Below are 56,119 nucleotides of genomic sequence, written 5' to 3'. Positions count from 1 at the left end.
GCTGAATGAGACCACCACCAACAGCACCATGGTCACCATGGTGGTCACGGCCGATCCAAAAACGGTAACGAAAACCGGACCATCCGGGCCCTCCACCAGGAACGCCAGCCAGCGGAAGAAATAGTAGGCGGACAACCCGCCTGCTGCCACCGCCATGGGGATGCGCACCCGCGAATAGCCCGGTTCAAGCCGCCACAGTTCACGCGACGCCAGCCCGACGGTCAGGCTCATCGCGGCGAGGAAAACGGGACCGCCGGACCAGGTGTTGGTAGCGGGGTGGTCCAGCAGGGACGCCACCAGGGTGACAAGGGGGATGCCGGTAAAGGCCCACTTGGGTGGCTGCACGGTCCGCAGCGAGCGCGCTCCCGCCCACACAGCAACCCCGCCGTGCACCAGCAGCGTATTGCCCAGCGGGTTGGCCCACCACTGATGTGGCGTGCCGTCCAGCAGGAAGCAGCCGGATCCGGAAAGGAAGAACAGCAAGGCCCCGCACCACCACGCACTGTACGGGGAGCGCGTCACCCGGAAGGCGGAAAAGTAGAAGAGGACCACCAGCACCAGGGCCATCAGGCCAAAAGCGATGCGCAGCGTCACCGTATCCAGAACCATGTGCCAGAAGTCCCCCCGAAAGCCCGAATGCTGCCCACGCCAGTATCGCATCCGCCCACACGGCGCAAAGCATCCCTACCCCGGATGGGTGCCGGCCAAACCCGCCTAGGGTGGGAGGTTAACCATTCGGACAACGAAAGGCCGGCAATGCTCCTCCTCTTCGGGTTCAAGACCGTGCTCAAGCCGCTGCCGGGCAGGACGGCAACGTGCCCGCACTGCGGCGCCTTCATCCACCACCTCCTTGAGGAACAAGCCACGAAGTTCACCTTGTTCTTCATCCCGGTGCTCACGGTGTCCCGGAAGTGCCGGATCACCTGTACCAATTGCGGCTACGTTTCGTCCATCAGCGGGCGGCAGAAGCGGGCTTTGGAGTTGCGCCGGTAAGCGGCGCTCCGGAACTTCTCCGCCGGCCGGGGAGTTGAACCGAACATGGACGACCCTCCTTCACACATGCCCTGGCCCCTCTGCCATCTGACCGGAACACCGGCCACCACAGGAGAGGGGCGCCCCAATGTATGAATGGATCATGCTGGGCATCGGCCTGGTCCTGACCGTCGGCACCGGCTTCTTCGTCGCCTCGGAGTTCGCGCTGGTGAACCTGGACCGGCACGATCTTGAAGCACGCCAGGCCCGCGGTGAGAAACGCCTGGGCCCCACCATCAAAGCCCTTCGCATCACCTCCACCCACCTCTCGGGTGCCCAACTGGGCATCACCCTGACCACGCTGCTGACGGGCTACACCTTTGAGCCCGCCATCAGCCGCATGCTCAGCAGCCCGCTGCAGTCTGTCGGCGTCCCGGAAGCCCTGGTGCCTGCCGTCGGATCCGTTGCCGGCATCTTCCTGGCCACGGTCTTTTCGATGGTGGTGGGCGAGCTTGTCCCCAAGAACTTCGCCCTGGCCCTGCCCCTGGCCACGGCAAAGGTGGTGGTGCCGTTCCAGGCCCTCTTCACGGCCGTGTTCAAGCCCGTGATCCTGCTCTTCAACAACACCGCCAACAGGATCATCCGCGGGTTCGGCATAGAACCCAAGGAAGAACTCTCCGGCGCCCGCAGCGCGGAGGAGCTCAGCTCCCTGGTGCGCCGCTCCGCCGTCGAAGGCGTCCTGGACCTGGACCATGCCACCCTGCTGCACCGCACGCTCCGCTTCTCCGAGTACAGCGCCGCGGACGTCATGACACCCCGCGTCAGGATGGCCGCCGTTGGCTTGTCCGACACCGCCGATGACATCGTTTCGCTGGCCACGGCCACCGGCTACTCCCGGTTTCCCGTGATCGGGCGGGACAGGGATGACGTGCTGGGCCTCCTGCACGTGAAGCAGGCGTTCGCCGTCGCCCTAAACCAGCGGGCGGGCACCACCGCGGCGGAGCTCATGATCGAGCCGCTGCGGGTGCCGGAATCCATGGGCGTGGACACCCTCCTGGGCCTGCTGCGGCGCCAGGGGCTCCAGATGGCCATCGTTTCGGACGAGCATGGCGGCACCGCCGGGATCGTCACCCTGGAGGACCTTGTGGAAGAGATCGTGGGCGAACTGGAGGACGAGCACGACCGGGCGCGCGCCGGCGTTGTCCGCGTAGGCCGGTCCATCACGTTCGACGCTGCACTGCGGCCGGACGAACTGCTGGACCGCACGGGAATCGAGGTCCCCGACGGGGACGAGTACGACACCGTGGGCGGGTTCGTCACTGACCGCTTGGACCGCCTGCCCGAACTGGGCGATGAGGTGGAGGTCGACGGCGGCACCCTCCGCGTGGAGCGCGTGGCCGGCATGCACGTGGAGCGGCTGCGCTTCACGCCCGCCGCGTCCGGCGAGCCGCCGCGAAGCCCGCACGACCGCATCATCGACAGCCTGACCCAGGAGCTGACCCATGAGTGAATACCTTCCCGGCATCATCTGGCTGGCGGTGCTCCTGGTGGTCAACGGCTTTTTCGTGGGCGCCGAATTCGCCGTCATCTCCGCCCGCCGCTCCCAGATCGAGCCCCGGGCCGAGGCCGGCAGCAAAGCGGCAAAAACCACGCTCTGGGCCATGGAACACGCCACGCTCATGCTGGCCACCAGCCAGCTGGGCATCACCGTCTGCTCACTGGTCATCCTGAACGTCTCCGAACCCGCCATCCACCACCTGCTGGAGATCCCGCTGGGCCTGACGTCCCTGTCCTACGAGGCGATCAGCATCATCGCGTTCATCGTGGCGCTGCTGCTGGTGACCTTCCTGCACGTGGTGGTGGGCGAGATGGTGCCCAAGAACATCTCCTTCTCCGTCCCCACCCGTGCAGCCCTCCTGCTCGCCCCGCCGTTGGTCATGGTGGCCAAGGTGTTCAAGCCGGTGATCTGGACCCTCAACGGGATTGCCAACTCCATCCTGCGGCTCTTCCGCGTGGAGCCCAAGGACGAGGCCACCAGTGCGTACACGCTGGATGAAGTGGCCACCATCGTGGAGCAGTCCACCCGGGACGGCATGCTGACGGACACCACGGGCACCCTGACCAACGCGTTCGAATTCACCGCCAAGACCGTGGCGGACGTCCAGGTGCCAATGGCGGACATGGTGCTGCTGCCGGAAGCCGCCACGCCTGCCGACATCCAGAAGGCCGTGGCAGGGCACGGCTACTCCCGCTACATCCTCACCAACAGCACGGGCGAGCCCGATGGCTACCTGCACCTCAAGGACGTCATGGACCTCACCGCAGCGGAGAAGTTCCACCGGCCGGTTCCGGCCAAGCGCGTCCGGCGGTTGGCCTCGGCATTTGCCGGCGCGGACCTTGAGGATGCGCTGGCATCGATGCGGCGGACCGGAGCGCATGTGGCCCGGGTGTTCGATGCCGATGGCAGGACCACCGGGATGCTCTTCCTCGAGGACATCATCGAGGAACTGGTGGGAGAGGTGCAGGACGCCACCAGCGCGTAGTCCGGTTTCCAAGGGGGCGCGGGTCCGGTTCAATCAGCAGCCGGATCCGCGCCCGTTTGCGCCTGCCCCTAGTGCCCGACGGCGGCGGGTACTAAAGTGGGGCCCGGTCCCACCCTGCCGTCCCCGGCAGGAGGACGAAAACCCGCACGAGGGATGGGAGGTGGTTTTGATGACTGCTGTTGCCGCGCGCCTTGAGCGTCCCGCACCCACTCCATCACCCATCCTCCCGGCTGCACACGCCTGACTGACGGCAACTGTCCGCCATGGCGTTCCGCACCGGGGACCCTCGCAAGGAAACCACCGTGCACAACTCTTCAGGCAACACCCTGGACAACACCTCAAGCACCACCCAACCCACCCGCACCCTGACCGCGTACGGCTACACTCCCGCCGTCGCCCGCCACTTCGACCAGCACCCCTGCCCCGGCGCCACGGGACGCGGGCGCGTGGTCCGCGTGGACCGTACCCTCCTGCTGGTTGCCGTCGATGACGGGCTGCTCCACCTGCCCTACCCCTTGTCCGGCGAGCCGGCCGTCACCGGGGACTGGGTCTGGACCGGTCCCAACCGCGCCGGAGAGTGCCAGATCCTGGCAGTGCTCCCCCGGCGTTCCGAGCTCAGCCGCAAGCGCGCGTTCGAGGACTCCTCCGGGGAGCAGGTCCTGGCCGCGAACATGGACACCGTCGGCGTCGTAGTCCCCGTGGACCGGCCGCTCACGCACAACAGGCTCGAACGCACCCTCGTTGCCGCTTGGGACTCCGGCGCCACCCCGCTGGTGATCATCACCAAGGCGGACCTGGCACAGGTGGCGGACGACGTCGTCGGGAAAGTCATCCTTCAGGCGGCGGGCGTGGAGGTGGTCACCACGTCCGCCGAAAACGGCGACGGGATCGACGAACTGATGTCCCGCGTCCCGGCCGGCGGCACCATCGTCCTCCTGGGTCCGTCCGGCGCGGGCAAATCCACCCTCATCAATGCGCTGGTGGGCCGGGAGCTCCAGCAGACGGGAGAAGTGCGGAGCGGCGATTTCAAAGGCAAGCACACCACCACTTCCCGGGAACTGGTGCCGCTGTCCAACGGCACCGTGCTGATGGATACGCCGGGGGTGCGCGGCTTCGGACTGTTCGACGCCGGGGAAGGCCTGGGCGGGATGTTCGGCGACGTGGAGGAACTGGCGGCCGGCTGCCGGTTCGCCGACTGCGGCCATGGGAACGAGCCGGGCTGTGCGGTCCGGGAGGCGATCGACAGCGGAGCCCTGCCCGAGCGCCGCTGGAACTCCTACCTGAAGATGCAGCGGGAGCTGGCAGCGCTGGCACGGCGGTCCGACGTCGCGGCCCAGCGCGCGTACCACCGCGAGTGGCACCAGAAGGTGGTGACGGCGGGAAAGTCGCAGCGCTGGGCGGAGCGCGAGGCCTCTGAACGGCAGGAGCGGTCCGGAGGGAAGCGCAAGCGGCGGTAACCGGATGCGTGCGCTCCTGCCCGGCTACTGATGCCCAGGCCGGACGACGTTGGTCCACTCCCTGTGTTCCAGGGGCTGGGTACGGTGCCGCGAAGTGTAACTGGGCGGGAACGTACAGCGCACGGGGGTGGGGAGTAGGGTTCGGTCATGGACATCATCCTGGTACCCGGTTTCTGGCTGGACGCTTCGTCGTGGGAGGCGGTGGTGCCGGCCCTGGAAGCGGCGGGACACCAACCCCACCCCCTCACCCTTCCCGGCAAGGAGTCAGTGGACGCCAGCCGGTCGGGCATCAACCTGCAGGACCACATCGATGCGGTGGTGGAGGTCATGGAGGGTCTGCCCGGCAAGGTGGTCCTGGTGGGGCACTCCGGCGGCGGCGCCATCATCCATGGAGCCGTGGACGCCAGGCCGCAGAAGGTGGAGCGCGCCATCTATGTGGACAGCGGACCCCTGGGTGAAGGCGGTGTGATCAACGACGAGTTGCAGGCGGTCGGGGACGACGTGCCCTTGCCACCCTGGGAGGATTTTGACGACGCCGACCTGGTGGACCTCGACGACGGGCTCCGCGAGGCATTGCGGGCCCGGGCAGTAGCGGAGCCCCGCGGCGTGGCCTACGGCAAGCAGCAGCTGCATGATGAGCGGCGCTACGACGTGCCCGCCACCGTGATCACCTGCGAATTCCCGTCCGCCATGCTCCGGGAATGGATCGCGGCCGGCCATCCCTTCGTCGCAGAGCTGGCCCGGGTCCGGGACGTGGAGTACATCGACCTGCCCACGGGGCACTGGCCGCAGTTCACCAAGCCGAAGGAACTGGCCAGGGCCATTCTGGCGGCTGTTGACCGAACGGGCATGGACGAAGTCTGAAACACTCTTGCGCGGGCTCGCGACCGTCCCCATAATAAATGAATGGCATTCATTTATTCCGCCCCCGTCCCGGGCAACGCCGCCCCTGACCGTGCTGTAACCGATACCGCAACCCACATGCCCGCAGAGTGGGAGGCGCACCAGCGCACCTGGATGGCCTTCCCGCCGCCCAATGCCACCTTTGGCGCCGTTGGAAGCTCCACCTTGGACAGGGCACGGGCGGCCTGGACCAAGGTGGCCCGCACCATTGCCCGCTACGAACCCGTCACCGTTGTCGCAGATCCACGGGACGCCACCGCTGCCCGGGAATGGCTCGGCAGCGGCATCGACGTGGTGGAGGTGCCGCTCGATGACGCCTGGCTGCGGGACAGCGGCCCCACGTTCGTCCATGCCGCCGACGGCTCACTGGCCGCGGTCGACTGGATCTTCAACGGCTGGGGCGCCCAGGACTGGGCCGCCTGGGGAAAGGACCAGGAGGTGGCCCGGGGGATTGCGGCGGGCGCGAACGTGCCGGTCCGGGCATCCGCCCTGGTGAATGAGGGCGGCGGCTTCCATGCGGACGGTGAAGGGACCGTGCTGCTGACCGAAACGGTCCAACTGGATCCCGGCCGCAATCCCGGGGCCACCAAGGAATCGGTTGAGGCGGAAATCCACGCAGCACTGGGCACCACCAAAGCCATCTGGCTTCCCCGCGGGCTCACCCGGGACTACGACGAATTCGGGACCCGCGGCCACGTGGACATCGTTGCGGCCTTTGCCGGAGCGGGCACCATCCTGCTGCACCGCCAGGATGACCCCGCCCACCCGGACCACGCGGTCTACCTCCAACTGAAGACTGTCCTTGCCGGGCAACTGGACGCGCAGGGTCGGCCGCTGCGCATCATCGACGTTCCGGCCCCCACCACGCTCAAGGACGATGAGGGTTGGGTGGACTGGTCCTACATCAACCACTATGTGGCCAACAACGTGGTGGTGCTCTGCAGTTTCGATGATCCCAACGACGCTATCGCGGCCGGCATCCTTGAACGCGCCTACCCCGGGCGCACCGTTGAACTGGTGGACGCACGGGACATCTTCGCCTTTGGCGGCGGCATCCACTGCATCACGCAGCAGCAGCCGGCCCCGCGGGAAGGCGGTGCGGCATGAAAACGGCGGAGCAGACGCGGAAGCCGGAGGCGGCGGCAAAGTTTGATGTGGTGGAAGCCGGCATCAGCCGACTTCGGGCTGCCCTCCATGCGGGTGAGGTAACCAGCGAGGAGCTGGTCCGCATCTACCTGGAGCGCATCGAGAAGTATGACTCTTCGGGCATATGCCTGAATGCAGTGGTTGTCATGAACCCTGACGCCATTGCGGAGGCGCAGGCCTCGGACCGGCGCCGCGAGGCCGGTTTCACACTTGGCCCGCTGGACGGTATCCCCTACACCGCAAAAGACAGCTATCAGGTCAAAGGCCTCACCGTTGCTGCGGGCTCACCGGCCTTCAAGGACCTGGTGGCGCAGCGGGACGCCTTCACCATCGAGCGCCTGCGGGCCGGCGGTGCGGTCCTGATCGGGCTGACCAACATGCCGCCCATGGCCAACGGAGGTATGCAGCGCGGGGTATACGGGCGGGCTGAGAGTCCCTACAATGCCGGCTTCCTTACGGCCGCGTTCGCTTCGGGATCGTCCAACGGTTCCGGAACTGCAACCGCGGCCAGCTTCGCTGCCTTTGGCCTGGCCGAGGAGACCTGGTCCTCGGGCCGGGCGCCGGCGTCCAACAATGCTTTGTGCGCCTACACACCCTCCCGCGGTGTCATCTCCGTCCGGGGCAACTGGCCTCTGGTCCCCACCATGGACGTGGTGGTTCCGCACACGCGGACCATGGCGGACCTGTTGGAAGTCCTGGATGTGGTGGTGGCGGACGACCCCCAGACCCGCGGGGACTTCTGGCGTGTCCAGCCCTGGATCGAGGTGCCCAGGGCATCCGCCGTCCGCCCGCCGTCGTACGTTGACCTGGCCGTCCCGGACGCGACTGCCGCCGCGGCCGTCCTCGCGGGCAAAAGGCTGGGCATTCCCCGGATGTACATGAATGCCGACCCCGACGCCGGAACAGCTGAGGCTCCAGGCATCGGGGGCCCCACCGGCCAACGGATCGAAACCCGCGCCTCCATCCTGGAGCTGTGGGCTGCGGCCCGCCGTGACCTGGAGGCGGCCGGCGCCGAGGTGGTGGAGGTGGACTTCCCGGTGGTGTCCAACTACGAAGGCGACCGTCCCGGTGCACCAACCCTTGCCACCCGGGGCCTGGTGTCCCCGGAGTATCTGCGGCACGAGATTGTGGACCTGTCGGCCTGGGCATGGAATGACTTCCTGGCTGCCAACGGCGACGCACAGCTAAACAGCCTCGCCGACGTCGACGGTTCCGCCATCTTCCCCGCTCCGGAAGGCGCGTTGCCGGACCGCTACGACGGATTCGACGACGACATCGCGGATTACCCCGCGTGGATCCGGGAGCACCGCATTCCTGTCCTCGCTGACATCCCGCACCTGGCCGAGGGCCTGGCGGGGCTTGAGGAAACCCGCCGCGTGGACCTGGAGGAGTGGATGGACCGGCTGGGCCTGGACGCGGTGGTGTTCCCCGCGGCCGCAGATGTTGCTCCGGCAGACGCGGACACCAATGAAAGTTCGGCAGACATCGCCTGGCGCAACGGCGTGTGGGTGGCCAACGGAAACCTGGTCCCCCGGCATCTGGGCATTCCCACCGTCACCGTTCCCATGGGCCTCGCGGCGGACATCGCGATGCCGGTGGGCCTCACCATCGCGGGCAAGGCGTACAGCGACACGGAACTCCTTCGCCTGGCGGCAGCGTTCGAAGCCACCGGCCGCCGACGCGTCCCGCCGCCCCGCACCACACCTGCGCGAAAAGGGGACTGACTCAATCCACGGCAGTGGGTAGTCTGGGCGGATGGCACGGCCCCTTGCCCACCAGGCTGCCCTTCGGCCCGACTGCTCGCAATGCTTTGCCCTGTGCTGCACGGCGTTCGGCTTCACCCGTTCGGCGGACTTCGCCATCGACAAGCCGCCGGCCACCCCCTGCCCCAACCTGGCCGCAGACTTTTCCTGCACCATCCATGACAGGCTCCGGCCGCGCGGCTTTGCCGGCTGCACGGTGTTCGACTGCTTCGGCGCCGGGCAGGCCGTCAGCCAGCGGCTGTTCCACGGCACCAGCTGGCGGGACAACCCGGGTTCAGCACCGGACATGTTCGCCGCCTTCAGGGTCCTGCGCCAGCTGCACGAAATGCTGTGGCACCTGGCGCAGGCAGAGGCGGTTGCGTACAGTCCGGATGCCGCCGACGAGGTGCGCCATCTCCAGGCAAAGGTCCGGGAGGTGGCGGAAGGCCCCCTGGAGCACGTACTCGCGGCCGACGTCGGGAGCCTCCACCTGCAGGTGGGCGAAGCGCTGCGGTGGGTCAGCGAGGAGGTCCGCGCCGGGTACTTGGCCGACGGCCCGCAACGCAACGACCTGGCACCGGACGCCGACCTGGCCGGAGCGAACCGGCGCGGGTCCGTGCTGTGCGGTGCGGATCTTCGCGGCGCATGCCTGATCGCCGCCGACCTCCGGGGCGCGGACCTGACGGCGGTGGACCTCCTCGGAGCCGACCTGCGCGACGCAAGGCTCGACAACGCCGACCTTGGCCAAGCGCTCTTCCTCACCCAGGCACAAATCGCCGCAGCCCGCGGCAGCCTGTCCACACGCCTCCCCGCCGGGCTCAAACGGCCCGACCATTGGATCCTGTCGCCGCCACCGCCGGCTGCCGCCCTCCCGGTTCCGCCCAGCCAGCGGAAGCGCCTTGACAGCCCGGAATGTTAGCGCTGACAGTGGGAGGAAACCGATGCCAACCGAAAGCCACTCGATGAAGAACTGGGCAGGAAACCTCGAATACTCGTCCGCGGATGTCCGCCGGCCGGAATCCGTAGCGGAGCTGGCCGCCATCGTGGCTGAATCGCCGCGCGTCAAGGCACTGGGGTCCCGGCACTCGTTCAACCGGGTGGGTGACACGGACGGCGTCCATGTGCTCCTCGATGCCCTGCCGCAGCAGGTGGACCTGGATTCCAACCGCGGCACGGTGCGCGTGAGCGGCGGGGTCAGCTACGGGGCGCTCTGCCGGAACCTCGAGGAAGCCGGGGTTGCCATCCACAACCTCGCCTCGCTGCCGCACATCTCGGTGGCCGGCGCGGTGCAGACAGGCACGCACGGCTCCGGCGTCAACAACCCGTCACTTGCCGGCGCCGTTGAGTCCATCGACCTGGTCCGCGCCTCCGGCGAGCAGGTCACGCTGACCAGGGCTGACGGGGATGAGTTCCTGGCCAGCGTGGTGGGCATCGGGGCCCTGGGCATCGTGACCGGACTGGAGCTTTCAGTGCGCCCCAGCTTCACGATGCGCCAGCGCGTCCTCGAGGACCTGCCGTGGGACAACGCCCTGGCCGACTTCAACACGATCGTGTCCGCCGCCTACAGCGTGAGCCTGTTTACCGACTACGCGGGTGACACCGTCAACCAGGTCTGGCTCAAGGCCCTGGACGAAGAGCCGGCGCTTCCCGGTCTGTTCGGCGCAACCGCCGCCCTGCGGCCGCGGCACCCCCTGCCCGACCTGTCCGCGGAGAACTGCACGGCACAGCTGGACGAACCCGGGCTGTGGCTGGACCGGCTGCCGCATTTCCGGCACGAATTCACTCCCAGCAATGGAGATGAACTCCAGAGCGAGTTCATTCTTCCCTTGGAGCACGCCCCCGCCGCCCTGCAGGCCGTCCGCGGGCTGGCCGGACAGCTTTCACCCCTGCTTTTCGTCTCCGAAGTACGCACCGGCGCCGCTGACGAGTTCTGGCTCAGTCCGTTCTACCGGCAGCAGAGCGTGGCGCTGCACTTCACCTGGAAGCCGCTGCAGCCGGAGGTTGAGGCGTTCCTCCCCGTCCTGGAGGACGCCCTGCGGCCTTTCGGGGCCCGGCCGCACTGGGGCAAGCTGTTCACCCCCGGCGGGCACGACTGGGAAAGGCTGTACCCGCGCTTCGCCGACTTCCGTTCCTTCGCCGCAGGGCACGATCCTGAGGGCAAGTTCCGGAACGCGCTGCTGGACAGCATCCTGGGCGTCCCGGCCCGCCGGTAGCCGCCGGCCTGTAGCCCCCCGGTACGGTGGAGGCATGATCTTTCGCCACGCCACCGCCTCCGCTGCTGCTCTGTCCACCGCGCTGTTGCTGCTGACCGGTTGCGGCGCCGTCGGGGAGGCGGCGGGCAGCGCGGCCAGCGAGGCCGCGTCCAAAGCCGCCTCCAGCGCCGCGCAGGAAGTCAATCGGCAAATTTGCACCCTGGTGGAAGACGGCCTGGTCAGCCCTTCGGACCGGCAGGCCCTGGCCGGCCTGGTTTCGGCAGCGCGGACGGCAGGTGTCCCAGCGGAAATAACGACGCCGTTGGACCGGATCGCCGAGGCCGGGGACCAGGTGCCGGAGGACTCCGTCCGGGCCTTGAAGGACGCCTGCCACGCCTGAGCTGGAAGGGGCCGCAGGGCCCTTCAGCCGCCCGCCCGTTGGTGCTACGGTGAAGTGACGAACTAGTAAGCCAGTGATACTAAATCGCTCGCGAAGGAGATCGTCATGGCAGAACGCGTTACCACCTCTTCCACTCCGCTCAGCGCCGGGGAGGGGGAACAGTGACCACCAGCCTGCAGAAATATGCCGACCTGTACCGTCGCCCCGGCCCTTGGTGCACCGCCTATGTTCCAGCCGGAACCGGAACAGTGGACTCCCTGGAAGCCGGCGACGTCAGGCCTGGGAACGCGCAGGCCGAATTGGAGGCACAGGGGGCAGCCGCAGCTGACATTGAGGCAATGGAGCAGGCACTCCAGCCGGCAACAGGGCTGCCCGCCCCCGTCTCAAGGTTTGTCCTGGTCCACGGCGGTAAAGCCGAAGTCAACGAGGTACTTCCCGGCGACCTGGTCCTTCCCGAACGGGTGGCCATGGAGCCCGTCCCGGACCTGCTGCCCCTGGTCAAGCACCGGCCGGAAGAACTGCCGTATGTTGTGGCGGAAGTCAGCCGGGAACACGGCGAGATCCGGTTGTACCGGGCCGGTGCCGGGGCTCCCAGCAGCGTACGGGAAGTGGAAGGCGAATCCGAGAACATCCACAAGTTCCACGGCGGAGGCTGGTCGGAACTGCGGTTCCAGCACCACACCGAGGACGTCTGGCGCCGCAACGCGGATGAAGTGGCAGGCGAGATAGACAGGGTAGCCCGCGCCAGCGGTGCACGGCTCATCGTCCTCGCCGGCGATATCCGGGCCCGCGGCCTGGTCAAGGACAACCTCTCCGAGGCCAGCCAGGCCCTTGTGTCCGAGGTGGATTCCCACACCCATACCGGTGGCGCGGACAGCGCCAACCTGGAGGACCAGGTCAACCAGCACGTCGCCGAAGTGTGGGCTGAGGAACAGCAGAACGTGATGGACAGGCTGGCGGTCCAGGAAGGGCAGGCCAACCCGGAGGCCGCCCATGGGGTGGGAGCGGTGGTGCATGCCCTGCAGCAGGCGCAGGTAGACACCCTGATCCTGGATGACGCAGCCCTGTCCGAACGGACCATGCTGGCCCTGGCCGCGGAACCATGGATCGCCACAGCCAAGGAGGAGGCCCTAAGCGCGGAAGTCCTGGGCGAAGTACCCGCCCCGGCGGCGCTGCTTCGGGCCGCCGCGCTGACCGACGCCCGCGTCCTCCTGGTCCCGGGGCCGGTCCTGCCTGAGGGCGTCCATGTCGCGGCACTGCTGCGCTGGTCGTCGGGACCGCACGTCCCGTCGTCGTAAATTCGTAAATCCTGCTGATTTTCGCCGAACCATCAATTGGAAGGTGCACCATGAGCACTGCAGATGAAAACCCGGATGATGTCCTCGACAGCGTAATGGTCCCGGAGGAGGACGCGCTTCCCACTCCCACCCGCACGGGCCACGGCAAGATGCCGGAAGACGTTGACGACGACGATTACCAGAAGGCCGCGGAACAGGAGCGGGTGGCGGCGGGGCTGGCTGATTATGCCCCCAGCGACGTTCCGCCGGCTACGGATCCGTTGCCGCCGGAGGCGGCCGATGCCGCAGACCTTGCGCAGCGCGGCCTGCTGGAGGAGGAACCGGAAGACAAAGGTTAGAGAAAGCAGCGGCCGGCCCGTTGGGGCCGGCCACTGCTTCTCTCAGCCAGGAACTTCGGGACAGCTGAGTTCTGGCGTGGCTGTTCCCAGCCCCGCATGCCCGCTGCCCGCCCGGTCTGGGGTCGGTGTCCGGACCGGTGTTCCGGTGGGGCAAACGGGACAACCCCGGCGTTGCGGCTAAGCGGCACTGCACGCACAAACTTCGTCAGTTCATCCCGGAGCACCTTCCATTCGATCTCCGGATCATCCGGGTAGGCATTGACCTCGGCCTGCCGCGCCGCTTCAACAGCCTCAACACCGGCCTCCGTCAACTCAACTTTCAGCTGCCGGCGGTCGGAGGCATGGCGGGTCCTGGTAATGAGTCCCGTAGCTTCGAGGCGGGTAAGGACCCGCCCCAGCGTCTGGCTCTGGACCCTGATCGCGTCTGCGAGCTGTTCCTGGTTCAGTGGTCCCCCGTCAGGCCTTCCAATGCAATAACTGCCGCACGGGTGAGGCCAAGGGGGGCCAGTGCATCGTCCTGCCGCCGCTGGATCAGCCGGGCCGCCAAAGTGATCAGGCGGTAGCTGCTCCGGGCGTCCGGATCGAGATTGCTGGTCATCGGCCGCGGCCTTCCTGTAGTTGGCGAAGTGCTGGTCACCCTGCGTCGCTACACCCCTACAATAAGCATGCTTAGCAACATATTCGCAAGTAGGCTTACTATCCGGCAATCGGGCAGCTTCCGCGCCTACCACTCCCCAGCACGAAAACGCACGTCCTACCCCTTGCAATCGAAATGGGAAGTGTGCTTAGTATCTAATTAGTAACCTTGCTTACTAAGTCGCCAGCACTGCTGGTTCTTGATCGCCAGCTAACCCTTTCTGAAAGAGAGCGAAGATGACAGAGAACCAATGGCCCCAGACCCCGCACACCGGCGCCGACCCGGCCATCACCGATCCGTACGGTGCAACAGAGGTAGCTCCCGGGCAGGCCTCCTATTCTGCAGGCCCGGGCGATACCTCGAAGACCCAGGCAGCGAAGGAAGAGGCTTCCAACGTGGCCGGGCACGCTGCATCTGCCGCCCAGGGAGTAGCCGAAACTGCCAAGGGTGAGGCCGCGAACGTGGCACATGAGGCGAAGGCAAACGCGCAGGATTTGCTGCACCAGGCCAAGTCGGGGCTGACCAGCCAGGCGGGCACGCAGCAGCAGAAGGCGGCCGAAGGCATGCGCAACATTTCCAGCCAGCTCCACAGCATGGCCAGTGCACCGGACCAGCAGGGCGTGGCAAGCGATCTGGTCCGGCAGGCTGCAGAGCGCACCTCCACGGTGGCGTCCTGGCTGGAGAACCGCGAGCCCGGTGACCTCCTGAACGAGGTCACGCGCTTCGCCCGCAACCGCCCCGGCACCTTCCTGCTCCTCGCGGCAGGCGCCGGCGTCCTGGCCGGCCGCCTCACCCGCGGCCTCACCGCAGGCGCCCCGGAAGCCCAGGGACAGATCCAGGCAGGCTCGACTCAGGGCAGCGGCCAGCACCGGGCCGTGCAGTCGCCGCCGGTAGCGCCGCTGCACCAGGAGACCGTGTACGCCGCCGGCACCGATGACCTCTTCGACGAGCCGGTAGTGGGCGGAGCCCCTGTTTCCACCAGCACTCTGCCCTCGGGCACCGCAGATGAATCCCCGCTTCGCTTCGAGGACGACCCCTACCGGGCCGAAAACGGCGTGTACACCGGTGAAGAAACCTTCGGCAGCGAAGGCACCTCCGGCACCGGCCGCCACGGAACGGGTGGTCTGTGATGAGTAGCCAGATTCCTGAGCCGCCGCCCAGTGCGGCGCATGTGAAAGCGGACAACGCGTCCCTGGGCGAACTGTTTGGGGATGTGACCCGGGACCTGTCCACCCTGATGCGCCAGGAAGTGGAGCTGGCCAAGGCCGAACTCAAACAGTCCACCTCCCGGGCAGGCAAGGGCGCGGGCATGCTCGCCGGCGCCGGCGTGGGCGGACACTTCGTCCTGCTCTTCCTCTCCCTGGCCCTGATGTGGGCCCTGGGCGCCGTCATGGCCCTGGGCTGGGCCGCGCTGATCGTCGCCGTGATCTGGGCGATCATCGCCGCGGTCCTGGCCTCGGTAGGCCGCAAGGAACTCAAGCAGATCAAGGGCCTGCCCCAGACAGGGGAAACCCTCTCAGAAATTCCCCCAACCCTAAAACCAGGTGAGGTAAACCGATGAGCGAAAACCCTGACGTCATCCGAGCAGACATCGAAGCCACCCGGGCACGCCTGGGCACCAACGTGGACGCCGTCGCCGACAAAGTCACCCCGTCCAACATCGTCCACCGCCAAACCGACAAAGTCCGCGATGCGTGACCGGGGTGAAGGAGAAAATCATGGGAGCCGCAGACACCGCCACCACCAAAGTCCACGACACCACCTCCACCGGCGCCGGGCACACCACCAACGCCATGCACACCGCCGGGGACAGCCTCCACCAGGCAGGAGACACCGTCTCGGCCAAACTCTCCGACGCCGGCCACACCGTCTCCGCCGCCCCGGACCAGGTCAAAGCCAAAACCGCAGGCAACCCCCTCGCCGCAGGACTCATCGCCTTCGGCGCCGGGCTGCTGGTCTCCTCCCTGATCCCGGCAAGCCAAAAAGAACGCGAAGCCGCGGACCAACTCAAAACCGCAGCCCAACCCCTGGCAACCCAGGTCACCGACGCCGCCAAAACCGTCGCCCAGGACCTGAAGGAACCCGCCCAGGAAGCCATGGAAAACGTCAAAGCCACCGCCACCGACGCCGCCCAAAACGTCAAAACCGAAGGCCAACAAGCCGCCACCGACGTCAAAGACCGCGCCACCGACGCCAAAGACAACGTCCAAAACACCTAGTCTCCGTGGCTAAGCAGGACAACAACGAAGCCGGACCGCATGCGCGGTCCGGCTTCGTCGTTGTCCGGCGGCTAAACCGGGCCAGTCAAACCCCGGCTAGCGTTTGCCCTTTTTCCGGGACCCCCGCCCGCGGCCCTTGTCCGGATTGGGTGCATAGCGCTGCGCCACCTTGGGAGCCTTCTTCGCGGCGGTGCCGCGGCGGTCAGGCTTGGGCTCCTTCTTCACCTTTGCCGGCTGGGCAGAGGGCTGCCGTGAGCTCTGGGCGGTGCGTCCGCGGACGATGCCGATGAACTCCTCCAGCACCTCGTCGGTGGCCTCGGTGGGCCAGGCCAGGGCAATTACCGTCCCGTCGGCGCCCGTCAAACGGCGGGCAACGGTGTCCTGGACGTTGAAATGGCGGGCCACCGCCATGGGAAGGATCACCAGGCCGGCGCCGGCGGCAACCACCTGGAGTGCGGCCTCCGGCCCGCCCAGCGCGGCCACATCCAGAAACGATTCCTCCGCAAGGTCGGCAAGCGGCACTTCCTCGAACACCGAAATTTCATGGCCCTTGGGAGCCACCACCACCGGCTGCTCCTCGTACAGCGGGATCACGCTCAGGCCCTCCCGCTCGATGGGGAGGCGGACAAAGCCCATGTCCGCGCTGCCGTCCCGCAGCGGCCCAAGCTGGGCATCGCCGTCGACCATAAATGCCTGCAGGGGAATATGCGGCATCCGCTCTTCCCACCGGCGGATCCATTTGCCCGGCGTTACCCCGGCCACGTAGGCGATGCGCAGCACCCGCGGGGCCGCCTCTTCCGGGGCAGCGGGGGCGTCTTGCGTGGGGGTATCGTCGGCTGGCACGTCTTCACAGTACCCGCCGCCCGGATACCCTTGAAGCATGACCTCTGCAAACTCCCAGTCCATGAAGCCGGCCACCGTTGCCAAGAAACTTGGCATCTACCTCCCGGCCACGCCGCAGGAGTTCCAGGATTCAACCATCACCCGCGAGGAGTTCGCCGAGCTCCAGGCCAACCCGCCGGAATGGCTGGCCGAATTGCGCCGCAACGGCCCGCACCCCCGCCCCGTGGTGGCCCAGAAGCTGAACGTGTCCATCAGCGGCCTGGCGCGCGGCGGCGTGGAGGAAGCGCTCACGACGGCGGAAATCACCGCGCTGCTGCAGGCCCCGCCACAGTGGCTGGTCACCGAACGCGCCACGCACGCTGCCGTCCGCGCCGAAGCCCAGCGGGTCAAGGAAGAGGCCGCCAAAAAGCAGGCGAAGAAGGACCGCGCGCAGGCCCAGTAACCAAGCCCAGTAACCGCAGCCGCGTTTCAGAAGCTTGTCCGCCCGTCAGGACCTTGAACGTCGGGATTCGCGGACAAGCTTCTGTTGCATCCCGCGGCGTCAGTCCTGATGGATCTGGACGTAGTTGCCGCAGCCGTCGTCGAACACAGCGCTGGTCCCGAACGGATCCGTGGTGGGCGGGGTCTTGAAGCTGACACCGGCAGCCACGAGCCGGTCGTACTCCGCCTGCACGTCCGGAACCCCGAACACGATGGCCGGCAGCCCTGCCTCGCGTACGGCGTTCATGTAGTTGGCGCCGATGGGGTTGTCGCTGGGCTCCAGCAGCAGCCCCACCGAACTGTCATCCGCTCCCGGATCCTTGATGATGTAGAGGTTGTACTCCGGCATGGCCATGAGCGTGTCGAAGCCCAGCGTCCCGGTGTAGAAGGCGTGGGCCGCCGCAGGGTCCTGGACATGGATGCTGCACATTTTAAGTCGCATGGACCCACGGTACCTGCCAGGTCCTGAACGTTTGCAGTACCTGTTTCCCCTATTCACCTCCCATTGACGCTGTGCACCGAACACGGTGCAATGGAAGGACCAGCCCGGGCGTTCCGGCCGGGGCCGGGGTCTTATGGGGAATGCCGGGCGCCGGAGGTGCAGGATGTCAGTCGCGGAATCGTTGATGCAGGGACTGCTTCATGGGGCGTGGGCGGTCCTGCTGTGTGGTCCGGTGCTGGTTGCCGGCGTGGGCGCCACCGTTTTTGTCGTCCGGCGCCGGGCCCTGGCTCCTACGAAGACCGCATCCCAAGGGACCGACCAGCTTTTCTGGGACCTGTTCCTGGGTTCCTGTGTGGCCCTTCCCGCGCTGATCATTCCGGCTCTGGTGTCGCCGTGGGCGGGTTTGGTGCTGGCAGGGGCGGCCGCCGCAGCAGGTATTGCGGCCTACCGCGGCACTCCGAAGTTCCTGGCACGCCGTGCAGCGCGCAAGGAGGAACAGCAGCGGGTTGCTGCCCACCAGGAGGCCCTGCTGCAGCATGACAGAATCATGCTGCGGTGGCGGCGCTACGAGCTGGATCCGGCGTGCAACATCGACTATCCGGCGTTGACCGATGTGCGGCTGCCGGAAACGTCCGCGCTGATCAAGTCCATGCGGGCTGCGGACCAGCTGCGGACGGCCGCGCACAAGGGCTATCCGGATGCTGTGGGAAGCCTGGCCGCGTCACTGGCAGCGGCCGAGCGGGCAGCGGGCATTCCGGCTGCCCTGCCCGCGGAGCAGGCGGGCCGAGGTTAACTGTCGTGTCGCCGGCATTGGATCGGCCCGGAGGCCCGGCGATAGCATCCAAAGATGAAGCCTGAGGAACTGCCCGCCCATGACCAGTACGGCCGGCTGCTGGAGGACCGTGGAGTGTGGCGGCAGGCTACCACCCTGGAGGCCGCCGGGGAATTGACCGCCCGATGGCTGGAGGGTGGGAGTTCGTACCAGCCGGGGCATTTCGCCCCCGGCTTCGACCCTGAGACCGTCGCGCTGGCCGCAGCGTTGGCGGAGCTGAACCGCAACGGGCTGTTCACCAAGGAGTCCCAGCCGGGCATCCTCGCTGACGGTGCTGCGCAGCGGGAGTATGTCACGGGTTTCTGCAGCGCCGGCACCGCCAGTGAACTGCTGGCCCTTTCCACACGCACCGAGCTGGTCACCGTGGCCCACGCGCCGGGTGAGGCAAGCAGCGCCGCCATTCCCGTAACCCTGGCGGGCACGGAGGTCACCACGGTGCTTGGTTCCAGCGAAAACCCGGTTGACGAGGCGCAGATCAGGGACTGGGCGGACGAAACCAACGATGCGCTGGCCCTGCTGCTCGCGGACTCCTGGTATGTGGAGATCCTGGATCCGGTGTGGGGACGCAACGACGTCCTGCTGCCGGCGGTCCAGCAGGCATTGAAAAGGGCGGGGCAGCCCTAGCCGCCCCGCCCCTTTCAACGTTCGGTACTACAGCTCCACGGTGCCGCTTTCGCCAACGCTCATCCGGCTGTTGGTGACCTTTGCCTTCACCCATTGGAGCACCGTAGCGGCAGTGCCGCCCGGGCTGGTCCAGTATTCGGCGGAATCCGAGTCGACGCGCAGCAGGCACACCTCGGGGGTGTCCGGCCCGTCCGGGAACCAGGCTTCAACCGCCTGGTTCCACATCTCGTGGATCTTGGCCCGGTCCGTGACCACTTCGGCGGTCCCGGCCACGGAAACCCACTCGGTGTTCTTGCCGAAGGCGACGTTGACGCGTGAGTCAGCCCGGACATGCGCAACCTGGGACGTGCCGAGGCCGGTGAAGAACCACATGTCGCCGTCGTCCTTTACCTCCTGGACGGCCAGCGGCCGGCTGACGAGGGCGCCTTCTTCGTTGATGGTGGTGACCATTCCGATCCTGGAATCGTTGATGATCTCCGTAACCTTGCTGATGCTCTGGGCGTCAGTCATGCCTCACCTCGTTCGTCTGAAGTCGGGGACGCTCCCCGCCGCCAGCCTATTAGTAAGCATGCTTATTTACCAGCTGGCAGCCACCGGGACCTTCGCCACCTCTGCGATCCGTGCAGCGGTGATGCGGCCCATGCGGATGGCGCCGTCCACGTGCTGGTACCCCTCGGCCGCCAGGTCGGAGGAGGACCAGTAGATCGGGCCGACAGGTGCGTGCTGGTCCTTGCCGTAGCGGTGCAGGCCCCCCAGGTCATAGCTGGAGGCATAGGCGCCGCGGGTCCATTCCTCCGAGCCCCAGTCAGACTCGTAGTACACCTCCGGGGTGAGCGCCTCCCCGCCCAGGTAGCCGGCGATGGATTCGAGGATGGCCTTGCGGCGGTCCTCGGGGGACAGCTCAAACATGGCGTCGGCCTTCTCATCCGAGACGAAGCCGACCAGGGTGCCGCGGGGGTCGCCGTGGTTGGTGTTGTCGTAGACCTCCTGGACCAAGGCATCGGCGCCGAAGCAGGTGCCGGAGAGACCCTTGTCCCGCCAGAACGGTGTGCTGTACACGGCGTGGACCTTGATGACCAGGCCCAGCGACTGGTGCTGGTGCATCTGGTGCTGGCGGCGCGGCAGCGGCGGGTTGAAGGAGACCCGGGAGTAGAGGTTGGGCGGCACGGCCATGATGACGAACCGGGCGTTCACGGTGGCCCGGTCCGACACAACGGTCACGCGGTGCCCGCCGTCCGTGTCCGGCTCCCAGTTGACGGTGCGCACCGGAGAGCCAAGGACGACGTCGTCTCCCAGCTCCTGCGCCTGCAGCAGCGACACCTGCTGCATTCCGCCCACCACGCGGCGGTCCAGGATGAAGTCCTCATCCGTGAGGTGGGTGAAGGAGCCGGCCGAAGCTGCCATCAAAACCGCCTGCAACGCGGAGAAGGCGTGCGCCGGCTTGGTGAGCATGCCGCCGGCGATGAAGAGCCCGATGTTCTTGCAGGCTTCCTCGTTGGCAGAGTTCTGCCTGAGCCAGTGGTGGAAGGAAATGGTGTCCAGCTCGCGGGCCTTGGGATGGGCCCAGGGTTCGGTGGGGCCTATCTCGGCGGCCAGTCCGTCAAGGAGGGCCACCAGGCGGTCCATTTCGACGGCGGTGTCCGGGTCAACCGGGAAGGTGTCCCCCGCGTAGCGCACGGGGGCGCCGTCCGCTCCAATGTAGATGGACTCGCCGTCGCGGTAGCGCGGATAGGTCTCGAGGTTCAGTTCCGCCAGCAGTTCCAGGAGGGCAGTCTGGTCCGGCGAGACCCACTGGCCGCCGATTTCGAGCATGGCACCGTCCACGGTGTCGGTCCAGGTCCGGCCGCCCACGCGGTCGCGGGCCTCGAGCACGGCTACGGTGAGGCCGGCTTTCTTCAGTTCACGGGCGGCGGTGAGTCCGGACGGCCCGGCTCCAACGACCACGACGTCGCGGTTCAGGTTCAGCATGATGTCCTCTCTGCGGGCCCTTGGTGACGGGGACCACTAAATGAATGCCATTCATTTACTTGAACTATAGCTGCTGCCTGCTTTGAGCGGAAGTACCGGATGGAATAATGCAGGGGACACCGACGAAAGGGCAGGAATGCCGGCAGTATCACCCGCACAGGGACGCACCACCAACAACGGCGGTGTGCAGCGGAGGCGGGCCGGCCGACCGTCCGCGGCAGTACTGGACAAGTCAGGTATCACCGCGGCCGCCCTGAAGCTGGTCAGCCGCAGGGGTTATGACGGGTTGACCATGGCAGCCCTGGCCAAGGAACTCGACGTGGCACCGTCCGCCCTCTACAACCACGTGGCGTCGAAGCAGGATGTACTCCTCCTGGTGGAGGACCACCTGATGTCACTCGTGGACGTCTCCGGTTTTGGCGGCGGCAGCTGGGAGGACGCCGTCCGCGCCTGGGCCTGGAGCTACCGGGACGTGTTTGCCGAGCACACTCCGCTTATCCCTGTCATCGCCGTCCTGCCGGTCACCGACGCGCCGCAGACGCTCGCGATGTACGAGACCGTCAGCAAGGGATTTTCCGACGCCGGTTTTCCACAGGAGCGCATTGTGCCGGCCATCGTGGCACTGGAGTCCTTTATCTTCGGATCCGCGTACGACGTGACCGCGCCGGAGGACATTTTCGACTCCGGCAGCATGGCCGGGTCCACCCCGTATTTCACTGCGGCCGTGCGCAGTTCCTCTGCGGGCCAGGATACAGCTGCCGGACACGGCGGAACCCGCGGGCAGGAACGCGGGCGCCCCGCAGACACAGCCTTCAGCCTGGGGCTGGACGCCCTGATCTCCGGACTGGGGGCCCTGCGCGGCCGGTGACCGGCTAGCTCTCGGCGGCGGCGAGCTGGCCGCAGGCGCCGTCGATTTCCTTGCCGCGGGTGTCCCGGAGGGTACAGGGAACGCCGGTGGCGCGGAGCCGCTCGATGAATTCCTGTTCCACCGCCTTGTCGGAAGCAGTCCAGATGGAGCCCGGAGTCGGATTGAGCGGGATCGGGTTCACATGCACCCAGCCGCGCCCGCGCTGGTTGAGCTTTTTGCCGAGGAGGTCAGCACGCCAAGGGTGGTCGTTCATGTCCTTGATCAGCGCATACTCGATACTGACCCGACGGCCCGTCTTGCGGTAGTAGTCGTAGGCGGCATCGAGCGCCTCGTCCACTTTCCAGCGGTTGTTGACCGGGATCAGCTCATCGCGCAGCTCGTCGTCAGGGGCGTGCAATGACAGTGCGAACGTCACGGGAAGGTCCTCGTCCGCCAGCTTCCGGATGGCCGGAACAAGGCCCACGGTGGAAACGGTGATATTCCGGGCGGACATACCCAAACCCTCCGGCGCCGGATCCACAAAGCGGTGCAGGGCAGCCATGACCCGCTTGTAGTTGGCCAGGGGCTCCCCCATGCCCATGAAGACGATGTTGGTGACCCGCTCATCGTCGTGCTCCTTCGGGCCCAGTTCGCCGGCAGCGATGGCCCGGTTTGCGGCAACCACCTGATCGACAATCTCCGCCGTGGACATGTTGCGGGTCAATCCGGCCTGGCCGGTGGCGCAGAAGGGGCAGTTCATGCCGCAGCCGGCCTGCGAGGAGACGCAGAGGGTGATGCGGCCGGGGTAGCGCATCAGGACGGACTCCACCAGGGCGCCGTCGAACAGCCGCCAGAGGAACTTGATGGTGTCCCCCTTGTCAGTGCGGTTGCGCCGCACCTCGGTGAGCAGCGGAGGGAACATCTGGGCGACAAGTTCCCCGCGGCCCGCCTTGGGCAGGTCACTCATGCGCTCGGGGTCCACCGTCCAGTGCTGGAAGTAGTGGGTGGAAAGCTGCTTCGCGCGGAATGCCGGCAGCCCAAGCTCTTTCAGCTTCTCACCACGCTCCGCCAGGCTCATGTCCGCCAGGTGCACCGGCGGCTGCTTGACGCGGGGGGACGCGAATTGGAGCAGGGGCCGGCCTTCGACCGTACGAGCCTGCTCCCAGCCCTCGGCAGTGGGGCGGACCTGCGGCCGGGCAGGGCCGCCGGCTGCCTTGGAGGCACGGACAGGAGCTTCAGGGGAAGGATTGGGGGAAGTCATCCCTTCTATCATCCCACGAGGAAAAAACCGGCGGGAATCGCCCAAAAAAGCAGGAAATGGATCGCTGCGGGGCTACTTGTAATACAAGCTAGACACTTATATTGTAAGTATGGGGGCGAAGGAGCCCCATCCCACTTCCAGGAGAATCCATGAGCAGCGTCGATCTGATCCGGCACGTCAAGCTGTCCACCGCCCGCCTTCCCCTCGCCGTGCCAATCAGCGACGCCAAAGTGTTCACAGGGCGGCAGAAGCCCATGACCGAGGTGGTCTTCCTGTTCGCGGAGATCACCACCGAGCTGGGACATTCCGGTATCGGTTTCAGCTATTCCAAGCGGGCGGGAGGCCCCGCCCAGTACGCCCATGCCAAGGAAGTCGCCGAAGGCCTTATCGGCGAGGACCCCAATGACATCGCCCGGGTCTACACCAAACTTCTGTGGGCAGGGGCATCCGTGGGCCGGTCCGGCGTCGCCACCCAGGCCCTCGCCGCCGTCGACATCGCTCTATACGACCTGAAAGCCAAGCGTGCCGGGCTGCCGCTGGCCAAGTTCCTGGGCTCCTACCGGGACTCAGTGCGGACGTACAACACCTCCGGCGGCTTCCTGAATGCCAGCCTCGACGAAGTGAAGGCGCGCGCCACCCAGTCCATCGAGGAGGGCATCGGCGGCATCAAGATCAAGGTGGGCCTGCCGGAGAGCAAGGAGGACCTGCGCCGCGTGGCCGGGATCCGCGAACACATCGGCCCCGAGGTTCCGCTCATGGTGGACGCCAACCAGCAGTGGGACCGCGCCACCGCCCTGCGCATGGGCCGCCGCCTCGAGGAATTCGATCTGATCTGGATCGAGGAACCACTGGATGCCTATGACTTCGAGGGCCATGCCCACTTGGCACAGGTCCTGGACACCCCCATCGCCACCGGCGAGATGCTCGCCTCCGTGGCTGAACATAAGGGACTCATCGCCGCCAATGGCTGCGACATCATCCAACCCGATGCTCCGCGCGTAGGCGGCATCACCCAGTTCCTCCGGCTGGCCGCCCTGGCCGACGAGCGTGGACTGGGCCTGGCCCCGCACTTCGCCATGGAAATCCACCTCCACCTGGCCGCCGCCTACCCCCGCGAACCGTGGGTGGAGCACTTCGACTGGCTGGACCCGCTGTTCAATGAGCGCCTGGAAACAAAGGACGGCCGGATGATTGTTCCGGACCGCCCCGGCCTCGGCATCACCCTGAGTGACCAGGCCCGTGCCTGGACCACCGAGAGCGTGGAGTTCGGTGCGTAGACCCAAAGCCGTAATCTTTAGCCATGACCCGGAACCTCACCGCGGACCTTGCCGCTGACCTTCGCAACCGCATCGTCGACGGCGTGATCCAGCCGGGTGAGAAGCTGCCCAGCGAGAACACGCTGATCAGCGATTTCGGCGTCAGCCGGACCGTGGTACGCGCCGCCCTTACCCGGTTGCAGGCGGAGGGTCTGGTTGAAACCGAGCGCGGACGCGGCAGTTTCGCCCTCACTCCCCCGGCGGACGGGCCCTCGGAGGGTCTCGGGATCCGTCCCGTGGTCACCACCGAGGACAGGCTGCACCTGCTGGCCTTCCGCATGGGAGTGGAGACCGAAGCCGCGGCGCTGGCAGCCCGGAACCACACCGAGCGGCAGTTAAGGGCTGTGAGTACCGCGCTGGACACCTTTACGGAAAGTTCCGGGCACCCGGCGCACGCCATGAAGGCCGACTTTGAATTCCACCGCGCGGTTGCTGCCGCCTCCGGCAACCCCTATTTCTCCGATTGCCTGGCGGCACTGGGGCAGACCATGATCGCCATGCCGCGCACCCGCCTGATGACCGGCGCTGAGCATTACGCCCGGGACCACTTTGACCAGGTGGTACTGGAGCACCGGTCCATCCGGGATGCCATTGCCGACGGTGACGACGCTGCCGCGGCGGCCGCCATGCGCACCCACCTGGCCAATTCACGACGCCGGTTCAAGGCTTCGGCGCGCCCGTCCGCCTAGGCGCCGTCCCGCCGTCGACACGCCGCCGGCTGCCGCCGTCGTCCCCCTGCCTGCCGCCGGCGCAAACCTCCCCCCGGAGTGGACCACTCCCCCCGCAACTGCCGGGGTACTCGTCCACCCGGCGGGGACCTGAGGTAAAGGCCCTTTCGCATGAAGCGGTTCGGGAACGCAAAAGAGCCCCGGTCCAAAGACCGGGGCTCTTCCATTTGCGTGCGCGAGGGGGGATTTGAACCCCCACGCCCTTTCGGACACTGGCACCTGAAGCCAGCGCGTCTGCCGTTCCGCCACTCGCGCGCAACTTCCTTCACTTGACCGATCCGGTTTCCCGTTTCGCGCCTCGTAAAAGCAGCGAGATCAAGCATAACGGACAGTTGCCGCAAATTACCAATTGGCCATCATCCGCCCGTCTCCTGGCCGCCCGGGCCCGTGGAAAAACCCGCAGGAATCCTGCCATGGGCGGGTACCCGAAGCCCCCAAAAGACAGCTCGACGCCGGGCAGCAAGGCTTCGTAGACCGAACTTTTCCCGGCGCCCGGCCGTTGCGGATTAAGGTCATTCACAGGGGTGGCAAGTAGTATCGGATGTAGGAGTGGGCACTGCCGGCGGGTCAACCGCGCTCCGGCTGACTGCCCTGCAGATGCTGGTCAACAGCAATTAGTGCCCCGGAACCGGGGGGAAAGGAGAAGAACCATGGGTCTGCTGGACAAGGTTGAACGTGGCATCGAAAAGGCCGTCCGCGGCGTCTTCTCCACCGGTTCCAAGGCGCAGGTGGAACCGGTGGAGATCGCCAGCAGGCTCCGCCGCGAAGTGGACCACAAAGCCCTTACCGTGGCGGCCGGACGCACACTGGTCCCCAACGTCTTCGACGTGCAGCTCAGCGACGACGACTTCGCCCGGGCACAGGAATGGGGCACGCCGCTGGCCGAAGAACTCTGCGATGTGGTGATCAACCACGTCCGCAGCCAGGGCTACATCCTCCAAGGCCCCGTGCGGATCTCCTTCCGCCGGGACACCGAGCTCCGTGCCGGTGCTTTCGAAATTGCCTCCGCCACCGAAAAGTCCCAAGGCGCGGGCGCCGCCCAGCCACGGACCAGCGTTCCGGCGGCTCCGAACCGGCAGCCGGTCAGGCTCCAGCCGGTTCTGGACATCGACGGCCAACGCTATTCGCTGAATGCGCCGTCCATCGTTTTGGGACGGTCATCCGAGGCGGACATCCACATCGAAGACACGGGAGTGTCCCGGCGCCACCTTGAAATCCGCACGGCCAACGGCGTGACCAGCGCCGTGGACCTGGGATCCACCAACGGCAGCTATGTCAACGGCCAAAAGGTCTCCGGAAGCACCGAACTCACAGACGGCTCCACCATCACGATGGGACGGACAAAGATCATTTTCCGCCTGCTTCCTGCCAACCCGGGTGGCCGCGCATGAGCGACCTCACCATCACCGCGCTGCGGTTCGGCTTCCTGCTGCTCCTGTGGGTACTCATCTTCAGCATCGTCTCCGCCATGCGGCGCGACCTCATGGTGGGACGCAAGGCCGCAGCGGGTGCGCCCACAGCCCGGCAGGTCCGGCGGAACCCGGAACTGGCCGAGGCGCCGCCCCAGCCTGTGAAGCAGCAGGCGCGGCAGCTGGTGGTAGTCGAAGGCCCGCTCAAGGGCCGGACCCTGCCGCTGGCCGCCAGCCCCATCCTGCTGGGGCGGGCCCAGGAAGCCACCCTGGTTCTGGAGGACGACTACGCCTCGGGCCGGCATGCCCGGCTCTTCCCGCAGGGCAGCCGCTGGTTCATCGAGGACCTCGGTTCCACCAACGGCACCTACCTGGGAGACCAGCAACTTACCCGTGCCCTGCCGGTTGAGCCAGGGGTACCCGTGCGAATCGGCAAGACGGTCATTGAATTGAGGCCGTAACCGTGGCCGTGCCTGAAACCCCCGCAACCGGCTCCAGTCCGGCTCAGCGGCCCCTCATCATGCGCTTCGCGGCGCGGTCCGACGTTGGCCGGATCCGGGCCAAGAACGACGATTCCGCCTATGCCGGCCGCCACCTCGCGGTCGTCGCCGACGGCATGGGCGGGCACGCCGGCGGTGACGTCGCCTCCGCGGCGACCGTCCTGGACATGATCCACCTGGACAGCCCGGACCAGGGGGACGATGCCGGCACCGTCCTGGCCGATGAGATCCAGACCGCCAATTCGCTGCTCTCCGAACTGGTGCACATGAACCCCAAGCTCGCGGGCATGGGCACCACGGTCACCGCGCTCCTGCTGGCCGATAACAAACTGCATTTCGCGCACATCGGCGATTCCCGGGCATACCGGTTGCGCGACGGTGAATTCAAGCAGGTCAGCGTGGACCATACGTTTGTCCAGCGGCTCATTGACGAAGGCCGGCTCCGCCCGGAGGAAGCGGAAACGCACCCGCACAAGAACGTCCTCATGCGCGTCCTGGGCGATGTAGACGCCAGTCCGGAACTGGACCTGGACACCCTCGACGCCAAGCCCGGGGACCGCTGGCTGCTGTGCTCCGACGGACTGAACTACGTGGCCGGACATGCCGTGGAGCGGACGGTCCGGGAAACGCACAACCTGCACGAGTGCGCCGAAACCCTGGTTGAGCTGACCCTCGAGGCCGGCTCCCCGGACAACGTCACCGTGGTCATGGTGGACATCGTGGAGGAAACGCCCGACGACGTCAGCACCGCCGCCGTCGACATCGTCCCGCCGGTGCAGGGCAGCAAGCCCGCTGCCGCGGCAGCCGCCGCGCCCGCCGCGCCCGCAGCCAAGGATGCACCCGCCGGTCCTGCCGACGGCACGGAACCTGGTGCCAAAGCCCGCCCGGACCGCGAAGACGCCAAGCACGATGGTGAGTCCGGGAAGGAAACTGCCGGAGGCGGTGCCAAGGACGGCGGCGCCGAAGACGGAGACTCCGAAAGTGAAGACGCCGGCCCCACGGAGCCCGGCAGCACCGACCCGCACCTCGGTGAACACCTGTCTGCCGAAGTACTGCGCGAAGAACTTGCCTCGCGCCCGCACGAACTGGTGGGGGCGGCCGCGGCTGCGGCGGAGTCCGGATCCATCCCCACCATTGCCGGACGGACCGTGGCCCGCCGGGCTGCCACACTCCTTACCCACAAGGCAGAACCCGCCACCGACCCCGAGGACACCCTGGTCCCGCTGCGTCCGCGCCGATGGCTGGCTTGGTCCGTTGCAGCCGCGGTGCTGCTTGTGGTGGCCGTGGGACTCTGGCTCGGCTACGCCTGGACCCAGACCCGCTACTACGTGGGCGAGTTCGATTCCCGGGTGGCCATCTACAACGGCGTTTCCCAAAGGCTGGGACCCATCCAGTTGTCCTCCCTTGAAGCCGTAACCGATATCCGGATGGACTCCCTCCCGCCGTTCTCGCAGCAGCGGGTCCGCCAAACGGTTCCGGCCAACGACCTCTACGACGCGCAGCGGATCGTCAAGAACCTGGAGCTCACGGGAACCACCTCGCCGGAGGAAGAGTGCCCCAAGCCTTCCGGCTCTGCTACTGCCCCCGCTCCATCCGGAAGCCCTGCTCCGACTTCCAGCGCACCGCCCGCCGGCGCCGCGGCTCCGCCGCCCGCACCGGGTGCGTCCGCCCCTGCCCCGGCACCGTCGGCAGCTTCCCCAACACCCACTCCCACCATCACCTGCGAGGCGGCCAAATGAGCCAGGTAAGCAGCATGCCCAAGCCTCGCCGCAACGTTGAACTCGCGCTGCTGCTGCTTGCCCTCGCCGTAGGCATCGGTGCCAACATGCTGGTGGGCGTGGACCAGGAGAAGGCCTTCGACTCGGACTTCTGGTTCCAGTCCAGCCTGCTGGCCGTTGCGGCCCTGGTGTTCCACGGGGTCCTGCGCTTCCGGGCGAAATATGCTGATCCGGTAATACTTCCCCTGGTGGTCGCCCTCAACGGTCTTGGACTGGCCATGATCCACCGGTTGGACCCGCCCGGGGGCGATACCGGAAACAACCAACTCCGCTGGACACTGATTGCCATGGCGGTGGCCATCGCCGTCATCTGGTTCCTGAAAGACCACCGAGTCCTCCGCAGGTTCACGTTCATCTCACTGGCAGCCAGCGCCGTCCTCCTGGTTCTGCCCCTGATCCCCGGTATCAGCGCTGGCGAAATCCTCGGTGCCCGCGTGTGGATCCGCTTGGGGCCCATGACCTTCCAGCCCGGTGAAATCGCCAAGATTACCCTCGCCATATTCTTCGCAGGGTATTTGTCCTCGAACCGGGACCTGATCCTGCTGGCGGGCCGGAAGATCGGTCCGCTGCAGTTCCCGCGTTTCAAGGACCTGGGACCCATGGTGGCCGCCTGGCTGGTCAGCATCGGAGTGCTGGTCTTCCAAAGCGACCTGGGGTCCTCCGTGCTGTTCTTCGGCCTGTTCATCGTCATGATCTATGTGGCCACCAGCCGGATCAGCTGGGTTGTCATCGGCCTGGCCCTCCTCCTGGGCGGCGGCTTTATCGCTTCGCAGGTCTTCTCACACGTGGGCCTGCGCATCGACGGCTGGCTGAACGCCTTCACCGACGAGGTCTACGGCCGCCAGTACGGCGGCAGCTTCCAGATCGTTGAGGGGCTGTTCGGCATGGCTAACGGCGGGCTGGTCGGAACAGGCCTGGGGCAGGGCCGTCCGGACCTGGTTCCCTTCGCCAACAGCGACATGATCATTGCTTCCCTGGGCGAGGAACTTGGCCTGATTGGCCTCTTCGCCGTGGTCCTGATGTACCTGCTTCTGTTCACCCGCGGGTTCCGCGCCGCATTGGGAACGCGCGATGCCTTTGGGAAACTGCTGGCCTGCGGCCTGTCCTTCGCCGTGGCGCTCCAGTGCTTCGTGGTGATTGGCGGCGTCACCAGGCTCATCCCGCTGACCGGCCTCACCACCCCATTCCTGGCCGCCGGCGGTTCATCACTGCTGGCCAACTGGATCATTGTGGGACTGCTCCTGATGATCTCGCATACCGCGCGCGGGCCGGTGGACACCACCCCGCTCCCGCCGTCAGCTGGGGCGGAATCCGTAGGCATTGATACTCCAACCGAGGCGGTGAAGCGCGCATGAACCAGGCAATACGGCACTCATGGGTAGCGGCGATCGCCATGTTCGCCCTCATCTTTGGCGCCATCAGCTATGTCCAGGTGATTGGTGCAGACGCGCTGAAGGACAACCCCTGGAACAAGCGCGCCATCCTGCAGACGTACTGCAATGACCGCGGTTCCATCATTGTGGGCGGCACCCCGGTGGCGGAATCGGTTGAGAGCAACTCGGAGACGTGCAAGTTCCAGCGCACCTACCCGCAGCCGGAGCTGTACGCCGGCCTGACGGGATACTTCTCGCAGAACTATGGAGCCACAGGACTGGAGCAGTCCATGGGCGCCGAGCTGGCGGGCAACTCGGACCAGCTTTTCCTGGACCGGGTGGGCCAGCTCTTCCTGGGCAACCAGCCCAAGGGTGCCTCCGTGGAACTCACCATCGATCCCCAGATCCAGCAGCTGGCCTACAACCTGATCCCGGACGGCCAGCGCGGCTCGATTGTGGTCACTAACCCCAAGACCGGCGCCATCCTGGCCATGGCTTCCAAGCCGTCCTACAACCCGAACCTGGTGGCCACCCAGGATCCAAAGGCTGAAAGCGCCAACATCAATGAGCTCGTCAAGGTCCCGGGCGTTAACCTGAACCAGAACGTCAGCGGACCCACCGGTGAGCTGCTGGCCCCCGGCTCGGTCTTCAAGCTCGTGGATACGGCCGCGGCCCTGGCCTCAGGGAAGTACAACAAGGACAGCGTCCTGCCCAACCCCGCAGAAATGCCCTTCGACGGCATCCAGTACAAACTGCCCAACTACGCCGGCGGCAACTGCTACACCCGGGACACCGCCGGCTTCGCCTTCGCACTGCAGCAGTCCTGCAACACGCCGTTCGCCAGCATCGCACTGGACCTGGGCCGCGACGCCATCGCCGCCCAGGCCAAAAAGTTCGGGTTCGGCGAGGACGTGGGGGACCTGCTGAAGCTGGGCCATGCAACAGGTAACGGGTTCCCTGACAACCTGGACAAGCCCGGATTGGCCCAGTCCGCCATCGGCCAGAAGGACGTCCGGGTCACGCCTCTGCAGGTCAACATGATGACAAACGCGATCGCAAACGGCGGCGTCCAGATGGCGCCCAGCCTGGTCAAGACCCTCCGGTCCCCGGACCTGCGCGTCATCGATGAGCCCCAGCCGGCCCAGCTCAGGACGTCCACCACCCCGGAGATCTCCAAACAGATCACCGAGTGGATGACCAGCGTGGTTACTGATGGTATAGCCAAGGGCGCCGCCGTCCCCGGCGTGCAGGTGGCGGGCAAGACCGGCACCGCCGAGCTCGGCAATGGAACCAACAATTCGTGGTTCACCGGGTTCGCCCCCGCTGACAACCCGAAGGTCAGCGTCACGATCGTCATGGAAGGCGTAGACATCTACGCGGGAGCAAAGCTGACCAGTCCTAACGCGAAAAAGATTTTTGAGGCGGTGTTGAATAAGTGAGGCCTACAACGGGAATCACCCTCGGCGGCAGATTCCAGCTGACCACGCGGATCGCGATTGGCGGCATGGGCGAAGTCTGGAAAGCCAAGGACCTGGTCCTGGGCCGCATCGTCGCCATCAAGGTGCTCAAGGAGGAATACACGGGAGACCCCGGATTCCTTCAGCGGTTCCGTGCCGAGGCCCGTCACACCGCGCTCCTTAACCACGTGGGCATCGCCAACGTCTTCGATTACGGCGAAGAAGAAGGCTCCGCCTACCTGGTCATGGAACTGGTCCCGGGCCAGCCGCTGAGCAGCATCATCGAGCACGAGCAGGTGCTGTCGCCGGACCGTACGCTCTCGATCATTGCGCAAACCGCCCGCGCTTTGGCCGTGGCACACGCCCAGGGCCTGGTCCACCGGGACGTCAAGCCCGGAAACCTCCTGATCACGCCCGACGGACGGGTCAAGGTCACCGACTTCGGCATCGCCCGCCTGGCCGACCAGGTGCCGCTCACCCAAACCGGGCAGGTCATGGGAACAGCGCAGTACCTGGCCCCTGAACAGGCAACCGGCCAGACCGCCACCGGTTCCTCAGACATCTACTCCCTCGGTGTCATCGGGTACGAGTGCCTCAGCGGCCACCGTCCCTTCTCCGGGGAATCGCAGATCGCCATTGCGCTGGCCCAGGTGAACGACGCTCCGCCGCCGCTTTCGGACAGCCTGCCTGCTCCGGTCCGGGCGCTCCTGATGTCCATGCTGGCCAAGGATCCCAAGGACCGGCCTGCCAATGCCATCAAGCTGGCCGAGGCAGCGGAGGCAATCCGCAACGGCGATATCAGCGCCGCACGCGCCGCCGTGCCCGGCATGCTTCTCTTCGACGCAGACACCGGCCCCATCACGGCGCCGGTGGACACCGCCACCGCCCCCACCGGCGTCATTGGCAGCCAGCGGGATTCCCCCACCGCCACCTCCGCCCTCCCGGTGCTGGGTGCAGGCGCGGCAGGTGCCGCAGCTGCCATGGCGGCAGGCGCGCACGGTGCATCCGCAGCTGAGGGCGACGCGCCCCAAGGTCCGCTTGCGCGCGCCAATGCGCTGGCTGCCCAGCGCAACTGGGACCAGCAGGACGAGGACACGTACGGCGGGGAAACGTACGACGACGAGCCCGCCGATGAGCCCCGGCGCAAGGGACGCAGCCCCTGGACATGGCCTCTGGTCGCCTTGATCCTGCTGCTCCTGTTTGCGCTGGTGGGTTTCCTCCTGAACCAGGTGGGACTCTTATCGCCGTCCAGCAACCCCAGCTCCAGCGCGACCGCCAGCAGCAGCGCACCGCCGTCGTCCGCGACGCCCACGCGGACCACGCAGTCGGCGACGCCCACGCAGACGCGCAGCACGCCCGCGCCCACACCCACCCCTGAGCCCACGCAGGCGACGGTCAACGTTATTCCTGAGGCTTACCTCGGCAAGCCTTACCGGCAGGTGCAGGCAGCCCTTGCCGGACTGGGCCTGCAGGTGACGGTCCTGCCGCAGGAAAGCAGCTCGGCCGCCCCAGGCACCGTCCTGGAACTGAACCCCACCGGGGTAATGCCCAAGGGCTCACCCATAACCGTCCTCTACGCAACCGCTCCGGCTCCGGCGCCCTCGCCCAGCAGTGCGGCACCCACCCCTGCGCCCACAACGTCCTCCCAGGCCGGGCCCACGCCCCTCTCGCCGCTTGCAACCTGCGCGGCGGGCCAGACCCCGGGCACGCCCCCTACCTGCACGCCTTAAACGTCAGGAACACCAGTGAATGAGTCACCACGCACACCGTTGCACCGGGAGGACAGCCTGCCGGTGGATAACCGGCGTGTCCTGAGCGGCCGCTACGAGCTGGGGAACCTCATTGGCCGCGGCGGCATGGCGGATGTCTACAAGGGAACGGACACGAGGCTGGGCAGGACTGTTGCCGTCAAGCTGCTCAGGCCGGACATGGCCAGGGACCCGCAGTTCCAGGCGCGGTTCAAGCGTGAAGCCCAGGCCGTAGCCGCCCTGAACCACCCGTCCATCGTTGCCATCTTCGATACCGGTGAGCACACGGTGCACGACGGCTCGGCGGAAGACGTGCGGGTGCCCTACATCGTGATGGAATACGTTGAGGGCAAGACGCTGCGTGACTTGATCCGCGCCAACGACGTCACCATCGACCAGGCCATCGACTACACCCTGGGCGTCCTGGGGGCCCTCGAGTACAGCCACAAGGCCGGGATCGTGCACCGGGACATCAAGCCTGCCAACGTGATGTACTGCCCGGGCACCAACTCGGTGAAGGTGATGGACTTTGGCATTGCCCGTGCCATCGCCGATTCCTCGGCCACCATGACCCAGACCCAGGCGGTGGTGGGAACAGCCCAGTACCTGTCGCCGGAACAGGCACGGGGCGAGACCGTGGATGCCCGCAGCGACCTTTATTCGGCTGCCTGCCTGCTCTACGAAATGCTCACCTCCCGCCCGCCGTTCGTCGGCGACAGCCCGGTATCAGTTGCCTACCAGCACGTCCGCGAAATTGCAGAGCCTGCCAGCAGCCTCAATGGCCAGGTGTCGCCCGCGCTGGACACGGTCCTGGCCAAGGCCCTGCAGAAGAACCGTGACGACAGGTTCCAGGACGCCGCCGCCTTTCGCCGCGCCCTGCGGGCTGCCAAGGCCGGGGTACCGGTTCCGGCCGTGCCGGCGTCCGAAGCGCCTACCGACCCCAACGACCATGTTCCCGAAGCAGCACCGCCCACGGAGGCATTCGCTGCCGGCGGCGCGGGTTTCCTTGATGACGCGCCCACGGGGCGGCTGGCCGCCACCAACCTGTTCCATGACGACGGCGGCCCGGCGGTTCCGCTGGAACTCGCCGGGGAGGACGAGGCAAACAGGTACGACGGCGACGGGTACAGTGCCGCCGCTGCCCTGCCGCTCGGCCTCCCTCCGGAACGTGAGCGGAGCAACCGGCAGAAGTCCCGCCGTCGTGCGTGGATCGCCACCCTGGTGATTTTCACCCTGCTGGTCCTCGCCGGCGGCGGCCTCTGGCTTTACCAAACCGTCAACCGCCCGGCCCCTGCTCCGGCGAAGGTGCAGATCCCATCGGTGGCGTCCCTGACGGAAACTGCTGCCCTGCAGGAGCTGTACAACGCCGGGCTTCGGCCCAAGATCGCGCGGGCGGCAAACGACACGGTGCCCAAGGGGACCGCCATCGGGACCGATCCTGCGGCCGGCGGTTCACTCGACCCGGGCGCAGAGATCATCCTCAATGTCTCCGACGGGCCAAGCTCGGTGAAGATCCCGGACAGCCTGCCCGGAAAGACGGAGGCCGCTGCACGGGACATCCTGCGCCAGGTGGGACTGGTCGGCGCCCCCTCCACCACAACCGCCAACAGCGCCACAGTGCCTGCAGGAATCGTCATCACCTCCAACCCGGCGCCAGGACAAAGCGTCGGCGTCGGCACCAGCGTGGAGCTCATCGTTTCCACCGGCAAGGTGGTGGTCCCGGAACTTCGCGCCCTTACCCGCGAAGAGGCCGAAGCCGCCCTGAAGCAGCTGGGCCTGGTGCCCTCGGTGATCGAGATGGAGAACTCGCAGGTGGAGCCGGGCAAGGTGACGGACCAGAGCGATCCGGCCAACACCGCTGTCGACCAGGGGAAGACCATCACCATCGTGGTGGCCAAGGCGCCGCCACCCCCGCCGCCAACGGAGACCCCCACGCCCACACCCTCGGCAACGCCCACCCCCAAGCCCACCAAAAGGGGCTGACGTTCCCGGGGTGGGGACAGTTCCGGCTAGTGCTGGATCAGCGGGCTGAGCTTCGCGGCCCGGGCAGCTGCACCCTTCATGCCCAGCGACTCCAGCCAGTTGCCGAGCATCTGGTACCCGCCCTCAGTAAGTACCGATTCCGGGTGGAACTGCACCCCGCACAGCGGTGCCGTCCGGTGCTGGAGCCCCATGACCACACCTGACGCTGTTTGCGCCGTAACTTCAAGGACGTCCGGAATGGATTCCCGGACCGCTGCCAGTGAGTGGTAGCGGGTGGCCGTTACGGGGGAGGGGAGCCCGGCGAAGACGCTGGTGCCGATATGCTCCACCAAGGACGTCTTGCCGTGCATGAGTTCAGGGGCATGGGTGACTTTGCCCCCGAAGGCCTCCGCCAGCGCCTGGTGTCCCAGGCACACGCCAAACATGGGGACGCTGTTTTCACCGCACCACTTGATCAGCTCAATGCAGACTCCAGCCTCGGCGGGGTTACCGGGACCGGGCGAAATGAGGACGCCGTCCCGGGTACCGGCAAGTTCGATCGCCTCTGCCAGCGTGACATCGTCGTTGCGCACAACGGTGGTCTCGGCGCCGAGTTCCTGGAGGTAGCCCACCAGGGTGTAGACGAAGCTGTCGTAGTTATCCACTACAAGGATCTTGGTTGTGGTCATGGCTGGTCTGTGGAACCAATCGTTGAGTCGGTGAATTGGGTGAAGTGGGACATCCAGGGGAAAAGGAACTGGACCATCAGGACCAGCGCAAGGAAGACCAGTGCCAGCGAAATGATGATCCTGACCCAGAGCGGTCCCGGGAGGTGGCGGAAAATCCAGGCGTACACGGTCAGCTCCTTCCGGTGGCTGCCGCAACCTGTGCCGCGATCTCTGCCGGCGGCCCGGCTGACGCCGGGCGCCAACTGTCCAGCAGGGCGTAGGCGATGATGCGTTCTTCCGCCCCGAAGCGGGGGTTGCAACTGGTCATGGTGAGGTAGCTTTCGGTGGGTGCGGCTCCGGGCTGGGTTGGTACCGGTTCCAGCACGTCCGTGCGGGAAGGCATCACAATCTGGTTGTTCCGGAAGACATAGACGTAATAGCCGTCCTTGGTCTGGACGTAGATCTTGTCACCCGGCACCAGCGTGTGGATGTTGTCCAGCACGGCCCCATGGGTCTGGCGGTGCCCGGCTACGGCAAAGTTGCCCACTGCCCCGGGCATCGCCGTGTTGCTGTAGTGGCCAAGGCCCAAGGTATCCAGGACGTCCTGGCTGGTTCCCTGGACGATGGGACGTGTGTAGGTGGGACCGAACCGCGGGATGTACATGATCCCGATGGTGCCCGCATGGCCGGGAGCGGTTCCCACCACTGGCTTGCCGAAATCCTCCGGTGCTGCCGGCGCTGCAGGCGCGGCGGAAGGAGCAGTGGTTGCGGGGGCGGCGGTTCCCAGGTCCTTGGCGAACTCCTTGATGACCTGGCTCTGCTTGGCGTCGGACTCCACATTGGTCCACCACAGCTGCCACGCCACAAAAAGGAGGAGGATGACGCCGGCGGTGATCAGCAACTCGCCAAGCACCTGGATGGTGCCGCGCAACAGGGCACGACGGGGGGCGGGCGCAGTGGCGGGCCCCGCCTTCTCCTGCAATACCACGCGTTCCCCTCCGGGCGTTTACCCTGGCAGTGCCCGGCCAGGCCCGCACGGGCTGCCCATCAACTGCGGCTAGAATTGGCTGCTAGTAAGAATCCAGATTTGACCAAGATCGCGCAGACCGCTGGCAATTTCCTTCTTGCAGGATACCAAGCCCGGACCGCCGAGCTTGCCCAGCCCGTCAAGGAGAGCCAGTGCCCGAGTCAAAGCCTCGCAAGAAGACCGCCAGCACCGCCCAGCCGGCTTCCCCCCAGGCTTACAAGCCCAATCCCGTCTGGTTCAAGCCGGTCATGTTCGGCCTGATGATTATCGGCCTCCTGTGGATCATCACTTTTTACATCAGCGAGGGCCGGTTTCCGGTCCAGGCCTGGCAGTCCTGGAACATCGTGGCCGGTTTCGGCATCGCCATCGTGGGGTTCCTGATGACCACCCGCTGGCGTTCCTAGCGGCGAGCGGCCTGGATCAGGAGGACTGCACTGGCTGCCGGTTCCGCCGGGGTGATCGTCGGCGAGGATGGCCTCGCCCGGCCCGCCTGGGCTGCGACGGATCCGCTCATGCGGAATTATTACGACCAGGAATGGGGCCTGCCCGTCACGGACGAGCAGGGCCTCTACGAACGGATCTGCCTTGAGGGCTTCCAGGCGGGGCTTTCCTGGGCAACCATCCTGCGGAAGCGCCCGGCTTTCCGTGCCGCCTTCGCCCGGTTCGATCCCGAGGAAGTGGCCCTGTTCACCGCCGCGGACGTGGAGCGGCTGATGCAGGACCCCGGAATCATCAGGAACCGCCTGAAGATCCTCGCCGCGGTTAAAAATGCCCAGGCCACCCTGGAGCTCCGGAGCGACGGCGGACTGGTGGACTTTGTGTGGAGCTTCCGGCCGGCCAGCACGCCCAGACCACAGGACATCACTGATATCCCCACCCAGTCGGCAGAGTCCGTTGCCTTGTCCAAGGCGCTCCGCAAACGTGGCTTCTCCTTTGTGGGACCCACCACCATGTATGCGCTGATGGAAGCCGTGGGAATGGTGGATACCCACCTCCTGGGCAGCCACCGCCGGGGATCCTCGGGCATCTGGCCTGAGTAAGGACCCTGCAGGTTATCCCCAACTGTTGGGAAGGTTATCCACAGTGTGAAAAAACGGCGTCTGGACCACCGGGAAATCAGCCACAGGGAACGGCCCCAGGGATACTGCCTTTTTTGGCACACCGCATGCTGTTATTAACAGTGTGGAATACCTGTGGATAACTGCTCCCGCGGACACGGAGGATCTCCGCAGCAAACCCCCGGCTCCTACGGGCGGTCCCGCCTGACGGGATGATGGCTGGTGATGGAGACCCGGTTGAAGGCATTCATGGTTACGGCCACCCAACTCACGGCAGAAAACTCATCAGCCGTAAGGCACTGACGCGCCACTGCCTCCGCCTGCTCCCTGGCATGCCCGTCCGGGAGGTTCGTAATGCTCTCCACGAGCCCCAGTGCCGCCCGTTCCTTGTCCGTAAATAGTGCCGTCTCACGCCATGCCGGCAGCACGGCCAGACGCTGGGAAGTCTCTCCCGCCTCTCCAGCCCTCCGCACGTGCAGGTCCAGGCAGTAGGCGCACCCGTTGATCTGGGAAATCCGGACATTGAGCAGCTCCAGCAGGGCCCGCGCTATTCCCGCCTCTTCTGCCGCTTCCTGCACCTTGAGGCCCAGTCCGCTGATGGCCTTCCACAGGGCTGGATGCTGTTTGTCCAGGTAAAGATGCTCGGTGACGCTCACGGATGTCCTTTTCGCTGTACGGCTGAACGGCTGACAGGCAACCATCATAGGCAGGATGCCATCGGCCGCAGTCGTCTCTTATCCACTTACCAACACCGCAGTACCCACAAGTTATCCACAGCTGTGGGGAACGCGGTGGAAATCCGTCTGCTCAGGGGCTTTAGACCCTACTCCCGCGGGTAGGTCGGGGCTGCAAACTACAGCACTGTGACTTATTAACACTGTGTATATCGCTGTCGATAACGTCGCCCCGGGATCAGCACCGGGGGCTTTAGAGGCGGTGGCGAGCCGCTTTTTCCACAGAAGAGCTGCCAAGCCCCCGCTTATCCACTTACGCACAGCGATATCCCCAAAGGTTATCCACAGGTGTGGAGAAATATCGCTACTCCGACGCTGGCTTCACGGTACAGCGCGCGAATAGGGGGGAGGGCGCCGGAACTACACCCTTGTAAGTTATTAACACTGTGGATAAGGACTGTGGAAAACAAAGCGCCCCCGCACCGGCAGGTGCGGGGGCGCAATGAACAACAGGAGCGCGGGGGCTAGAGAGACACCCGCACCCAGCTCACGGCGATCAGCAGCGCAAAGACGCCGGCAAGGCCCAGCGCCTGGATGAGGCTCCGGCGGCGCCCCCTCGGAGCGTAGGCCAAGACGGCTGCACAGAGACCGCCGGTGACGAGGCCGCCCAGGTGGGCTTGCCAGGCGATGTGGGGGATGAGGAAACCGATGACGCCGTTGATGGCGATCAGAACCCACAGTTGGCGGGTATCTCCGCCGCGCTGCCGCTGGACCAGGAGCATGGCACCGAAAAGGCCGAAGATGGCGCCGGATGCGCCCACCAGCCCCACCAGGCCCTGGCCGGGCACCAGCAGGGGGTTCAGCAGCAGGTAGCCCACAGAGCCGCCGAACGCGGAGATGAGGTACAGCGCCAGGAAGCGCACGCGGCCCAGGACCGGTTCCAGGGCCTGCCCGAAGATCCAGAGCGTGTACATGTTCAGGAGGATGTGCAGCAGCGAGTCCGGCGAGTGGAGGAAAGCTGACGTGATCATCCGCCAGGGTTCGAAGGCGCCGTACTGCGGGGCGGCGAAGATGTTGTTGTACGCGAACTGCTTGTACACCCAGTCGCCGGGAATGAGCATCTGCAGAGCGTAGACAACGACGCACGCAGCGATGATTCCGAACGTCACCAATGGCTTGCCGGTGGCAACGGCGCCGCCATAGACGGTCCTTACCTCCGGCGTCGTCCGTTGTGTCTCGTTGACGCAGTCAACGCATTGGAATCCGACGGCGGCCGCCCGCTGGCAGTCAGGGCATGCCGGGCGCCCGCAGCGCTGGCAGCGCACGTAGGACGGCCGGTCCGGGTGCCGCGGGCAGACCGGAACCTGGGCGGACGGCTCAGCCGACGGAATTCCGTAACTCATGGTGGAGCGTTACAGCTGTTCGATGTCGATGCTGTTGATGGTCACGTCTTCCACCGGGCGGTCGCCCATGCCGGTGCGCACGCCCTCGATGGCGTCGACAACCTTCTTGGATTCCTCGTCAGCCACCTCACCAAAGATGGTGTGCTTGCCCTGGAGCCAGTCCGTGGGAATGGTGGTGATGAAGAACTGTGAACCGTTGGTGCCCTTGCCCATCTGGATGCCGGCGTTGGCCATGGCCAGCTTGTAGGGCTGGTTGAAGTTCAGTTCCGGGTGGATTTCATCGTCAAAGCGGTAGCCGGGGCCGCCGGTTCCGCGGCCCAGCGGATCGCCTGCCTGGATCATGAAGTCCTTGATGATGCGGTGGAAGATGGTTCCGTTGTACAGCGGGGTGCCGGTCTTGTCCTCGCCGGTTTCGGGGTGGGTCCAAGCCTGCTCGCCGGTGGCAAGGCCCACGAAGTTCTTGACCGTCTTGGGCGCGTGGTTGCCGAAGAGGTTAACCACGATGTCGCCGAGGCTGGTGTGGATGGTTGCTTTTGCAGTTGCGATGGCAGTCATACGGCCCATTCTCCCATGCCGATTCCGGGCAGCCCCGGCTGCGGAGGGAGTTCCGCGCTGGGTGAAATCCCCCCAAAATCCGCGGAGTGAATAGCCCGTGAAGATCTGGGCACGTAGGCTAACGACAGAACCGTCACATTAATCGGGAGGTAGTTGTGAAGAAGTCGGATCGTATTGCCCGTGACCTTGAGCAGTCGGTCACAAGTGCGGTGGTAAACGCCAAGGACTGGGCGGCTCCCCGGGTGGAAGCTGCCGTGGACTGGGCTGTTCCCCGCCTCCAGCAGGGCCTGGATACCGCATCTCCCAAGATCCAGGAAGGCCTGAAGTCGGCCGCCCATAATTTGGCAGACGGTGTTGCCACTGTGACTCCCCGGATCCAGGACGGGCTGGCCCAGCTGGCACCTAAGATCAACGACGTTGTCGAGGGCGCCTCACCGAGGCTGCACGAAGCCTTGGACAAGGCCACCCCGGTGGTCCTGAACGCGCGTGACCGCGTCGTGGTGGAATACCTGCCCAAGCTCTCGGACCAGATCGGTGTGGCATCCGGTGCAGTGCACCGCACGCTGGAAAACACGCCGGCACGGGTGGACGCCGTGGCGCAGAAGCTGGGCGACGTGGGACTCATCCACGCCATCCAGGAGCAGGCCCAGGCAACCGGAACCCAGCTCAAGGCCGCTGCAGCCGGCGCCAGCCGCGCAGTGGATGTCCAGTTGGCCCAGCCGGAGAAGCCAAAGAAGCGCGGCTGGCTGATCTTCGGCGTGGTGGCCGCGGCAGTGGCCGCCGGCGTTGCAGCCTGGAAGGCATCCAAGCCGGTGGAAGACCCGTGGAAGACTCCTTCACCGGTCACACCCACTCCCGCCCCCGTTCCTGCCACCACCGTCAGCGACGTCAAGGAAACTACTGCAGATGCCGCTGACAAGGCCGCCGCTGCCACCGGCTCCGCTGCGGAAGCCGTGGCGGACAAGGCCGGTGACGCTGCGGAGACTGTCAAGGAAAAGTCTGCCGACGCCGCTGACAAGGCCCGGCACGTAGCCGACGACACCGAAGGCGGCGCCAAGACGGTTGCGGATGAAGACAAGGGCAGCAGCCAGGCCTAGTTTTTTCCGCAGCCCAAAAGCTGCACACCAAGAGGAGCTCCGTTTCACCGGCGGAGCTCCTTTTTTTGTGCCTGTGGGCCGGTTTTCGTACCCGCCTATCGGTCTCCGGCAGGAAAGGGCCCTGATGCTAGATTTGAGGTGATGTCAGCCAATCGATCCTCTGGGGATGCCGTGAACGACGCAGCCGTACAGCTCCGCGTGTCCATCGTTATCCCGGCGTACAACGAGGAGAGCGTGATCAGGCAATGCCTCATCGCTGCCATCTACCAGTCCGTTCCGGCGCACGAGATCATCGTGGTGGACAACCTTTCAAAAGACCGGACGGCCGGCATCGTCCGCCAGATGCAGCTGGAATATCCGGAGAGCCCCATCATCCTCCTGAGCCAGGATAGGGAGCAGGGGCTTATCCCTACCCGGAACTTCGGGCTCGATTGCGCCACCGGGGACGTCCTGGGACGTATTGACGCGGATTCCATCGTGGAACCGGACTGGGTGGAGCAGGTCCAGAAGGCGTTTGCCGATCCGTCTGTCCAGGCCGCCACCGGCCCCGTGGTGTATTACGACATGCCGATGCGCCGCTTTGGGCTCAAGGCGGACGACAAGATGCGCCAGTTCATGCTGAAGCTGGCCAAGCACCAGTACCATTTCCTCTTTGGTTCCAACATGGCGCTGCGTGCCAGCGCCTGGGAGACCATCCGCGCCGAGACCTGCCGGGATGAGAAGGACGAGATGCACGAGGACATCGATTTGTCCCTGCACCTGGCCGACCATGAGCTTCCGGTGCGCTACTGGCCGCAGATGGTATCCGGGATGTCCGCGCGCCGGCTGGAGGACTCACCGCGCGACTACCGCTACTACGTCACCAGGTTTGACCGGACCTACAAGGCCCACAACGTCAAGAAGATGGCGCTGAAGGCTCCCATGGTGGTCTTCTTCTCGGTATATTTCCCGGCCAAGCTCCTCAGGGCCATCCACACGGTCAACACGGCGCAGCCGATGCGCCGGGGCGGACAGTAGCGGGCTTAGTCAGTACCCAGCTCGGCGAGGCGTTCCGACGGCGGTTCCTCCTGGGGCGCCGCTCCGCGCCTGCCGGCCCTGCCGCTCCTTTGCCCCAGGACCACGACGGCGAGTCCCACCAGGATCAGGCCGAGCCCCGCGTACGTGCCGGCAGGCAGGGTCTCGTGCAGGAATACGGCCGCCAGCAGGGCTGCTCCGGGGATTTCCAGGAGGATGATCATCGAGACGATGAGCGGGCTCATGGTGGCCAGCAGGTGGTTGAAGGCGGTATGCCCCACCAGTTGGGCGCAGACGGTGATTGCGGCGATGCCGAGCCACCCGGCAGGTTCGAAGCCGGCCAGGGGCTGGCCTGCAATCAGGGCCAGCACCGCCACCAGCGCCGCGCACATGCCGTAGCAGAGCGTGGTGTAGGTTCCGGTGGTCATGCTCTGCCGTGCCTTGCCTCCAGCCAGGGTGTAGAGGCCCGCCAGGGCACCACCGGCCATCGCCAGCAGATCTCCGATGAGGGCCTGCCGGGAGGAGCCCAGGTCGAACCCGGTGATGGCCACGACGCCGCCGAAGGCAATGCCCAGCCCAGCCAGTACTTGCCAGCGGTGGCGGGTGCCACGCAGGAGCTGGAAGACCGCGATCCACGCGGACTGCAGGCACACCAGGGCCGTGGCCGCTGCCACGGAGGTCAGCTGCAGGGACGTGATAAAGCAGGCAAAGTGCAGGGCAAGGGCGACGGCGGCCAGCGCGGACCAGCGGAACTCGCGGCCGGTGATGCTGCCGAACTGGCGTGGCTGCCGGACCAGGGTGGGGGTGGCCATGACGGCTGCACCGATGGCGTTGCGCCAGAAGGCGATGGCCAGGGCGCTGACGCTGGTGGCGCCGAGGGTGGCTGCGATCAGGGGGCCTGACGAAGCGACGCCCAGCACGCCCAGGGCCGCGAAGAGTAAGTTCACTGCAGCCCCCTGATACTGGTTCCCGCCGATGATGGAAAGCAAAAGTCCCGGCCTGCGTTTTACGCTGACCGGGACTTTCCTATGGTGGAGGCACGGGGACTCGAACCCCGAACCCCCTGCTTGCAAAGCAGGTGCGCTACCAATTGCGCCATGCCCCCATAAGAAGCAACCCGTCCATCATACCCTAGAACCGTGGAGCGTCTGACCGCTCCCGGGCGGGCGTCCGGGCTAATCGACCGTATCGGTTGATTTGCTCCAGACCGTTTTCCGGGCTTCGGACTCCTGTGCTTTCCGGTAGACCAGGACGCCTGCGATTGCCGCTGCCAGTACAAGCAACTTCTTCACATGCTCCCCGTTCCGGCCAGGTACCGGATGAACCGGACGAGACCTCCGTTTGAAACCTGCACAAGTTCCGTGGGCGTACCAGGACTTGAACCTGGGACCTCTTCGTTATCAGCGAAGCGCTCTAACCGCCTGAGCTATACGCCCCGATCCCTCATCGGGCCGAGACATGACTTTACAGCACATCCCGGCCCGATCTCAAATCGGGCCTTTCCGCCGGGCTGGAGCCGGCGGAAGTGGCTTCCTAATCGTCGGTGAGGGTCACACCGATACCGCCCACCAGGGTGGCGGAAATGTTGTAGAGGACGGCGGAAAGCATGGACAGCGCGGTCAGCAGGACCACGTTGACCACGGCAATGATGGTGGCGAATGATGCCACCTGTCCAAGCGAGGCAACCTTCTTCAGTTCAAAACCGCCGCTTTCAGAGCCGGCGAGCGTGCCGAGGAGGCTGTCCACCTGGTCGAAGATTCCAGTGAGGTCCAGGACCGTCCAGAGGACGATGGCGGCCACGACGGTGACGATGCCCAGTGCCACGGACAGCAGGAACGCCATTTTCAGGACGGACCAGGGGTCCACCTTGCTGACCAGCAGGCGCGCCCGGCGGACTTTCGCCTTGGGGGCGGGCTTGACCAGCCCAGGCGTTCCCTGGCTTGGGGATCCCTGTGCAGGGCGCTGTCCGGCCGGTGCCGGCCGCTGCCCCTGCTGGCCCTGGAATGGGCGCTGGCCGGGCTGCACCGGGCGGTCGCCCTGCTGCGGACGCTGGCCGGGGACGGCGGGCCGCTGGCCTGGCGCGCCGGCAGGGGCAGCAGGACGCTGCTGCGGACGGACAGGGGCGTTCACGCGGGGTGCCGCTGAAGGCCGGTTCCCGTCGGGAACAGTACTGTTCGGCTTGGGAAATGAGTCGGAATTACTCACTCGTTACCTCCGTGTTGTCTTCGTTCGGCTCAGCGTCGCCCGAGGCGTCCTCTGACTCTACGGCCGGTGATTCTTCTGCCATTGGGGGCGCGGCGGATTCCCCAGCGGTACCGCCATCTTCTGCCAACGTTACGTCATCACCGCCGGATTCCTCCTCCTCGAGGCCGCGTTCGCTGTTGCGTGCCACCTCGATGATCCGGTCGTTCTTGTCTGGCTTGGCGAAGATGACGCCCATGGTGTCGCGGCCCTTGGCAGGAACGCCGGCAACCGAGGAGCGGACAACCTTGCCGCCTTCCATGACCACCAGGACTTCATCCTCCTCCTGGACGATGAGTGCACCTACCAGGTGGCCGCGTTCCTCCTGGTACTTGCCTACCTTGATGCCCAGGCCGCCGCGGCCCTGCAGGCGGTATTCCTCCACAGCCGTGCGCTTGGCGTAGCCGCCCTCCGTCACGATGAACACGAACGAACCGTCGGTGACGACGTCCGCGGCCAGCAGTTCGTCGTCCTCGCGGAACTTCATGCCGGTGACCCCGGACGTGGCACGTCCCATGGGACGCAGGGCATCGTCGGTTGCAGTGAAGCGGATCGACTGGCCCTTGCGGGACACCAGGAAGAGGTCGTCAGTTTCCGAGACGAGCTGGGCGGAGACCAATTCATCGCCGTCACGCAGGTTGATCGCGATGACGCCGGCGGAACGGTTGGTGTCGTAGTCCTCCAGCCTGGTCTTCTTCACCAGGCCCCGCTTGGTGGCCAGGACCAGGTACGGCGACTGCTGGTAGTCCTTCAGGTCCAGGACCTGGGCGATATGTTCGTCGGGCTGGAATGCCATCAGGTTGGCAACGTGCTGGCCCTTGGCGTCCCTGCCCGCTTCCATCAGCTCGTACGCCTTGGCACGGTAGACGCGGCCCAGGTTGGTGAAGAACAACAACCAGTGGTGGGTGGTGGTGACGAAGAAGTGTTCCACCACGTCGTCGCCGCGCAGCTGGGCACCCTTGATGCCCTTACCGCCGCGCTGCTGTGACCGGTAGTTGTCGCTGCGGGTCCGCTTGACGTAACCGCCGCGGGTGATGGTGACCACCATCTCCTCTTCGGGGATCAGGTCCTCCATGGACATGTCGCCGTCGTAGCCCATGAGGATCTTGGTGCGGCGGTCGTCGCCATGCTTGTCCACGATTTCGCCCAGTTCGGTGCTGATGATCCCGCGCTGGCGCTCCTCGGAGCCAAGGATTTCCTTGTACTCGGTGATCAGGGCTTCGAGTTCAGCATGCTTTTCCTGGATCCGCTGGCGTTCCAGGGCGGCCAGGCGGCGCAACTGCATATCGAGGATGGCGCGCGCCTGGATCTCGTCGATGTCCAGCAGTTCCATCAGCCCGTCACGCGCGGCCTCGGTGGTGCTGGAGGCGCGGATCAGGGCGATGACCTCGTCCAGCATGTCCAGCGCCTTCAGGAGGGCCCGCAGGATGTGGGCTTCTTCCTCCGCCTTGCGCAGGCGGTACCGGGTACGGCGCGCGATGACGTCCATCTGGTGCGTCACCCAGTGGCGGATGAACGCGTCAAGGCTCAGCGTGCGCGGCACGCCGTCCACGATGGCCAGCATGTTGGCCGAGAAATTGCTCTGCAGTTCGGTGTGCTTGTAAAGGTTGTTCAGCACCACCTTGGGCACGGCGTCGCGCTTCAGCACGATGACCAGCCGCTGGCCGGTACGGCCGGAGGTCTCGTCCCGAAGATCGGCGATGCCCTGGATCTTGCCGTCCTTGACCAGTTCGGCGATCTTGATGGCCAGGTTGTCGGGGTTGGCCTGGTACGGAAGTTCGGTAACCACCAGGCAGGTGCGTCCCTGCAGCTCCTCCACGGCGACCACGGCGCGCATGGTGACGGAACCGCGGCCGGTCCGGTAGGCGTCCTCGATGCCCTTGTGGCCCAAAATTGTCGCGCCGGTGGGGAAATCGGGGCCCTTGACCCGTACCAGCAACTCCTCGAGGAGCTCCTCACGGCTTGCCTCAGGGTTGGCCAGGTACCACTGCACGCCGTCGGCCACTTCCCGGAGGTTGTGCGGGGGGATGTTGGTGGCCATGCCGACGGCGATGCCGGAGGAACCGTTCACCAGCAGGTTGGGGAACCTGGCCGGGAGGATGGTGGGTTCCTGGTTCTTGCCGTCGTAGTTGTCCTGGAAATCGACTGTTTCCTCGTCAATGTCCCGGACCATCTCCATGGCGAGGGGTGCCATCTTGGTTTCGGTGTACCGGGGAGCGGCGGCACCGTCGTTGCCCGGAGAACCGAAGTTGCCCTGCCCCAGCGCCAGCGGATAGCGCATGGTCCAGTCCTGGATCAGGCGTACCAGGGCGTCGTAGATCGCGGTGTCACCATGGGGGTGGTACTGGCCCATGACCTCGCCCACCACGCGGGCACACTTGTTGAAGGAACGGTCGGGGCGGTAGCCGCCGTCGAACATCGCGTAGAGCACGCGGCGGTGCACGGGCTTGAGGCCGTCCCGGACGTCAGGGAGGGCGCGGCCCACAATGACGGCCATGGCGTAGTCCAGGTAGGAACGCTGCATTTCCGTCTGCAGGTCCACCTGCTCTACCCGGTCGATCAGCACGTCACCTTCAAGAACGGTGTCCGGAGTTCCGGCCTCGGAGGCGGGATTCTCAGGGGTTTCGTCGCTCATACTTTATTTTCCGTTTCGGGTATATGTCTGGTTCCGAATACTTTGGAGCGGGTCCTTAGATGTCCAGGAACCTGACGTCCTTGGCGTTCTGCTGGATGAAGTTACGGCGTGATTCCACGTCTTCGCCCATGAGGACGGAGAAGATCTGGTCGGCGGCAAGGGCGTCGTCCATGGTGACCTGCAACAGGGTGCGGTGATCCGGGTCCATGGTGGTGTCCCACAGTTCGGTGTAGTCCATCTCGCCCAGGCCCTTGTAGCGCTGGATGCCGTTGTCCTTGGGGATGCGGCGTCCTGCTGCCTGACCTGCCACCAGCTTGGCGTCGCGTTCGCGGTCGCTGTAGACGTAGTCGTGCGGGGCATTGGACCACTTGATCCGGTACAGCGGGGGCTGCGCCAGGTACACGTAGCCGTTCTCGATCAGCGGCCGCATGTAACGGAACAACAGGGTCATCAGCAGGGTGGTGATGTGCTGGCCATCAACGTCTGCGTCTGCCATGAGGACGATCTTGTGGTACCGCAGCTTGGCGAGATCGAAGTCTTCGCCGATGCCCGTGCCAAAGGCGGTGATCATGGACTGGACTTCAGCGTTGCCCAGGGCCTTATCCAGGCGGGCACGCTCCACGTTCAGGATCTTGCCGCGCAGCGGCAGGATGGCCTGCGTTTCCGGGTTGCGGCCGCGTTTGGCGGAACCGCCGGCGGAGTCACCCTCCACGATGTAGACCTCGCACTTTTCCGGGTCCTTCGAAGAGCAGTCGGAAAGCTTGCCTGGCATGCCGAAGGATTCCAGCGGGCTCTTGCGACGGGCGTTGTCGCGGGCCTTCCTGGCCGCCATTCGGGCCTGGGCGGCGGAAATGGCCTTGCGGATCACGTCGCGGGCGGGGCCCGGGTTGCGCTCCAGCCAGTCGCCCAGTCCGTCGGTGACGACGCGCTGGACGAAGCCCTTGACCTCGGAGTTGCCCAACTTGGTCTTGGTCTGGCCCTCGAATTGGGGCTCGGCCAGTTTGACGGAGATGACGGCAGTCAGGCCCTCGCGGATGTCATCGCCCGTGAGGTTGTCGTCCTTCTCCTTGATAATGCCCTTTTCGCGGGCATACCGGTTGATGAGGGACGTCAGGGCAGCACGGAAACCTTCTTCGTGCGTGCCGCCCTCGTGGGTGTTGATGGTGTTGGCGTAGGTGTGCACGCTCTCGGAGTAGGCGCTGGTCCACTGCATGGCCATTTCCAGGGCGATGCGCCGTTCCGTGTCCTCGGTTTCGAAGGCGATGACGTCCTCGTGGACCACTTCGACTTTCTTGCCCGAGTTCAGGTGCTTGACGTAGTCCAGCAGGCCTTCGTCGTACTGGTACACCACTGTGCGGTGTTCCGCGCTGACCTCACCCTCGGTGCTGAGGTCATCGAGGTCCAGGTCGCCGTCAGCTTCACTGGATGGGGCTTCACGCTCATCCGTGAGCGTGATGCGCAGGCCCTTGTTGAGGAAAGCCATCTGCTGGAAGCGGGCACGGAGCGTCTCAAAATCGAATTCGGTGGTTTCGAAGATGGCCGGATCCGGGTAAAAGGTCTGGCTGGTACCGGTGGCGTCCGTTTCTTCGCCCTTGACCAGGCTGCCCTGGGGTTTGCCGCCGTCGGCGAAGGACATCCGCCACACGTGACCCTGGCGCCGCACTTCGGTATCCACCCGGCTGGACAGGGCGTTCACCACGGAGATGCCCACGCCGTGGAGGCCGCCGGACACGGCGTACCCGCCGCCGCCGAACTTTCCGCCGGCGTGCAGGATTGTCATGACCACCTCGACGGTGGGCTTGTGCTCAGTGGGGTGCATGTCCACGGGGATGCCGCGGCCGTCGTCGACCACTTTGACGCCGCCATCGGCCTGCAGGACTACCTCGATATGGCTGCAGTAGCCAGCCAGCGCCTCATCCACGGAGTTGTCAACCACTTCGTAGACCAGGTGATGGAGGCCGCGGGGACCCGTGGAACCGATGTACATCCCGGGACGCTTGCGGACAGCCTCCAGGCCTTCAAGCACAGTGATGTCGCTGGCGCCGTATTCCCGTGGAGTGGCTGCCGCAGGTGGAGTATCAGGGGTGCGGCCATTCTCGACTGCTGTATCTGCTGCCAGAATATCTGTATTGTCGTTAGCCACAGGCGCTGCGACTCCTCTGTTCTCGATGATGGCCGGCCGGTTTCTCTCCCCAGGGGAAATCCACCCGCCAACAGGCACAAACTTATGGCGCCGGTGACTTGCTGACGGTTGGTGGTCCACGCTCCACACACGGGAAGTGCGCGGAGAACGGACTGAAGTCAACGTTTCATCCGCGCCCAGTTATCTGCGTCAATTCTACCGCGAACGGGCCCATATCCCCGCATTCCAGGGCCTTCGCCAGCAGCGAATATGGCCATGCGAGGCTCTAGGCCCCGCCTAGGGCGGCCGCGCGGTATACCCTCCGGGTGCCTATACAGCCTGCGGTGCCTACAGCGCCCTACACGGCCTTGGACGCAGTTTCAAGAGTTGCCGTCCGGACTATCCGTACGTATCCCGCGGCCCACGCCCGTTGACGCTGCGCCCGCCCTTGCGCCAACTGGGTGCCGAGGGGCCAAGCACCTGGATGCTGGTGACCACGCCGTCACCAAGTTCGCGGCCGAATTTTTCAAGCAGGCTGCTGCTCAGAAGCCGGAGCTGGGTTGCCCAGGCAGTGGAATCACACCGCACGTGGAGGGTGGTATCCGTGAAGCTCTCAGGTGTGCAGTGCGCAGAGATTTCCGGCCCAACCAGGGTTGCCCACTCGGCCATGACGGATCCGACAGCCACCGGCGAGGTCCAGCCCCGTTCCGCGACCAGCCGGCCAACAACCTTTCCCAGGCCCAGCGGGTCTCGGCCGGTGCCGTGGAACTGGCTGAAGCCCCTGGTGTCCCGGATGCTGCCCTTGGCCTTCGCGGAACCCGGCCGCCCCACTTTTCGCCGGACTTCGCCTCGGGCGGCCGCGGCTTCGCGCATGCGGTTCAGCGCTGCCTGCGGGGCGTCGATGTTGTCAGGTTCGCGGCCCGGCTGCAGCCCGCCGCCCTGGTCACTGCTCATCGATACCTCCCGGGATGACTTTCACCCGCCGTCCGGACAGCTCTTCCGGAATATCGGCGTCGACGGCGGCGGTCACCAGGACCTGTTCCGCGCCGGAGACTATTGCCGCCAGTTTACGCCGACGCTGCACGTCCAGTTCGGCAAAGACATCGTCAAGGATAAGGATGGGGGCAGAACCGCCGGTCCGGGCATCATCCAGCATGACGTAGTACGAGGCAAGCCGGAGGGACAGGCACATGGACCAGGTTTCGCCGTGCGAGGCGTATCCCTTGGCAGGTGCCTGGCCGAGCATCAGCTCCAGTTCATCCCGGTGCGGGCCGACCAGGGAAATGCCCCGTTCCAGTTCCTTCTTCCGGGATTCCGCGAACGCCTGGACGTACCGTTCCGTGAGTTGTTCGACGGAGAGAAGCCGCAGGTCATCCTGTTCCCCTGGAGAACCTCCGTCCGTGGTGCGCTGGGCACCGGAGGCCGGGACGCCGTCGTCGTCCATCTGGTTTTGGAGGGTCGAACGGTAGGTTGCGTCAGCGGGCTTGGACGCATCCGTGAGTTGCGCATAGGCACGGGTGAGGTGGGGACGGAGCCGTTCCACCAGTTCCAGCCGTGCATGCAGCAATTCCGCTCCGGCCCGGGCCATGTGCTGGTCCCACACATCCAGGGTTGACTCATGCGCCGCTGTAAACCGCCCGGCGCGGGCCGATTTGAGCAGGGCGTTGCGCTGTTTCAGGACCCGGTCGTAATCGCTGCGGGTGGCGGCGTGGTGCGGAACGAGGCTGGCCAGCAGCTCGTCAAGGAACCGACGCCGGTTGGACGGATCGCCTTTGACCAAGGCCAGATCCTCCGGGGCAAAAAGGACGGTCTGGCAGATGCCCAGCAGGTCGCGGGCACGGACGGGGTTGCTGCGGTTGATGCGTGCCCGGTTGGCACGGCCGGCATTGATTTCCAACTCAAGGACCGTGGTTTGGGTGCCGCGAACCAGCCTGGCCCGCACCAGTGCCCGTTCCGTGCCGAACCTCAGCAGTGGCCCATCGGAACTGACCCGGTGGGAGCTGAGCGTGGCCAGATACCCGATGGCTTCCATCAGGTTGGTCTTGCCGATGCCGTTGGATCCCACCAGGACGGTGACACCGGGGCCCAGGGCAAGGTCAACCTGGGCGTAACTGCGGAAGTCGGTCAGTGAAAGGTGTTCCAGATACACGCGGTTTTCGGCAATTCCGGGAACGCTGCAGGTTCCCTGTGGTGCTACTTGGCGGGACGGGTTGCGTGGCCGCCGAACTGATGGCGCAAGGCGGAAACCATCTTCATGGCGGGCGAGGTGTCCTCCCGGGATGCGAAGCGGGCGAACAGCGCGGCAGTGATGGCAGGGGCGGGGACGGCGTTGGCGATGGCTTCTTCCACCGTCCACCGGCCTTCGCCGGAGTCCTCCACGTAATCGTCGATTGAGGCCAGGCCCGGGTCCTCGTCGAGGGCTTTGACCATGAGGTCGAGGAGCCAGGAACGGACCACCGTTCCCTTTTGCCAGGCCCGGAACGTGCCGGGCAGGTCGGTAACGATGTCCTTGGCCGCAAGCAGTTCGTAGCCCTCGGCGTACGCCTGCATCAGGCCGTATTCGATGCCGTTGTGGACCATCTTGGCGTAATGGCCGGCGCCGATGCCGCCGACGTGAACAAAGCTGTCCGCCCTCTCGCCCTCTGGACGCAGCGCATCAAAGACCGGAAGAGCGCGTTCGATGTCGGCCGCGTCCCCCCCGGCCATCAGGCCGTAGCCGTTCTGCAGGCCCCAGACTCCGCCGGATACGCCGCAGTCGGCGAAGTGGATCCCCTTGGCGGCGAGCAGTTCGCCGTGCTTTTGGTCTTCGGTGAACCGGGAGTTGCCGCCGTCGATGACCAGGTCTCCCGGCTGCAGTTTCTCGCTGAGTTCGCTGACCACCGAGTCCGTGATGGGCCCTGCCGGGACCATGACCCAGATGATCCTGGGTGCCGGTACGGCAGCGATGAGGTCGTCGACGGTGGCAGCATCGGTGACATCGGGATTCCGGTCGTAGCCTGTTACCTCCACCCCTCCCTTGCGCAGGCGTTCGCGCATGTTGAATCCCATTTTGCCGAGGCCGATCAGTCCAATGTGCATGGTGGAACTCTTTTCTGCGCTAGTGGGAGGGCTGGGAGCCGATGGGGACTAGTTGGGAAGGCGGACGGGCATCACCAGGTAGCGGTAGTCATCCTGGTCTTCACCGTCGGCATCGGCCTGCGCCGTAATCATGGCCGGCTTGGGTGCCGTGGTGAAGGAGAACCTGACGAACTTGGTATCGATGACGCTGAGGCCCTCGGTGAGGTAGTGCGGGTTGAAGGCAACCGTGATGTCGTCACCGGACAGCTGGGCTTCGAGCTCCTCCGATGCCTGGGCGTCCTCACCGGTGCCGGCGTCAAGGTTCAGCAGTCCGGCAGTAAAGGCGAGCCGGACCGGGGTGTTGCGCTCGGCTACCAGCGATACGCGGCGGACCGCCTCCACCAGTTCCTGGGTCTGGACCGTGGCGTGGATGGGCGTGGACTCGGGGAACAGCGACCGGATCTTCGGGTAGTCACCGTCCACCAGCAGGGACGTGGTGGTTCGGCCGCCGCTTTCGAACCCGATCAGCCGGCTGTCGTCGTTGGACAGTGCCAGGTTGATGTCTCCGCTGTTGCCGAGGGTCTTGGCAACCTCGTTGAGGGTTTTGGCCTTGACCAGGGCGCTGGTGGAGATGCCCGGAGTGACTGGCTTCCATGGCACTTCGCGCATGGCCAGCCGATAGCGGTCGGTGGCCAGCAGGGTGATCAGGTCATCTTCGATCTCCATCCGCACGCCGGTGAGGATGGGAAGGGTGTCGTCCTTGCTGGCCGCGATGATGACCTGGGAGACGGCCTGGGCGAAGGCATCGCCCGGGACAGTTCCACTGATGGCGGGCAGGGCAGGCAACGGAGGGTATTCGGCTTCCGGCATGGTGGCCAGGTGGAAGCTGCTGCGGCGGCAGGTAAGCGTGACTTTGTTGCCGTCGGTCTCAACGTCCACAGGAGCGGAAGGCAGGCTGCGGCAGATATCGGCGAGCAATCGGCCTGAGACCAGGATGGTGCCTTCGTCCCTGATGTCTGCGGTGATCTCCAGGCGTGCCGAGGTCTCGTAGTCAAAGCTGGAGAGGCTGACGGTTCCTGCTTCGGCCTTCAGGAGCAGGCCGGAGAGGACGGGCACTGGTGGCCGCGGAGACAAGGACCGGGCTGTCCAGGTAACGGCTTCTGCCAGGACGTCCCGATCGACTCTGAACTTCACGGAGGGGTGCCGCCTTTCATTGCTGCTGCCATGTAAACCCGGGAATTTCACGGGGAAACTCCGGAAGAAGTTGGGCGCACCGCGGCTGGTGCATGGTCCGCGGAGACAGAAACCACACAAAAACCCAGGGATGGGAGCGCTGCTGACAGCTTAGCCGGAAGATCGGGGATTAACCCATCCCCTCGGAGTCCAGCCCAGCCCTTCAGGGGCCGGCAGGCCCCTTGGACGGACCTGCGCATCGATCTTGTTGTTTGAGGGACTTCGATTTTTTGGGATTAGTAGTGTTAATAACTGTTGTGGAAACTGTGGATAACCCAGTCCTGCCCCGCAGTTCCGCAGTTAAGCCCTGTTCATCGAGTGTGCGTACGCGGGTTTTAAACAGGGTGTGGATGGGGACAACCCAAAAACGCGTTTTTAGCGATCCACAGACGGCTTAAGGGTTTTAAGCCCATTAACCGCGCTTGTCCCCTTAAGTATCCACAGGCTTATCCACATGCCCCTGTTAATAAGGTATAGAGAGCGGGCTGTGGTGTGGATTCAGGAGTCGCGCTGCTGCTGCTTGATGCGGTTGGTCAGCTCGGTCACCTGGTTGTAGATCACACGGCGCTCGGCCATCAGCTCGCGGATCTTGCGGTCTGCATGGATGACAGTGGTGTGGTCGCGGCCGCCAAGCTCCTGGCCGATCTTGGGAAGCGACATGTCAGTTAGCTCCCTGCAGAGGTACATGGCGATCTGCCGCGCAGTGACCAGGGTTCGGGTACGGGACTTGCTGCAGAGTTCTTCCATGCTGAGCTTGAAGTAGTCAGCCGTCTGCTGCAGGATCTGGGCGGACGTGATCTCCTGGGCGCCGTCATCGGTAATCAGGTCCTTAAGCACCATCTCGGCAAGGGCCACGTCCACGGGCTGCCGGTTCAGGCTGGCAAATGCCGTGACCCGGATCAGGGCGCCTTCAAGTTCGCGGATGTTGCTGGAGATCTTGGAAGCGATGTACTCCAGGGCATCGTCCGGGGCGGACAGACCCTCGCTCAGTGCCTTCTTGCGGAGGATAGCGATACGGGTCTCGAGTTCCGGCGGCTGGATGTCGGTCAGCAGGCCCCACTCGAAACGGGACTTCATCCGGTCCTCAAACCCGGCCAGCAGCTTGGGCGGCTGATCCGAGGTGATGACTACTTGCTTGTTGTTGTTGTGCAGGGCATTGAAGGTGTGGAAGAACTCCTCCAGGGTCCGGTCCTTGCCGGCGAGGAACTGGATGTCGTCAATCAGCAGGACATCGACGTTCCGGTACGTCGTCTTGAAGCTCGTGCCCTCGTCATCGCGGATCGAGTTGATGAAGTCGTTGGTGAATTCTTCCGAGTTGACGTAGCGGACGCGGATCCCGCTGTAGAGACGGCGGGCATAATGGCCGATCGCATGCAGGAGGTGGGTCTTGCCCAGGCCCGAATCACCATAGATGAAGAGCGGGTTGTAGGCCTTGGCGGGCGCTTCGGCAACAGCGACGGCGGCGGCGTGTGCGAACCGGTTCGAGGAGCCAATCACGAAGGTGTCGAAGACGTACTTGGGGTTCAGCCGGCCGAACTCGTGCGACGTGCTGGGGAGCATAGGCTGTGGCTTCTGCTCGATGACCTGGTCCGGGGCGAAAGCAGGTTCGACGTCGGGCTCGGGCTCCTCGTGGATGGGCACCAGATCGGTGTCCACGTCGATGGCGCAGCGGATGTCTTCAGAAAAAACGTTATGCAGTGCATCGTCAAGGGCTTCCTTGACCTGGGTCTGGAGCACTTCGCGTGTGAGTTCGTTGGGGACGGCCACCAGGAGCGTGGAACCGATGAGCCCCTGGGCCTGGGCAAGGATGACAAAGCCACGCTGGCGTGGTGATACCCGGTGGTCCTGTTCCAGCAGGCTGACAACCCGGCGCCAGGAACTTCCGACAGTATTGGCGTGGTTGGCTTCGTCTACTGTCAT

At 65.7% G+C, this 56,119-nt stretch carries 55 protein-coding genes, 3 tRNA genes and 1 pseudogene (1 of these 59 cut by a window edge); 32 read left to right on the top strand and 27 right to left on the bottom strand.

The window, feature by feature from the left end:
- Window positions 1–609 carry the 5' portion of a GGDEF domain-containing protein gene (locus ACIGJD_RS00295; protein WP_483687777.1) on the bottom strand. Its footprint begins 543 nt before the window's first position, so only the first 609 of its 1,152 coding nucleotides appear in the window; it begins with the start codon at window positions 607–609; its stop codon lies off the left edge, out of view.
- A gap of 147 nt (window positions 610–756) precedes the next feature.
- Between ACIGJD_RS00295 and ACIGJD_RS00290 the strand changes: the two genes are divergently transcribed.
- From ACIGJD_RS00290 to ACIGJD_RS00235, 12 genes are all read left to right on the top strand, one after another.
- Window positions 757–993 (top strand): zinc-ribbon domain-containing protein, encoded by a 237-nt coding sequence (locus ACIGJD_RS00290; RefSeq protein WP_483687776.1) that lies wholly within the window; start codon window positions 757–759, stop codon window positions 991–993.
- A 127-nt stretch (window positions 994–1,120) separates the two neighbouring features.
- Window positions 1,121–2,482, top strand: a complete 1,362-nt coding sequence (locus ACIGJD_RS00285; RefSeq protein ID WP_483687775.1) for a hemolysin family protein — start codon at window positions 1,121–1,123, stop codon at window positions 2,480–2,482.
- Window positions 2,475–3,515, top strand: a complete 1,041-nt coding sequence (locus ACIGJD_RS00280; RefSeq protein ID WP_483687774.1) for a hemolysin family protein — start codon at window positions 2,475–2,477, stop codon at window positions 3,513–3,515. The genes ACIGJD_RS00285 and ACIGJD_RS00280 overlap by 8 nt, the downstream gene beginning before the upstream one ends.
- Before the next feature lie 302 nt (window positions 3,516–3,817).
- Window positions 3,818–4,972: a ribosome small subunit-dependent GTPase A gene (gene rsgA / locus ACIGJD_RS00275; RefSeq protein WP_483687773.1), complete on the top strand. Its 1,155-nt coding sequence runs from the start codon at window positions 3,818–3,820 to the stop codon at window positions 4,970–4,972.
- 147 nt (window positions 4,973–5,119) lie between these two features.
- Entirely contained in the window at window positions 5,120–5,836 is a 717-nt protein-coding gene (locus ACIGJD_RS00270) for an alpha/beta fold hydrolase (protein ID WP_483687772.1), read from the top strand.
- 42 nt (window positions 5,837–5,878) lie between these two features.
- Window positions 5,879–6,982, top strand: a complete 1,104-nt coding sequence (locus ACIGJD_RS00265) for an agmatine deiminase family protein (RefSeq protein ID WP_483687771.1) — start codon at window positions 5,879–5,881, stop codon at window positions 6,980–6,982.
- Window positions 6,979–8,745 (top strand): amidase, encoded by a 1,767-nt coding sequence (locus ACIGJD_RS00260; RefSeq protein WP_483687770.1) that lies wholly within the window; start codon window positions 6,979–6,981, stop codon window positions 8,743–8,745. Before ACIGJD_RS00265 ends, ACIGJD_RS00260 begins: the two co-directional genes overlap by 4 nt.
- A 31-nt stretch (window positions 8,746–8,776) precedes the next feature.
- On the top strand, window positions 8,777–9,682 hold the full coding sequence (locus ACIGJD_RS00255; protein WP_483687769.1) for a pentapeptide repeat-containing protein: 906 nt from the start codon (window positions 8,777–8,779) through the stop codon (window positions 9,680–9,682).
- A gap of 43 nt (window positions 9,683–9,725) precedes the next feature.
- Window positions 9,726–10,976: a D-arabinono-1,4-lactone oxidase gene (locus ACIGJD_RS00250; protein WP_483689555.1), complete on the top strand. Its 1,251-nt coding sequence runs from the start codon at window positions 9,726–9,728 to the stop codon at window positions 10,974–10,976.
- Window positions 10,977–11,010: 34 nt separating this feature from the next.
- Window positions 11,011–11,355 (top strand): hypothetical protein, encoded by a 345-nt coding sequence (locus tag ACIGJD_RS00245; RefSeq protein WP_483687768.1) that lies wholly within the window; start codon window positions 11,011–11,013, stop codon window positions 11,353–11,355.
- A 161-nt stretch (window positions 11,356–11,516) separates the two neighbouring features.
- Entirely contained in the window at window positions 11,517–12,653 is a 1,137-nt protein-coding gene (locus ACIGJD_RS00240; protein WP_483687767.1) for a baeRF2 domain-containing protein, read from the top strand.
- Window positions 12,654–12,703: 50 nt separating this feature from the next.
- Window positions 12,704–12,991 carry a hypothetical protein gene (locus ACIGJD_RS00235; RefSeq protein ID WP_286400682.1) on the top strand — a complete coding sequence of 96 codons (288 nt, stop codon included), beginning with the start codon at window positions 12,704–12,706 and terminating at the stop codon, window positions 12,989–12,991.
- Here the strand turns inward: ACIGJD_RS00235 and ACIGJD_RS00230 are convergent.
- Both ACIGJD_RS00230 and ACIGJD_RS00225 read right to left on the bottom strand, forming a co-directional pair.
- Window positions 12,988–13,389, bottom strand: a complete 402-nt coding sequence (locus tag ACIGJD_RS00230; RefSeq protein WP_483689554.1) for a hypothetical protein — start codon at window positions 13,387–13,389, stop codon at window positions 12,988–12,990. The genes ACIGJD_RS00235 and ACIGJD_RS00230 overlap by 4 nt on opposite strands.
- Window positions 13,390–13,433: 44 nt before the next feature.
- Window positions 13,434–13,589, bottom strand: a complete 156-nt coding sequence (locus tag ACIGJD_RS00225; protein WP_483689566.1) for a hypothetical protein — start codon at window positions 13,587–13,589, stop codon at window positions 13,434–13,436.
- A gap of 275 nt (window positions 13,590–13,864) precedes the next feature.
- On the opposite strand from ACIGJD_RS00225, the gene ACIGJD_RS00220 reads away from it, so the two are divergent.
- From ACIGJD_RS00220 to ACIGJD_RS00210, 3 genes and pseudogenes are all read left to right on the top strand, one after another.
- Entirely contained in the window at window positions 13,865–14,758 is an 894-nt protein-coding gene (locus tag ACIGJD_RS00220; protein WP_483687766.1) for a hypothetical protein, read from the top strand.
- Window positions 14,758–15,189: a phage holin family protein gene (locus ACIGJD_RS00215; protein WP_286400676.1), complete on the top strand. Its 432-nt coding sequence runs from the start codon at window positions 14,758–14,760 to the stop codon at window positions 15,187–15,189. The genes ACIGJD_RS00220 and ACIGJD_RS00215 overlap by 1 nt, the downstream gene beginning before the upstream one ends.
- Window positions 15,186–15,847 (top strand): annotated as a pseudogene (locus ACIGJD_RS00210) (DUF3618 domain-containing protein). The gene ACIGJD_RS00215 and the pseudogene ACIGJD_RS00210 overlap by 4 nt, the downstream one beginning before the upstream one ends.
- 96 nt (window positions 15,848–15,943) lie before the next feature.
- Here the strand turns inward: ACIGJD_RS00210 and ACIGJD_RS00205 are convergent.
- A complete protein-coding gene (locus ACIGJD_RS00205) occupies window positions 15,944–16,765 on the bottom strand; it encodes a LysR family substrate-binding domain-containing protein (RefSeq protein WP_483687765.1) in 822 nt (273 codons plus the stop codon).
- On the opposite strand from ACIGJD_RS00205, the gene ACIGJD_RS00200 reads away from it, so the two are divergent.
- Window positions 16,728–17,132, top strand: coding sequence for a DUF5997 family protein (locus ACIGJD_RS00200; RefSeq protein ID WP_483687764.1), 405 nt, complete (start codon window positions 16,728–16,730; stop codon window positions 17,130–17,132). The two genes, ACIGJD_RS00205 and ACIGJD_RS00200, sit on opposite strands and share 38 nt — an antisense overlap.
- A gap of 99 nt (window positions 17,133–17,231) precedes the next feature.
- Here the strand turns inward: ACIGJD_RS00200 and ACIGJD_RS00195 are convergent, their stop codons facing one another.
- On the bottom strand, window positions 17,232–17,612 hold the full coding sequence (locus ACIGJD_RS00195; RefSeq protein WP_221384456.1) for a VOC family protein: 381 nt from the start codon (window positions 17,610–17,612) through the stop codon (window positions 17,232–17,234).
- 163 nt (window positions 17,613–17,775) lie between these two features.
- Between ACIGJD_RS00195 and ACIGJD_RS00190 the strand changes: the two genes are divergently transcribed.
- Together ACIGJD_RS00190 and ACIGJD_RS00185 are read left to right on the top strand one after the other, a co-directional pair.
- Complete coding sequence (locus tag ACIGJD_RS00190; RefSeq protein ID WP_483687763.1) at window positions 17,776–18,405, top strand: hypothetical protein; 630 nt, start codon at window positions 17,776–17,778, stop codon at window positions 18,403–18,405.
- Window positions 18,406–18,459: 54 nt separating this feature from the next.
- Window positions 18,460–19,068 carry a DUF6919 domain-containing protein gene (locus ACIGJD_RS00185; protein ID WP_483687762.1) on the top strand — a complete coding sequence of 203 codons (609 nt, stop codon included), beginning with the start codon at window positions 18,460–18,462 and terminating at the stop codon, window positions 19,066–19,068.
- 27 nt (window positions 19,069–19,095) lie between these two features.
- Here the strand turns inward: ACIGJD_RS00185 and ACIGJD_RS00180 are convergent, their stop codons facing one another.
- Both ACIGJD_RS00180 and ACIGJD_RS00175 read right to left on the bottom strand, forming a co-directional pair.
- Entirely contained in the window at window positions 19,096–19,578 is a 483-nt protein-coding gene (locus ACIGJD_RS00180; RefSeq protein WP_483687761.1) for a pyridoxamine 5'-phosphate oxidase family protein, read from the bottom strand.
- A 66-nt stretch (window positions 19,579–19,644) separates the two neighbouring features.
- Window positions 19,645–21,036 (bottom strand): flavin monoamine oxidase family protein, encoded by a 1,392-nt coding sequence (locus ACIGJD_RS00175; protein ID WP_483687760.1) that lies wholly within the window; start codon window positions 21,034–21,036, stop codon window positions 19,645–19,647.
- Window positions 21,037–21,172: 136 nt separating this feature from the next.
- Between ACIGJD_RS00175 and ACIGJD_RS00170 the strand changes: the two genes are divergently transcribed.
- The gene (locus ACIGJD_RS00170; protein ID WP_483687759.1) at window positions 21,173–21,904 is read left to right on the top strand and encodes a TetR/AcrR family transcriptional regulator; all 732 of its coding nucleotides are present in this window, start codon (window positions 21,173–21,175) and stop codon (window positions 21,902–21,904) included.
- A 4-nt stretch (window positions 21,905–21,908) separates the two neighbouring features.
- On the opposite strand, the gene rlmN is transcribed toward ACIGJD_RS00170, so the two are convergent.
- Complete coding sequence (rlmN, locus tag ACIGJD_RS00165; RefSeq protein ID WP_483687758.1) at window positions 21,909–23,144, bottom strand: dual-specificity RNA methyltransferase RlmN; 1,236 nt, start codon at window positions 23,142–23,144, stop codon at window positions 21,909–21,911.
- Window positions 23,145–23,293: 149 nt separating this feature from the next.
- On the opposite strand from rlmN, the gene ACIGJD_RS00160 reads away from it, so the two are divergent.
- Window positions 23,294–24,421 (top strand): L-talarate/galactarate dehydratase, encoded by a 1,128-nt coding sequence (locus ACIGJD_RS00160; protein ID WP_483687757.1) that lies wholly within the window; start codon window positions 23,294–23,296, stop codon window positions 24,419–24,421.
- A gap of 23 nt (window positions 24,422–24,444) precedes the next feature.
- Window positions 24,445–25,149, top strand: a complete 705-nt coding sequence (locus ACIGJD_RS00155) for a FadR/GntR family transcriptional regulator (protein ID WP_483687756.1) — start codon at window positions 24,445–24,447, stop codon at window positions 25,147–25,149.
- A 211-nt stretch (window positions 25,150–25,360) separates the two neighbouring features.
- On the opposite strand, the gene ACIGJD_RS00150 is transcribed toward ACIGJD_RS00155, so the two are convergent.
- Window positions 25,361–25,443: transfer RNA gene (locus ACIGJD_RS00150), tRNA-Leu, on the bottom strand.
- A 395-nt stretch (window positions 25,444–25,838) separates the two neighbouring features.
- On the opposite strand from ACIGJD_RS00150, the gene ACIGJD_RS00145 reads away from it, so the two are divergent.
- Genes ACIGJD_RS00145 through pknB form a run of 7 tightly spaced genes read left to right on the top strand, consistent with a single transcriptional unit; the run spans window position 25,839 to window position 35,436 of the window.
- Complete coding sequence (locus ACIGJD_RS00145) at window positions 25,839–26,579, top strand: FhaA domain-containing protein (protein ID WP_483687755.1); 741 nt, start codon at window positions 25,839–25,841, stop codon at window positions 26,577–26,579.
- Window positions 26,576–27,058, top strand: coding sequence for an FHA domain-containing protein FhaB/FipA (locus ACIGJD_RS00140; protein ID WP_043448659.1), 483 nt, complete (start codon window positions 26,576–26,578; stop codon window positions 27,056–27,058). Before ACIGJD_RS00145 ends, ACIGJD_RS00140 begins: the two co-directional genes overlap by 4 nt.
- A gap of 2 nt (window positions 27,059–27,060) precedes the next feature.
- Complete coding sequence (locus tag ACIGJD_RS00135; RefSeq protein ID WP_483687754.1) at window positions 27,061–28,836, top strand: PP2C family protein-serine/threonine phosphatase; 1,776 nt, start codon at window positions 27,061–27,063, stop codon at window positions 28,834–28,836.
- A complete protein-coding gene (locus ACIGJD_RS00130) occupies window positions 28,833–30,230 on the top strand; it encodes an FtsW/RodA/SpoVE family cell cycle protein (RefSeq protein ID WP_483687753.1) in 1,398 nt (465 codons plus the stop codon). Before ACIGJD_RS00135 ends, ACIGJD_RS00130 begins: the two co-directional genes overlap by 4 nt.
- Window positions 30,227–31,687 (top strand): peptidoglycan D,D-transpeptidase FtsI family protein, encoded by a 1,461-nt coding sequence (locus ACIGJD_RS00125; RefSeq protein ID WP_483687752.1) that lies wholly within the window; start codon window positions 30,227–30,229, stop codon window positions 31,685–31,687. Before ACIGJD_RS00130 ends, ACIGJD_RS00125 begins: the two co-directional genes overlap by 4 nt.
- The gene (locus ACIGJD_RS00120) at window positions 31,684–33,435 is read left to right on the top strand and encodes a Stk1 family PASTA domain-containing Ser/Thr kinase (RefSeq protein WP_483687751.1); all 1,752 of its coding nucleotides are present in this window, start codon (window positions 31,684–31,686) and stop codon (window positions 33,433–33,435) included. The genes ACIGJD_RS00125 and ACIGJD_RS00120 overlap by 4 nt, the downstream gene beginning before the upstream one ends.
- Window positions 33,436–33,450: 15 nt before the next feature.
- Window positions 33,451–35,436 carry a Stk1 family PASTA domain-containing Ser/Thr kinase gene (pknB, locus tag ACIGJD_RS00115; protein WP_483687750.1) on the top strand — a complete coding sequence of 662 codons (1,986 nt, stop codon included), beginning with the start codon at window positions 33,451–33,453 and terminating at the stop codon, window positions 35,434–35,436.
- Window positions 35,437–35,462: 26 nt separating this feature from the next.
- On the opposite strand, the gene ACIGJD_RS00110 is transcribed toward pknB, so the two are convergent.
- The 3 genes from ACIGJD_RS00110 to ACIGJD_RS00100 are packed head-to-tail and all read right to left on the bottom strand — an operon-like array spanning window position 35,463 to window position 37,071.
- Entirely contained in the window at window positions 35,463–36,104 is a 642-nt protein-coding gene (locus ACIGJD_RS00110; protein ID WP_142131953.1) for an aminodeoxychorismate/anthranilate synthase component II, read from the bottom strand.
- A complete protein-coding gene (locus ACIGJD_RS00105) occupies window positions 36,101–36,271 on the bottom strand; it encodes a hypothetical protein (RefSeq protein ID WP_483687749.1) in 171 nt (56 codons plus the stop codon). The genes ACIGJD_RS00110 and ACIGJD_RS00105 overlap by 4 nt, the downstream gene beginning before the upstream one ends.
- Before the next feature lie 2 nt (window positions 36,272–36,273).
- On the bottom strand, window positions 36,274–37,071 hold the full coding sequence (locus tag ACIGJD_RS00100; protein WP_483687748.1) for a class E sortase: 798 nt from the start codon (window positions 37,069–37,071) through the stop codon (window positions 36,274–36,276).
- A gap of 191 nt (window positions 37,072–37,262) precedes the next feature.
- Between ACIGJD_RS00100 and ACIGJD_RS00095 the strand changes: the two genes are divergently transcribed.
- Window positions 37,263–37,514: a cell division protein CrgA gene (locus ACIGJD_RS00095; RefSeq protein WP_236800400.1), complete on the top strand. Its 252-nt coding sequence runs from the start codon at window positions 37,263–37,265 to the stop codon at window positions 37,512–37,514.
- A 108-nt stretch (window positions 37,515–37,622) separates the two neighbouring features.
- Window positions 37,623–38,150: a DNA-3-methyladenine glycosylase I gene (locus ACIGJD_RS00090; protein ID WP_483687747.1), complete on the top strand. Its 528-nt coding sequence runs from the start codon at window positions 37,623–37,625 to the stop codon at window positions 38,148–38,150.
- A gap of 206 nt (window positions 38,151–38,356) precedes the next feature.
- Here the strand turns inward: ACIGJD_RS00090 and ACIGJD_RS00085 are convergent, their stop codons facing one another.
- The 3 genes from ACIGJD_RS00085 to ACIGJD_RS00075 all read right to left on the bottom strand — a co-directional run bounded on the left by ACIGJD_RS00085 (window position 38,357) and on the right by ACIGJD_RS00075 (window position 40,800).
- A complete protein-coding gene (locus tag ACIGJD_RS00085; RefSeq protein WP_483687746.1) occupies window positions 38,357–38,824 on the bottom strand; it encodes a carboxymuconolactone decarboxylase family protein in 468 nt (155 codons plus the stop codon).
- Window positions 38,825–39,366: 542 nt separating this feature from the next.
- Window positions 39,367–40,245, bottom strand: a complete 879-nt coding sequence (locus ACIGJD_RS00080) for a rhomboid family intramembrane serine protease (RefSeq protein ID WP_483687745.1) — start codon at window positions 40,243–40,245, stop codon at window positions 39,367–39,369.
- Between the two features lie 9 nt (window positions 40,246–40,254).
- The gene (locus tag ACIGJD_RS00075) at window positions 40,255–40,800 is read right to left on the bottom strand and encodes a peptidylprolyl isomerase (RefSeq protein ID WP_483687744.1); all 546 of its coding nucleotides are present in this window, start codon (window positions 40,798–40,800) and stop codon (window positions 40,255–40,257) included.
- A 155-nt stretch (window positions 40,801–40,955) separates the two neighbouring features.
- Between ACIGJD_RS00075 and ACIGJD_RS00070 the strand changes: the two genes are divergently transcribed.
- On the top strand, window positions 40,956–41,897 hold the full coding sequence (locus ACIGJD_RS00070) for a hypothetical protein (RefSeq protein WP_483687743.1): 942 nt from the start codon (window positions 40,956–40,958) through the stop codon (window positions 41,895–41,897).
- 141 nt (window positions 41,898–42,038) lie between these two features.
- Complete coding sequence (locus tag ACIGJD_RS00065) at window positions 42,039–42,914, top strand: glycosyltransferase family 2 protein (RefSeq protein ID WP_483687742.1); 876 nt, start codon at window positions 42,039–42,041, stop codon at window positions 42,912–42,914.
- 5 nt (window positions 42,915–42,919) lie between these two features.
- Here the strand turns inward: ACIGJD_RS00065 and ACIGJD_RS00060 are convergent, their stop codons facing one another.
- The 12 genes from ACIGJD_RS00060 to dnaA form a co-directional block, all read right to left on the bottom strand.
- Window positions 42,920–43,858, bottom strand: a complete 939-nt coding sequence (locus ACIGJD_RS00060; protein WP_483687741.1) for a DMT family transporter — start codon at window positions 43,856–43,858, stop codon at window positions 42,920–42,922.
- Between the two features lie 82 nt (window positions 43,859–43,940).
- Window positions 43,941–44,016 (bottom strand) — tRNA-Ala (locus ACIGJD_RS00055).
- Window positions 44,017–44,086: 70 nt separating this feature from the next.
- Window positions 44,087–44,203 (bottom strand): DLW-39 family protein, encoded by a 117-nt coding sequence (locus tag ACIGJD_RS00050; protein ID WP_229748488.1) that lies wholly within the window; start codon window positions 44,201–44,203, stop codon window positions 44,087–44,089.
- 70 nt (window positions 44,204–44,273) lie between these two features.
- A tRNA-Ile gene (locus ACIGJD_RS00045) sits at window positions 44,274–44,347 on the bottom strand.
- 97 nt (window positions 44,348–44,444) lie between these two features.
- Entirely contained in the window at window positions 44,445–45,116 is a 672-nt protein-coding gene (locus ACIGJD_RS00040) for a DUF3566 domain-containing protein (protein WP_483687740.1), read from the bottom strand.
- A complete protein-coding gene (gene gyrA, locus ACIGJD_RS00035; protein WP_142131976.1) occupies window positions 45,109–47,787 on the bottom strand; it encodes a DNA gyrase subunit A in 2,679 nt (892 codons plus the stop codon). The genes ACIGJD_RS00040 and gyrA overlap by 8 nt, the downstream gene beginning before the upstream one ends.
- Window positions 47,788–47,842: 55 nt before the next feature.
- On the bottom strand, window positions 47,843–49,930 hold the full coding sequence (gyrB, locus tag ACIGJD_RS00030) for a DNA topoisomerase (ATP-hydrolyzing) subunit B (protein ID WP_483687739.1): 2,088 nt from the start codon (window positions 49,928–49,930) through the stop codon (window positions 47,843–47,845).
- A 378-nt stretch (window positions 49,931–50,308) separates the two neighbouring features.
- Complete coding sequence (locus tag ACIGJD_RS00025; protein ID WP_483687738.1) at window positions 50,309–50,863, bottom strand: DciA family protein; 555 nt, start codon at window positions 50,861–50,863, stop codon at window positions 50,309–50,311.
- Window positions 50,853–52,058 carry a DNA replication/repair protein RecF gene (recF, locus tag ACIGJD_RS00020; protein ID WP_483687737.1) on the bottom strand — a complete coding sequence of 402 codons (1,206 nt, stop codon included), beginning with the start codon at window positions 52,056–52,058 and terminating at the stop codon, window positions 50,853–50,855. The genes ACIGJD_RS00025 and recF overlap by 11 nt, the downstream gene beginning before the upstream one ends.
- A 44-nt stretch (window positions 52,059–52,102) precedes the next feature.
- Window positions 52,103–52,987, bottom strand: a complete 885-nt coding sequence (gnd, locus tag ACIGJD_RS00015) for a phosphogluconate dehydrogenase (NAD(+)-dependent, decarboxylating) (protein ID WP_483687736.1) — start codon at window positions 52,985–52,987, stop codon at window positions 52,103–52,105.
- Window positions 52,988–53,035: 48 nt separating this feature from the next.
- Window positions 53,036–54,160: a DNA polymerase III subunit beta gene (gene dnaN, locus ACIGJD_RS00010; RefSeq protein ID WP_142131986.1), complete on the bottom strand. Its 1,125-nt coding sequence runs from the start codon at window positions 54,158–54,160 to the stop codon at window positions 53,036–53,038.
- 537 nt (window positions 54,161–54,697) lie between these two features.
- Complete coding sequence (gene dnaA / locus ACIGJD_RS00005; protein ID WP_483687735.1) at window positions 54,698–56,119, bottom strand: chromosomal replication initiator protein DnaA; 1,422 nt, start codon at window positions 56,117–56,119, stop codon at window positions 54,698–54,700.

The sequence above is a fragment of the Arthrobacter sp. E1SS-5 genome (assembly GCF_057073715.1).
This window is presented reverse-complemented; position numbering and strand designations above follow the sequence as displayed.

Bases quoted from the DNA above. Each gene is read 5' to 3' on its own strand.
- ACIGJD_RS00195 (WP_221384456.1), bottom strand. From the start codon at position 17,612: ATGCGACTTAAAATGTGCAGCATCCATGTCCAGGACCCTGCGGCGGCC.
- ACIGJD_RS00220 (WP_483687766.1), top strand. From the start codon at position 13,865: ATGACAGAGAACCAATGGCCCCAGACCCCGCACACCGGCGCCGACCCG.
- ACIGJD_RS00260 (WP_483687770.1), top strand. From the start codon at position 6,979: ATGAAAACGGCGGAGCAGACGCGGAAGCCGGAGGCGGCGGCAAAGTTT.
- ACIGJD_RS00080 (WP_483687745.1), bottom strand. From the start codon at position 40,245: ATGAGTTACGGAATTCCGTCGGCTGAGCCGTCCGCCCAGGTTCCGGTC.
- ACIGJD_RS00145 (WP_483687755.1), top strand. From the start codon at position 25,839: ATGGGTCTGCTGGACAAGGTTGAACGTGGCATCGAAAAGGCCGTCCGC.
- ACIGJD_RS00235 (WP_286400682.1), top strand. From the start codon at position 12,704: ATGAGCACTGCAGATGAAAACCCGGATGATGTCCTCGACAGCGTAATG.
- ACIGJD_RS00180 (WP_483687761.1), bottom strand. From the start codon at position 19,578: ATGACTGACGCCCAGAGCATCAGCAAGGTTACGGAGATCATCAACGAT.
- ACIGJD_RS00290 (WP_483687776.1), top strand. From the start codon at position 757: ATGCTCCTCCTCTTCGGGTTCAAGACCGTGCTCAAGCCGCTGCCGGGC.
- ACIGJD_RS00155 (WP_483687756.1), top strand. From the start codon at position 24,445: ATGACCCGGAACCTCACCGCGGACCTTGCCGCTGACCTTCGCAACCGC.
- ACIGJD_RS00225 (WP_483689566.1), bottom strand. From the start codon at position 13,589: ATGACCAGCAATCTCGATCCGGACGCCCGGAGCAGCTACCGCCTGATC.
- ACIGJD_RS00175 (WP_483687760.1), bottom strand. From the start codon at position 21,036: ATGCTGAACCTGAACCGCGACGTCGTGGTCGTTGGAGCCGGGCCGTCC.
- ACIGJD_RS00190 (WP_483687763.1), top strand. From the start codon at position 17,776: ATGTCAGTCGCGGAATCGTTGATGCAGGGACTGCTTCATGGGGCGTGG.
- ACIGJD_RS00215 (WP_286400676.1), top strand. From the start codon at position 14,758: ATGAGTAGCCAGATTCCTGAGCCGCCGCCCAGTGCGGCGCATGTGAAA.
- gnd (WP_483687736.1), bottom strand. From the start codon at position 52,987: ATGCACATTGGACTGATCGGCCTCGGCAAAATGGGATTCAACATGCGC.
- dnaA (WP_483687735.1), bottom strand. From the start codon at position 56,119: ATGACAGTAGACGAAGCCAACCACGCCAATACTGTCGGAAGTTCCTGG.
- ACIGJD_RS00185 (WP_483687762.1), top strand. From the start codon at position 18,460: ATGAAGCCTGAGGAACTGCCCGCCCATGACCAGTACGGCCGGCTGCTG.
- ACIGJD_RS00140 (WP_043448659.1), top strand. From the start codon at position 26,576: ATGAGCGACCTCACCATCACCGCGCTGCGGTTCGGCTTCCTGCTGCTC.
- ACIGJD_RS00025 (WP_483687738.1), bottom strand. From the start codon at position 50,863: ATGAGCAGTGACCAGGGCGGCGGGCTGCAGCCGGGCCGCGAACCTGAC.
- ACIGJD_RS00280 (WP_483687774.1), top strand. From the start codon at position 2,475: ATGAGTGAATACCTTCCCGGCATCATCTGGCTGGCGGTGCTCCTGGTG.
- ACIGJD_RS00065 (WP_483687742.1), top strand. From the start codon at position 42,039: ATGTCAGCCAATCGATCCTCTGGGGATGCCGTGAACGACGCAGCCGTA.
- ACIGJD_RS00090 (WP_483687747.1), top strand. From the start codon at position 37,623: ATGCGGAATTATTACGACCAGGAATGGGGCCTGCCCGTCACGGACGAG.
- ACIGJD_RS00110 (WP_142131953.1), bottom strand. From the start codon at position 36,104: ATGACCACAACCAAGATCCTTGTAGTGGATAACTACGACAGCTTCGTC.
- ACIGJD_RS00160 (WP_483687757.1), top strand. From the start codon at position 23,294: ATGAGCAGCGTCGATCTGATCCGGCACGTCAAGCTGTCCACCGCCCGC.
- ACIGJD_RS00170 (WP_483687759.1), top strand. From the start codon at position 21,173: ATGCCGGCAGTATCACCCGCACAGGGACGCACCACCAACAACGGCGGT.
- ACIGJD_RS00125 (WP_483687752.1), top strand. From the start codon at position 30,227: ATGAACCAGGCAATACGGCACTCATGGGTAGCGGCGATCGCCATGTTC.
- ACIGJD_RS00130 (WP_483687753.1), top strand. From the start codon at position 28,833: ATGAGCCAGGTAAGCAGCATGCCCAAGCCTCGCCGCAACGTTGAACTC.
- ACIGJD_RS00255 (WP_483687769.1), top strand. From the start codon at position 8,777: ATGGCACGGCCCCTTGCCCACCAGGCTGCCCTTCGGCCCGACTGCTCG.
- ACIGJD_RS00265 (WP_483687771.1), top strand. From the start codon at position 5,879: ATGGCATTCATTTATTCCGCCCCCGTCCCGGGCAACGCCGCCCCTGAC.
- ACIGJD_RS00200 (WP_483687764.1), top strand. From the start codon at position 16,728: ATGACCTCTGCAAACTCCCAGTCCATGAAGCCGGCCACCGTTGCCAAG.
- ACIGJD_RS00285 (WP_483687775.1), top strand. From the start codon at position 1,121: ATGTATGAATGGATCATGCTGGGCATCGGCCTGGTCCTGACCGTCGGC.
- gyrA (WP_142131976.1), bottom strand. From the start codon at position 47,787: ATGAGCGACGAAACCCCTGAGAATCCCGCCTCCGAGGCCGGAACTCCG.
- ACIGJD_RS00250 (WP_483689555.1), top strand. From the start codon at position 9,726: ATGAAGAACTGGGCAGGAAACCTCGAATACTCGTCCGCGGATGTCCGC.
- ACIGJD_RS00075 (WP_483687744.1), bottom strand. From the start codon at position 40,800: ATGACTGCCATCGCAACTGCAAAAGCAACCATCCACACCAGCCTCGGC.
- rlmN (WP_483687758.1), bottom strand. From the start codon at position 23,144: ATGACTTCCCCCAATCCTTCCCCTGAAGCTCCTGTCCGTGCCTCCAAG.
- ACIGJD_RS00245 (WP_483687768.1), top strand. From the start codon at position 11,011: ATGATCTTTCGCCACGCCACCGCCTCCGCTGCTGCTCTGTCCACCGCG.
- ACIGJD_RS00270 (WP_483687772.1), top strand. From the start codon at position 5,120: ATGGACATCATCCTGGTACCCGGTTTCTGGCTGGACGCTTCGTCGTGG.